Origin of the sequence: Fodinibacter luteus, from assembly GCF_039541575.1 — a bacterium.
GTDB lineage: Bacteria > Actinomycetota > Actinomycetes > Actinomycetales > Dermatophilaceae > Fodinibacter > Fodinibacter luteus.
The window spans coordinates 111,381-166,128 of the sequence record NZ_BAABGM010000024.1 but is presented as its reverse complement, the minus strand read 5'-3'; the positions used below and the strand labels follow the sequence as shown (position 1 = coordinate 166,128).

The window sequence follows — 54,748 nt, the reverse complement described above, 5'->3', positions numbered from 1 at the left end:
CCGTGTCGTTGACGCCCTGGCGGGCAAGCTGCCCGCGGTCGCGCAGCACCTTGAAGGCGCCCACGCCGACATCCTCGCGTTCACGCCGTTCCCGAAGGAGGTGTGGCGTCAGATCTGGTCCAACAACCCCAACGAGCGGCTCAACCGGGAGATCCGTCGCCGCACCGACGTGGTCGGGATCCTCCCCGACCGGGCCAGCATCATCCGTCTCGTCGGCGCTGTCCTGGCCGAGCAACACGACGAGTGGGCCGAAGGCCGCCGCTACCTCGGACTCGACGTCCTGGCCCGCGCCCAAGCCGTCGACACCGCCGCCGAGGAGGTGAGCACCGACCTTGAGCTTCAGGCCCTCACGGCCTGACCCACACGCCCAACCGAAGGATCAACCTCGTACACCACCCCAGCGGACTTGACCGGACTGGTTGCCCGGTTCGACGAGACCTCCGGTCCCCGCTGCACGCTCCTGCGCTCAGCGACTGACGCGCACCATGGTCAGTGGGCCGACGATCGAGAAGTCATCCGCGACGCTCTCGAGTTCAGCCTCGTCGCGGCGGTGTGCCCGACGCGAGGTCAGGTTTCCAAAGAGCAGCTCGAACTCGAGTTCGTGCTCGATCCGCACTGCGGTGGCGACGACCTCGTACTCAGCGGTCCTTGATGTCCACCATGACCAGCCCGACGCGCCGACCCCAGCGGGCCAGGTAGCCCGCTAGCCCGGCGGCATCGACGAGCTCACCTCGGCGCACCACGGACGTCGACGGCCACTCCTGCACGAGTGTCTCCGCCACCCATACGCGATCAACCTGCGCGATCCTCCTGACCCGCGGATTCGAGTCTGACGCCACCCCACCATCATCCGCCGGCTCACGAGGTGCAGCCATCGCGCCGCGTGCTCGTGCCGTCGTCAGGAAGGTCGCCAGGCGGCTGAGACGCAGGTCGATGTCCGCGCGTGTGCCGTGAGCGAGTGCCGATGGCAGTGTCACGCCAGGGCGGCCAGGGCGGCCAGGGCGGCCAGGGCGCTTGGGATGACATCGACGCGCAAGTGCTCCTCACGCGATCAGGTCGACGCCCATTTGGCGAGTGTCACGAGATGGAACGCCTTGTGCTGTTCTGGGCGGTGGGAACGGGAGGTCAGCGTGCGAACGTTCGTCGGATCCGCTGCCAGAGGCGCCGGCGGCGGGTGACCGCCACGTGCCCCCCATGCACTTGGGACGCGACGCCGCCTGCCACGATCATTGCGCCCACAGCGTCGGCAGTAGTGCCGGTGCTGGCCAACGCCGGGGCGGCAGCCATCGTCGGGTTGTAGTGCTTGTCGCAGAGCCGCTCACCCTGGGGCCCGGTGGACGTCGCTTCGGCTCGGCAGCGTTCACATCTCATGGGCACGCCCTTCCTGCGAAGTGTTCGAGGCGGCCGGAACGCGATCAGTTCACTGTCGCCATGGCACCATCACAGCGCGGAGATGTCACGATCACGGATCACCACATCTGGAACGGCCACTCGTGGGAAGAGTGGACAGGCGGCGGACTGACGCGCGTTGGAAGTGGGCGCTCATCACTGCCACTGGGACGCCGGGGTCCGCCGGGGTCGGCCCTTATGCGGGGTTCCTGGCCGGGCGCGGTTGGTGCGTTGTGGGTTCCACGTCGGTGGTTTCGTCGGCCTCGTGGACGTGCCGGGGCGCCAGGGCGACGAACGCCAGCCCGAAGGCGGCGAGGACCTCCACGTAGGCCGGGTGCGCCCATGGGCTGCCTGTGGCGCCGAGCAGGATGGTCAACCCGAGGGCGGCAATGATGCCGGTGAGTGTCCGCGCGGCGAGCCGCAGCTGCGGTCGGCGCAGCAGTGTGATGCCCAGTGCCAGGCTTGCCACGAACATGAGCAGGAACGCGATCCCCGCAACGGCTTCGAACACGGCGTTGTCGGGCACCTCGCCCGTCGCGACGGCGACGCCGGTCCCGATCAGCAACGTGAGGGCCAGTACCGCGAGCGTGATGGTGAGGACCACCCGGACCGCGCGGCGGAAACGGCTTGCACCGTCGATCTGGGCGCGCCAGCTGTGCAGGACGGTGGCGAAGGTGACATACGCGCCCACATGTACCAGACCGGACAGCACGAACGGCGCAGTGACGCCGTGCTCGTCGCTGGCGAAGCTGGGCTCGCCGGTGAGGGCGACGGTCACGGCGTCGGTGAGCGCGGTCGTCGTGATGCCGGCCGCGCCAAGGAGCGCGAGGGCGGTGAGCGGCTTGGACATGAGGTCCTCCTTGTCATCCCGGCCCCGGGTGGGGTGGGTGCCACCACGCTGTCGCCCAGCCCGGGTCAGCACGTCCCGTTCGCAGACGAGATCCCACGCCAGGCGGATGATGTGTTCTCGTCCCTGCGGACGAGGCGCCGGCCACTCTCACGGTGGCACGCTGTCAGGTATGCGTCTGCGACACCTGTCGGAGGTCGGCCTCGTGGCCGTGGCCTTCGCTGTCGCGGCGGCGGTCGCAACCCAAGCGGGCCGCACCTGGGCCGATCTGCTGTTCGTGGGGGTTCTTCTCTCGTTCTTGTTCCTCCTTGCCCGACTGGTGTGGCGCTCGGTGGTTCGCTCCCACCGAGCTCGTCAACGCGAGCGGCAGGTCGTCGCAGTGCGGCCGAGCGAGGCCGCCAGACGCGCCGTCGAGGACGAGCGGGTTCGCCTGTCGAACGAGATCGACCGCTCGGTGCGGCGGTCCCTTCGCGCCGTCAGGTCCTTGGTCGCCGGCGCGGACGAGGCCGACGACCCGCGGCCGGGTCTGGTCGCGATCCAGGCGGAGTCGCGCACGGCGATGGCCGAGCTGCGCCGTCAGCTCGGGCTCATCGACTCCGACGGCAACGCACGGGGTGAGGATCCCGTGATCGGCAAGCCGACCACCGCGACGTCCTCGCCGTTGCACCCTCTGTCACGCTTGGACGTCGCGACGGTCCTCGCCTTGTGGGCGCTGATCGCCGTTGAGAACGCCCTCGTCGCGGATACGGAGCGCCCGGCCTCGTGGCTGATGAGCGCACTACTGGCTCTGACCGTTCTCACCCGTCGACTCGTGCCCGTCCTCACCGCCCTCGCCGGCGCAACCATTCTGATGCTCGGGGTCGTCTTGGACGCGCCGGTGGGTGACGGGTTCTCCTTCCCCCTCATTGTTGGCCTGCTGCTGTGGAGTCTCCTGGAGCAGAAACCCACACCGCTGTGTGTTGCGTGTGCCGGGGTGCTGCTCGGCTGCGCCGTGGGCAGCCGCTACGCGCACGACCCCACCAACGGCCCCATCAACATCGTCGTGCTGTCCATCGTGGCCCTGGCCGCCTCCGTCGTCGGTCGTGCTCGTCGTTCTCGGGCGGCCTCCCAGCACCGCGCCGACAGACACCAGGCGCAGGTCACGACCGCCCGGGAGGCTGCCACGACCGCCACCAGACGCGAGGTGGCCCGCGAGCTGCACGACGTCGTCTCGCACGCGGTGAGCCTGGTCGCGGTTCAAGCCGGCGCCGCCGAGCTCGCCTGGCCTCGCCACCCCGACGCCACGCGGGCCGGGCTGCGGGCCATCGACGAGACCGTGGCAGCCGCGCTCGCCGAGCTCGATGCTTCAGGGTGGGGCCAAGCACCGGCTCCTCCATGGGGCGACGTCGCCCACACTGTCGGCCGGCTGCGCAGCGCTGGGCTCACTGTCTCGCTCGAGACGGCGGGGCGGCCACCGGACCACCTGCTGCCCACGGTCCACCGCCTCGTGCAGGAGGCCCTGACCAACGTGCTCAAACATGCTCCGGGCGCGACCGCAGCAGTCCTGGTCGTCAGCGATCCCGTTCGCACCCGGGTCGAGGTCACCGACAACGGTCCCGCTCCGGCGCCCGCCGGCCTCGGGTATGGGCTGGCCGGCTTGGAGGACCGGGTCACCGCGGCCGGGGGCACCTTCAGTGTCGGCCCCACCCCGCAAGGTGGATTCGCGGTCAGCGCGGTGCTGCCGCATGCCGCAACAGGCGCACGGCAGCAGGTCGCGTCGTGACGGTCCGGGTCCTGCTCGTCGACGACCACGCGATGCTGCGGGCCGGACTGGCGAGCGTGCTCGGTTCAGACGACGAGATCGAGGTGGTCGGCGAGGCCGATGACGGGGCCGCCGCAGTCGTCCTGGCCCGTCGGACCCGCCCCGACGTGGTCCTGATGGACATCGAGATGCCCGGCGTGGACGGCATCACCGCGATCGCCAGACTGGCGCAGGCCCTACCGCAGGCCCGTGCGCTGGTCCTGACCACGTTCGACGTCGACGACTATGTGCTCGGGGCACTGCGGGCGGGGGCGGCGGGCTTCCTTCTCAAGACCACCCCGCCACGCGACTTGATCCGCGCCGTAAAGGACTGCGCCATCGGCGGATCCGCACTCGGGCCTACCGTCGTGAAGCGTCTGGTTGCGTCCTACGTCGGTCAACGGCCGGCACGCGTGCCACAGCTCGAACAACTCACCGAGCGCGAGCTCGAGGTGCTCCGTGTCATGGCCAGAGGCCTATCCAACCTCGAGATCGCGGCCGAGCTGTACCTCACCGAAAACACCGTCCGCACCCACGTCGCGCACATCCTGCGAAAGCTCCAGGTGCGCGACCGAGTCCAAGCAGTCATCCTCGCCCACCAGGCCCGCCTCGCCTGACCAACCCTCCGACGCCCACGCCGACCAATGTCGAACCACAGAGCACACAGGATGATCCGGCATCAGATGTGTCGAGCCCCATGGTCGGTAGGTCCGGAGGACGACACGCCATCAGCGTCAGGCGCTCGCGCGATTGCCGCCGTCTGGACGGTCGACTCGCGGCCATGACGCACTACGAAAGTGTCCTCCTCGTTGAGCACGAGCCACAATCAGGGCGTCGCGGATGCTGTTGGCGTTCGCCGCGGGGCCGCCACCGTCCGGGCAGCGCGGGAGTAGCCTGTTGCGACATGAGCAGGCCAGGCGAGCCGTACCAAGCCACCGCCGCCGTTGCCGACTCGGCGACGTGCCCAGGCAGCCAATGCCAGTTCACGTTTCCGGCGGTTCCCGCCGGCAAGCGTCTGCTGATCACGAGTGTCTCGGCCAGCTCGGCCAGACCCACGACACCATCGTCCTTGAAGGCAACGGAGTGTCGTACTTCGTGACCAAGACCCATCCCGACCTTGGCCATGTGACCGCGCCGGTCAGCCTGTACTACGAGGCCGGAAGCAGTCCAACGGCTCGTGTCTTCGCTCCTGACCCCACACAACACACGTCTCTCATCATCACTATCGTCGGCGAGCTCCACGCCGTGTAGCGAGGCGCACGTTGCATGACCTCCTCGGCGGAAGTGATCGTCGACCGCCGGTGCTCGCGCGGCGCAGAGACGCACACGCATGGACTGGGTGGGTTTGGTTTGGAGGAGGACCTGGTCGGCGCTGTTGTCGGTCGGAGGCTGCCACGCGGGATGCCGTGACCGCCCGTCACGTGCCGGCTCGCGAACCGGACCTCGCCGGCTCTCAGGTTGATGTGTCTGTGACCCAGCGGTCGACGTGCTTGCGTGGGAGCTGTCCCCAGGCCTTTTCGTAGGCGCGCTCGGCCGCCTCTGCGCGTTGTTCTTCGCGTGCGTGCAGCCGGCCGGCGCCGAACGCGACGGCGGGATCGCGATCGGCGCGTGCAGCCAGCTCCTCCAACCATGCCCGCGACGCCACGGTGTCCTGATGGGCGCCCAGCGCGTCCTGGACCTTCTTGGCGCGCTGGGCCAGCCGCTTGCCGCGCTTGCCCAGCACCGGTGTGGCGGACTCGGCTGCGTAGCGCAGCCGCTTGGCCTTCTTGCGTACCTCGTGGAGCGCCTCTTCGCGGGTCGTGGGGCCGTGGGTTCGACGCGCTGCCTTCGCAGCGCGCCGCAGGCGCCGAGCGTCGCGCTCGAGGAGTCTGGGTAATGCCTTTCGGGCGCGCTTGGAGGCCCTGGGGCGCAGCGGCGGGGCTTCGGTGACGGCGTCGAGGGAGCGGACCAGCCGCCGGTAGCGCTCACTGGAGACAGCTTCGACGGCGGCCGCGCGAGCGGCCCGGTGCGCCTGGTCGAGGTCGTTGTCGATGCGCTCGCGCAGCCTGGTGTGGGCCGTGGCGGGTGGTTCGTCCGTGACCAGTGCGTCGAGGTGGCCACGCAGGACCTCCGAGTCGCGGGCTTCGCTGAGCGCGCCGCCCAGCCAGCGAAGCTCCTCGCGCAGGGCGTCGACGGCGCCGGGTACGAACATCGGTCGGTAGGTCGTCAGGGCAGAGCGGAGCCTGCGGGCCGCGATGCGCAGCCGGTGGACGGTCTCACCCCGCAACCCCGCATCATGCTCCTTGAGGACCACGAGGTGCTCAGCGAGATAGGCCGTCAGGAGGTCCTGCACCGTGGAGCGGCGGGAGAGAGCGACCCCGCCGGGTGAAGGCCCGTGGCCAGGTGACTCCTCGGCGAGTGCCCGGGCGAGCTTTGATGACACGACGCCCGGGCGGGCGCCGGCGCCCAGGAGCTCGGCCTCGATGCGCTCGAGCAGGTCCGACGGGGCGCCGGCGAGCTCGACCTCCCACTCCCTCCAGTGCAGAGCGAGCGGCGGTGCCAACAGCCGTGTCGCGTGCACGTCGTCGTCGGCGATGACGGCAATCTCGGTGCCGTCATCGCCGACGAGGGCGACCTCCGTGCGGTGGGTGCAGATCCGGGCCACCGGAACCAGGGGCCGACCCCCGGTCAGGTGCCCCACGGCGCTGCGCAACCGCTTGGGGACGGTGTGGACGGCACGCCCCAACGGCAGGCGGGTCTCGGATCGAGCATCAGGGCCCGAGGGCTCCTTCAGGTGCCATCCCTCGTCAGCCCCGCCCTCCCGGCGGCGGAGGGTGAACCCCCGCTGCACCAGAGAAAGCTCCGCCGTGTCGAAGTAGGTCGCAGCCAGGTCGGCCTCGACGGCGACACCAACCTTCGCAACACCGTCCACCCCTGTGAGGTCAGGAACGGCCGTGCCGGCGCCCACCGTGTACTTGCGCTCCACTTCCTCATGCGGTGTCTCAGCCATGACCCATCCTCCCGCCCCAAAGGCACCAAATCGCTCGCAGTGACGAGCCAACGGAGAACCCGCGTCCCACGACACGGTGACTCCCCCGGGTTGGCGGCACAAGCCGGGCATCGCTTCCAGCATCGAGCCAGACAACCCGAGCGCATCGGGCGCAGAGACGCTGCTTCGCGCAGCGGTGTCTGGTTGCGGTTGACGTCTCGGCCGGGGTGGCGCGATGGTGGTCGGGGACGGCGGGGGTCCGTTGGCCCGGAAGTGGGGAGGAGCGTGTCATGTCAGGTGTCATCAGCCCGTGGCCGCAGGTGCGTCGGGGCGATCGTGAGCATCCGGTACGAACCCTGCAGCACCTGTTGCGGGCCCGCGGCCACAGCGTGGTGGTGGACGGCAGCTTCGGGCCGCTGACAGAGACCGCGGTCAGGGCGTTCCAGCAGGAGAAGGGCCTCGCGGTCGACGGAGTCCTCGGCCAGCACACGTGGAGGGCCCTGATCATCACCGTGCGGCGAGGGAGCACCGGTGATGCGGTACGTGGCGTGCAGGAGGAGTTCCAGTTCCGCAACCTGTCTGGTGACCCCAGCCAGGGCCCGGCCGTGGACGGCAAGTTCGGACCGCTCACCGAGGCCGCGGTTCGAGGCTTCCAGCAGGCCTTGCACACCGACATCGCGACCGTGACGGTCGACGGCATCGTCGGACCGGTGACCTGGCAGGCCCTCGTCAGCGGAATGCTCTCCTTCTGACGGAGCCGGATACCCGTCCGGTTACCGTGAGCGCGCACGCCGCAACCGCTGCCGGTCGTAGCTGAACCGCTTGGCATCGACCTCGAGCACTACGGCAGCGTCGCCGCCACGAAGCCCAGCACGCGGCGAGTGACGCACGACGGCACTGGCCGTGGTAGATCTTCAACTTGGCCGACAGGCGGTGATGTCGGCAGCCGCGCCCCAAGGTAACCGCGGCCTCCCGGCTGGAGGGTGGTGACGCGGGGCGGGTCGCTGCGACACTGTCGAGATGACGGCCCTTCGCGCCGCACTCGAGGCCCTGCCCAAGGTCGAGCTGCACTGTCACATCGAGGGCACGATGCGCCCGCAGACCGTGATCGACCTGGCCGGTGCGAACGGCATCCCGCTGCCGACCGCCGATCCCACCGAGCTGTACAGCTACGACTCACTGGACAGCTTCCTCGACGTCTTCTGGCTGGTGCAGTCCACCCTGACGACCCGCGCCGACTGGACCAGGCTGGCCTACGAGGCCGTGGTGGACAGCGCCGCCCACGGGGTGGTCCACAGCGAGTGCTTCTTCACACCGGCCAGGCACTTGGCCGCCGGAACGTCCCTGAAGGAGATCCTGGCCGGGCTCGACGAAGGCATCACCGCCGCGCAGGCCGAGACCGGCACGACGTGCCTGCTGATCGGGGACATGGACCGAGCCTTCGGACCAGCCGCCGGGCTGGCGTTCGTCGAGGACCTGGTTCGGCTGCGGCGCGAGGGGGCCGCCGGGGCGGAGCGGGTGATCGGCGTCGGCATGGACTCAACCGAGCTGGGGATCGACTCGACCACGTTCCTGCCCGGCTACCAGGCGGCGCACGCAGGCGGGCTGAAGCTGACCGGGCACCAGGGCGAGAACTCCACCGCCACTGACGTCGGCGCCTGCCTGACGGTGCTCGGACTGGACCGGATCGACCACGCCTTCCCCGTCCTCGCGGACCGCGACCTCACCGCAAGGCTGGCCGGGGAGCGCTTCCCCATCACCATCTGTCCCACCTCGAACGTCGTCATCGCCCGCTGCTTTGACCGGCTCGAGGACCATGTCTACCCGCTCATGCGGCAGGCGGGGCTGCTGGCCACCGTGAACACCGACGACCCGGCGCTCAGCGACCTGAACCTGGCCCACGAGTACGACGCCGTCGCCCGGGCCTTCGGCTACCAGTGGGCGGACATGGTGGCGATCGCCCTCGACGGTGTCGAGGCGTGCTGGCTCGACGACCCGGACAAGACACCACTTCGTAACCAGATCGCGCGTGCAGCCTCGCAGCTCACCATGTCTCCCCAGAGACCGTTGGACGACGGATCCCGGTGACCCCCGCCCAGGCTGTTGCCGCCGGATCGCAGGGCTAGGTTGCCCACGAGGGGCTTCGGACACCAGCGATGACCAGAGGATCGCCTGTCGGCTGCGAGGCGGTGGAAGATGAACGGACTTCGTCACGCTGGAGGTGCAGCATGCGCCGTGTCCGGTGTCTGGTCGGTTTCCACCAATGCGAGCACCAAGTCAACCGGGAGAAGGGCAGGCCCGGCGGCGGGTACGACCTGTGCTTCCCACCGCGGCCGGGAGAAGAAGTCCTACGGGGCGGCGGCAAACCCCTCCTTCAACGGACCCCTTATCGGCTGAGCACCGACCAAGGCACCCGCTCCGACAAGTGGGTGGGGCGCTGTCCCGGGTGGCGGGCGATCTGCCCGCCGTCGATGAGCGGTCCGCGCACGCACCGGCTCGAGGATCGGCGACATGGATTCCGCTACGCGTCCCGAGTTCAGTGCAACCACCCCTGGCGTACGACCGCGCGGCACGCGTGCCGATGAGACGCACCTGTGGAGCGCCCGTCCAGCCGGCTGGCGTGCGTCACGCAGTGCATGGCCGAGTCGCGAGGGACTCGGCATGCTACTACTCGCAGTGAGGGGGGCGCCGGACTCGAGTCGTTCATCCGTGCCGGGTGAGGACGGCTGAGCGAGCGGGCCGTACGTTGGCGGCAGGACACCGGGCGCCAAGGTTCCATGAGCTCCGCGGGAGACTCCATTGGCGTCGCAGGGCCGCATTGCGACCCACCCGTGCAGCGCCTCGACAGAACGGAGCCGGCCGTGTCTGACCTAGCGAAACGACAAGCCATCCTCGAAGGACCGAAGTCAACGTGGGCGGGGGGCCTCACGTTGTTCGGCGGCGCCATGCTGGTCATCGTGGGCATCCTGGAGCTTCTCCAGGGCTGGTCGGCCATTCGCAAGGATGACGTCTTCGTTGCTGCGCCGAACTACGTGTACGCGCTTGACCTCACCACCTGGGGTTGGATCCACGTGCTCATCGGCGCGGCGGCGATAATCGTCGGCGCAGCGATAGTGAAAGTCCGCACGTGGGGCCTGATTGCTGGCATCGTCATTGCCGCCATATCCCTCGTGTCGAACTTCTTGTTCGTCCCGCAATCCACCTGGTGGGCCGTGGTGATGGTCGCACTCAGCGTTGCCCTGATCTGGGCCTTCAGCGAGGTCATCAGCGAAAACCGTCAACTTGGGCAACTTGGGACCTGATGCACCGAGCGTGAGCCGGCCGAACTACAGGCGCAGGCATGGCCCGCAGTAGTCACAGCCGGGCTCCCTGCCTCATGTGGTCGGCACGACACTGCCTTGGGCGGGACGGGACCGTCACTCGGTTGCTGTGCCTGGGGTCCGACTGGCGGCTCGGCGTCCGCGTAGGTGCGTCCCACGCCGGAACCCTAGGCCTGACTGTTCACCGAGGGGGGCGGAGGCGATTCCCGAGGACCCCCATTTCGGGCTTCGGTTCGACGCGCCCCGTCTACCTCGCCATCCCCGACGCGCGGGGTCCGCCCGTATCACGGCTGAAGTGACGCACCTGCATCGCCAGGGCCCGCCCTCGGTAGCGGTAAGGATCAGGCAGGGACGGAGATCCCCTGCAGCCAGGCCTGCCAGGCCGACTCTTCGCGCCGCACGTAGTCCGCCGCGTCCGCGGAGAACAGGTACGCCCGTACGCCCGCCGTCGCCTTGCCGTCGCCCTCGTCCCACGCGAAGACGCTGAGCATTCCGGGTACCGGCGCCGTGAGCCGGACCAGGGTCTGCCGCTCACCGACGCGCTCGACCGTGCCGGTGGCGCCGCGCACCTGAACCGTCGCGCCCTCGTCGCCCAGCCGGAGCACGTCGTGCAGGGTCGACCAGAGCGCCTCCGCGTCGCCGGGGTGGGAGGCGGCGGCCTCCAGGTGCGTGGCCTCCTGGCCGGGGAAGTGCGACAGGTAGAGGCGCAGGTTGTCGAAGAACGGCATCCAGCCGGGGGCCATGGTGTCCCAGAACTCCGACTCCCAGTCGGCGCCGGTCCCGAAGCCGCTGCTGGTGACGTGCACGATGCAGGTTCCGCCGGACTGGGCCTCGACGAGGAACTCCGAGGTCAGCGGGCTGAGAGCGTCGGGGTCCTTGCCCATGAGGGCGGCCCAGTCCTCCTCGTAGACCAGGCGGCGCGGCGGCTCCCATGCGGTGACCTGGCCGTCCGAGCCCATCTGCGGGCCCATGGTGAAGTGCAGGGAGCCGCCTTCGCGCTCCTCCATCTCGGTCGGCGCGAACCAGGCGCTCATGCCCTTGGCGGTGGCGATGGCGTGCCAGACCTGCTCCGGGGTGCCCGGGACCTCGACGCTGAACTCCAAGCGGTACGGGACGTTCGGGGTGGTGCTCATGGGTTCTCCTCAGGAAGGGGGTGGGCGGCGACGAGGAGCCGGTGCGGGCGCCCGTCGTCGTGGTGGTAGCGAGCGGCCAGGTCGAGCACCGCGGCGGTCAGGTCGTCCGCGAAGGCAGCCCGGTCTGCGGCTGACCGGAAGCCGATCCGCGTGTCGATGGTCAGGGTCGGCAGGCGCTTGCCGGAAGCTCCGGCCCGGCGCGCCAGGGCGCCGACCTCGCGCACCAGCCGACCGGCCAGCGCGACGAGGTAGCCCGCCGACAGGTGGTCGGCGTTGGCGTCCGGGTTGGCCGCGGACGCACTGAGGGCGGCCGGCGACACGACGTACGACGCCGCCGATGCCTGCAACACGCGCTCGGTGATGCCACCGTGCCGACGCTCGCCGGACAGCTCCACCAGGCCGTGCGACTCGAGCGTCTTGAGGTGGTAGTTGACCTTCTGGCGCGCGATGCCCACCCGGGCGGCGAGCCCGGCGGCGGAGGCCGGGACGGCCAGCTCGCCGAGTAGCAGGGCCCGAACCGGATCCAGCGCGACGGCGGCTGCCTCCGCGCTCTCGATGACTTCCACGTCCTGCATGTCACCACCCTGCCCTTGACAACTATTCTTGTCAAGGGCGCAGGCAGGGTGCGCTTGCCTGGTGACCAGGACGCACCAGTCAGCTTTCGCATTCCGAGGGCGCCAGGCGGCTGTGACGCATCCGACGGCCACCGAGAAGGTGGCCTGCCCGGCTTCCGTCCCGAGTCAGCGAAGTGTTGCCCCGAGGAGCAGCAATTGTGCGGTGGGGTGGGCTGTGCCCCCTCGCCGGCGCGGGGGGACGTCAGGCGGTGCGCATCGACTGCCGGGAGGCGTACCGGGAGCTGCCGGCGAGGACGGCCAGCGCGGGCAGCCACAGGGTGATCTCGCCCCACACCCAATGGGCCGTCGTCGCGAGCTGGTCCACTGCAAGGCCAGAGACCATAGCGAAGGCGGCGACGGTGATAACCGCTCCAGCTACCGCGGCACCCTTGGCCCACCACTCGGGTCGACCGACGACGGACATCGCGAACGAACAGACCGCGACGACGAAGCATACGAGTCCGATGAAGAAGAGGGGCCCCTCAAGGGGGCTGTTGCCGGGGCCTCCGGCGGCCCAGATGGCCACACCTTTCAGGGCCCAGGAGACGACGGCGCTGGCGGCAGCGATGACGGCGATGCGTGTTGTGTCCATGTCCACCAGCCTTGCGGTCGCGCGGGGATGCGGGCGTCCCTCGCCAGAGGGATGCCCGGTGATCCTCACTCGCCTAGCCTCAGAACATGCCCCGCGCTGTCGCCGCTGTCGTGTTGCTGCTCAGTGTGGTCGTGCTGCAGCTCGCTGACGCGCTGCGCGGTGGTGTCCTCGTGGGCACACCGATTGTCGTCCTGGGGTCGGCTGTGGCCGGCTACCTCGTCGGGCTGACCTGTCGGTGGCCGGTCGCCCTGGGTGCTGGGCTGGTTGCGGCCTCGGTTCTCACATGGGCGCACCAGGTCGCGGACCCGGGGGTCCACCCGGTGCCGGACGACTTCATGTTCTCCCTCTTGTGCGTGGGGGCTCCGGCGCTTGCGGGCGCAGTGGTGCAGGGGCGATCCGATCAGGTTCGGGAGTTGCGACGGGTCGCCGGCCTGCTCGAGGCGCAGCGCGGGGCGGAGGTGCGCCGTGCGCGGCTCGAGGAGCGCAACCGGCTGCAGGTGCTGCTGTACCGGGGCTTCAGCGAGCAGGTGGCTGCGATCGCGGTGCGGGCTGAGAGCGCGGTGGGGGCAGAGGATGCGGAGATGCGCCGGGCGCTGGCGGACATCGAGGGCGCGGCGCGCGCGAGCCTCGATGAGCTGCGCGGAGTGCTCGGCTCGCTGCGGGACGAGTCCGAGACGAACTGGCGCGAGCCGGCGCGGACCCCGGCCCTCCCGGAACCAGTGGGGGTCGCAGACATCGCGCTCGGCGCAGGAGTCGGTGCAGTGCTCGCCGTGGAATCGGTGGTCTCCCCACAGGCGCAGGGGCCTGCGCTGCTCAACGTCCTGGTCGCCCTGCTCGCAGCCGCCCCGCTCATCATCCGGCGGCAACACCCGCTGACCGCGTGCGCCCTCACCCTGAGCGGGTTGACCGTGATGGCGGTGTGGCTGACCCCACCAACGGTGATGGTCACCTCCATCCTTGCGGTGTTGGTGTGTGGGTACGTGGTGGGTGCCCACGGTCGCGGCGGGCGACGCATCGCGGGTGCCGCCGTGGTCCTGGGCGCCCTGGCGCTGCTCGCATGGGCCGACCCCGGTGGCCTGGCCGACCCGGCCGCGCTCGTGCCGATGCTGGCATTCACCGGGACCGCCGTCGGCGTGGGCGTGGTATCGGCGGGCTGGAGCCAGCGCGCGGCCGAGCTGGTCGCCGCCGTTGTGGAGCTGGAGCGCGGGCGCGAGGTGGAGGTGGGCCTGGCGGTCGCCGAGCAGCGCAACGAGCTGGCGGGCGAGCTGCACGACACCGTGGCCCACGCGATGACCGTCATCTGCCTGCAGGCCTCAGCCGGTCAGGTGCGACCTGGCGAGGGCACGCTCGACACGGTCCTCGACGCTGCCCGCAGCACCCTGCACGAGCTGCGCGACGGGTTGGGACACCTGGCCGAGGACGGCGAGCTGGGGGTCGCCGGCCTGACCGCGCAGGCGCGGCGAGTCGGGCTGAGCCCCCAGGTGAGGGTGACCGGCAGGATGGACGAGCTGCCTCCGGAGACTCGCAGCATGGCCGCCCGCGTACTGCGCGAGGCACTGACCAACGCCAGTCGGTACGCCCCCTCGTCCTCGGTGCGGATCGAGGTAGCTACCAGCGACGTCCTGCGGCTGTCGGTGCTCGACGAGGGCCCCAATGCCCCACCCGAAGGCGGTTTGGGTGCCGGCACCGGTCTGGCCACCCTGGCTCAGGAGGTGTCCCGTCGCGGCGGCACCATGTCGTGGGGCCCGTCCGGTGAGGGCTTCCGCGTGAGTGCGACGCTGCCCGGGATCGGGGTACTGGCATGACCACTGTGGTGCTCGCGGACGACCAGGACCTGGTTCGCACCGGGCTCCGCGCGATCCTCGAGGCCGAGGCCGACATCCAGGTCGTCGGGGAGGCGACAGACGGAGCCGATGCAGTCGACATGGTTCGCCGGCTGGCACCCGCCGTGGTGCTCATGGACGTCCGGATGCCGGTGCTCGACGGTATCGCCGCTACCCGCCTGATCACCGCTGGCGGGCCAACCCGAGTGGTGATGCTCACGACGTTTGACCGGTCCGAGCTGGTGTACGACTCCCTGATCGCCGGGGCCAGCGGGTTCCTGCTCAAGGACGCCCCCCGCGCCCAACTCGTCGGTGGCGTCCGTGCCGCCGCCCGAGGCGAGGAACTGCTCGCCCCGAGCATCACGCGCCGCCTCATCGAACAGTTCACCCGCAATGGCCGCACCGCGCCCCCACCTGGGTACGACCGGCTGACCGAGCGGGAGCGTGAGGTGCTCGTCCTCATCGCGCGCGGTCGGTCGAACGCCGAGATCGCAGCCGAACTGTTCGTGGCCATGGAGACCGTGAAGACCCACGTGGCGCGGGTGCTCGCAAAACTCGGACTGCGCGACCGAGTGCAAGCAGTGGTCGCAGCCTACGAATCGGGGCTGGTGCGCGCCGGAGAACACGAGGACTTCTAACCCACGTACAAGCCGGGCTCCGACCCCGCCAGCCCTGCACCCACCACGAACCATCGAGCGCCGCGACCATCGCGTGACGGGCGGATCTACGGACGCGATGCCGGACGCCCCAAGCCAACTCAGCGGTCGGCTGGCGGCGCCGAGACTCACCCCGACTTCGCGCTCATGCCGATGGTCGGACGTTTCGCGGCTTTGTCACGCGAGGTAGTCGGCCAGCACCTCGAGTAGGCCTCGGCTGCCGTCCTCGCGGTTCGGCGCGTCGGCCTCGAACTGGTCGAAGAAGACGCCGTGCTCGATATGCGTGAACCGAGTGCCCTCAGCGGTCGGCTCGAACTCGAACGACGCCAGCGACGTCGACATGTGGAACCCGTCGAGCCACATGTCATATGTCGTGACGATGCGGACGTGCTCGACGATGTCGGTGTACGTGGCCTCGTACCGCGAGACGGGGCCGTCGTGGAACCTGCCCTCGGCGACATCGCGACCTCCGACACGGAACTGGAAGGCCCACTCCCCGGACTCGAAGGTGTCGCCGGCGCCGAACCACTCGAGCTTCTGCTCCTCTTCCGCAAAGGCGTCCCAGACACGCCGGATGGGAGCGGGGTAGTCACGGGTCAGGGTGAATCCGGCGCGGGCCAGTCGGCGTTCGATCGTCATGGGCAGCGTCCTATCGCGAGAAGGTGACGTGGATCGTGCCGCTCTCGGCCACTTCCGCCGTGACCTGGTGAGTGAGCTCGAGGCCGCGAAGGTTGTCCCACAGTCGGGTGCCCCGGCCGATCAGGATTGGGGCGATCGCGACGTGCAGCTGGTCGACCAGGCCGGCGCGAAGGAAGTCCCGCGCCGTGCTGACGCCACCCCCGACGCGCACGTCAGACCCGTCGGCGGCCTCGACCGCCTCGGCGAGCACGTCCTCGATCGCGGCGTTGCGGAAGTGGAAGGTCGTTCCCCGCTCCATCGGGATCGACGGACGCGGTGCCGTGTGGGTGAGGACGTAGACGGGCGCTCGGAACGGTGGCTGATCACCCCACCACCCCTTCCAGCCCGGGTCGTCCGGGAATGAGTGCAGGCCGAACATGGCAGCGCCCATGATCTCGGCGCCGACGCCCTCGAAGTACGCGTCGGCGTACCGGTCGTCGATCCCGGTCGTGCCGGTGCCGCTGGTGTCGCCGAGGACGCGCTCACGGAATGTGCGGGTCGAGCCGTAGGCGGCGGTGAGGCGCTGCCAGTCCTCGCCCATCGGGTTCTCCAAGGTCTGGTCGCCCGAGGCGTAGCCGTCCAGCGAGAGGTTCAGGTCGATGCGGACGCGGGTCATGTCAGGTTTCCTTCGCGGTGGTGCGGGTCAGATGGATGCCGAGCCGGTCGGCCTGGCGTTCGGCCGGGGTGCGTTGTTCCCCGAGCCACAGGTGGAGAACGTCGAGGGCACCAGGTCGCAGACTCACGGTGCGGACACGTCCGTTCTTCTCGGACGTGACCACTCCGGCGTCCTCGAGGATGCGCAGGTGCTGCATGAGCGACGGCAACGCCATGGAGAACGGTGCTGCGAGCTCCGACACGACGGCCGGCGACTTGGCGAGGCGCTCCACCACGGTCCGGCGCGTCGGATCCGCGAGAGCACGGAGCACGGCGTCGAGCTCGACGTGATACTTAGCCATCTGCCTAAGTATTGCATGCGGAAGTCACCGTCGGCGACCGTGACCCCCCAGCGGACGTGACCGGCGACGCTCTGCTTCGTGACCCTCGGCTCATGGAGCCGGAGGTGGGGCGGCGATGGAGGTGCCGTGCCAGGCGGCCGTCATGGAGCTCCGACACCGCTCATCGGCGAGTGAGGTGACCACAGGATTTACCGCGACCTGTCGCCGTCAAGACACGCACTCATCCGATGGCGGAGTGGCACCGGGGCATCACCGAAGGCCGCTCACATCCGCGCCACGAAGTAGCTGTTGATGACGTCCTCTGGGAGCCGCTGAACCGAGACGTCGCCGAACCCGGCGTCTGCCAGCATCTGCAGGGCCAGCTCCGCGCCCCAGGCCGTGCCGAGCCCGTCACCGCCCAGTGAGAGCGAGACGGTCATGCAGTGCATGGTGGAGATGGCGTAGAGGAAGGGGGCCCACGGTAGGTCCAGGTTCGCCTCGACATCGCTTGATGCATGCACGTCGACCATGAGGAAGGCCCCGTCGCGGTCCAGATGTGTCTGGATCTGTTTCAGCACTGTGGCGGGGTGCGCTTGGTCGTGGATGGCGTCGAAGGCCGTGATGAGTCCGAAGGTTCCGGTGCCGTCCAGGCTCGTGACGTCGCGTACCTCGAAGCGGGCGTTACCCAGGCCCCAGTCCTGCGCCTCGGCACGTGCGACCGTGAGCGCTTCCTCGGAGAAGTCGTAGCCGACGAACGTACTGGCCGGGAACGCCCGGGCCAGCAGGTTGACGGCGTGGCCCTGGCCGCAGCCGACGTCGGCTCCTCGGATGCCCCGCTTCAGCCGGTCCTGCAGGCCCGGCACCAGTGGCACGACCCGATCAAGCAGTGCGGCGTCGTTGGTATTGGCGCTCAGCTCGGCCATCACGTCGTGGAACCGGCCGTAGCGAGCGTGAGGCACCCCGCCGCCCTCGGCGAAACAGCCCACCACGTCGGTTTCCACCTCGGCCATCAGCGGCAGGAACTGCATCAGCGCGGCCAGGTTGTCTGGCCCAGATTCTCGGGTGAGCACCGCGGCGTGCTCAGCCGGAAGCCGGAAGCTGTCATCCGTGGGGTTGTGCTCCACGACCCGCGCGGTGGTCATCGCGTGGAGCCACTCGCGGACGTAGCGCTCGTGCAGCCCTGCTGCGGCCGCGACCTGAGGGCTGGTGCACGCTGGCAGCCCCGACAGCGCGTCGAAGAGCCCGGTCCGGTGCCCGATGCTGACCATCAAGGCCGTCGAACCGGCGGCCAATGCACCGAACAGGTTGCTGGCGAACTCCTGCACCCTGTCTGGGTCCAGCCCCTGACCAGTCGCGGTGGTCTGGTCTGGGTACCTGGACTGCGGGTGGGGTGCCGTGTCGAGAGACATGGTCTGCTCCTTCGTCGTCGTCGTGCGGACACCATCGACGCTAGGGACGCCGGGGGCGGGGCACATCGACAGAAGTGTGCAGACGCTGTGTAGGTGGCGGCTCGCCCGGGGCAGCAAACCGGCGGGCGGCGTCAGATCAGGCCGCGCTCCCGGGCCCAGGCCACAGCGGCGGTCCGCGAGGCCGAACCTGTCTTGAGATAGACGTTGGCCAAGTGCCGCGCGACCGTGCTCTCGCTGATGTGCAGGGCGCGGGCACTCTCCCGGTTGCTGCGCCCGTCTGCGACCGCGGTGAGCACCTCCAGCTCACGCGGCGTCAGTCCGACCAGATCCGGCGAGGACCCGTGCGGTACGCCCAGGCTCGTCAGCACGGCCACGGCGCTCTCCTGCTCCCGGCGGGCGGTGTCCTGGTCGCCCAGCGCCTCGTAGGCGACGGCGAGGTCGAGCGCGATGCGGCCCACCTGGTACGGCGCCTTCATCCGCCGCCACCTGGCTTGCGCCTCTCGCAGCTCGCCGACCGCCTCGGCGGCCCGGCCCCGCGCCAGCAGGCTCGCTCCGGACCAGCGCAGCGCCTCGGCCCGCCATCCGGGGCTGGCGTGGGCATCGGCGATCAGGGCGAGCTCGTCGAGGTATGCGGCCCCGCCGCCGGGGTCGTCCCCCGCCAGGCACACCTCCACCCGTGCAGCGAGCAACGGCGCCCGGAGCAGTGGCCTGGGCTGCGCGGCCAGCGCCGCATCGAGGATGGAGGCAGCGACCTGCCTGCGACCTCGCTGCAGGCACAGCAGCGCCATTCCGGGCAGCGGGTCCCGGCCCAGCTCGTGGGCATGTCGGTACGCCGCCCCCGCGGCCACGAGCTGCCCCCGAAGCCGGTGCAGCTCACCGATGCAGTAGTGCGCCTCTCCCGCGACCGCGACGTCCAGGGTCTCCAGGTCTGCCGCCGCCTGCCGAGCCTCCACCTCAGCACGAACCCATTCCCCGCTCACGACCCGCAGCTGGGCCCGGTGGACCCGGCAGATCCCGGTGAACATCACGGCGGGGGTGTGACCCTCGAGCCAGCGTTCGGTCAGCGTGGTCCAACGCTGCGCGCGGGGAAGGTCCAATAGCTCGAAGCAAAGCGACATCGTGTCGCAGTAGAGCGACCCCACCCACTCGGGGTCCACCTCCCCGGCCTGCACCGGCAGCATCGCCTCGTCAACGTCACGCAATCCTTGGGCAGTCCGCCCCTGGTGCACAGCCACGCATCCACAGAGAAAGCGGGCCAGCGCCACCACCGTCGACAGACCATGCCGCTCGCCCAGTGCGAGCGCCTCACGGGCCAGCCGGCCCGCGGTGTCGAGGTCCCCTTCCACCAGTGCCTGCTGGGCATCGGCCGCCAGCACGAACCCCCACTCCGGCGCCTCCGGCTGCTCCTCGAGAAGCCGACGTGCCCGGGCCATCCACCCGACGCCGACGCCCTCACGGCCGCGCACGACCTCGGTGTAGCCCAGCTCGAACGCGGCCAACGCGGCCTCCACCGCTCGACCGAGCCCCAGGAGCTGCCGGTGCAGTTCGGCGGTGGCGACGGCATACTCTTCCACCTCGCCCAGCCACCAGCAGGCGGTCGCCAAAGACCCCAGGTCCTCAGTACCGAGCTCCCCCGCCGCCCGGAACCCCTGCCGCGCCACAGCCCAGTCGTGCCGCCCGTACGCCGCACGGGCCGCCTCCAGAGCCTGGTCCACTGTCATCGTCCCCTCACCTCGAACGAGCATGACAGCCGGTCGGCGGCGAGTGAAGCGGCACTACACGCGAGGACGCTCCGGCCATCCGGACATCAGCGTGAGGTGCGCTCGGGAGACGGACTGGCGGCCATGACGCGGGTGCGAGTGGGCGAGCATCTGGTCACTCACCGCGGGTGATCTCCGGCGGTCGCAGGACGGTGATGTGCGTGCCGGAAGGGACGCTGGCCGCAGGCGTCACTACCCGCTCTCGTAGCCACCCCACCCCAGTCTCCGTTGCCTCAGCCATTTCCGAGCGTGGCCCAGCACCACTAGGTTGTCGATGGAGTCGGCGCCGGCGGGCATCCCGGCGGCGACCGCGGCCGCTTGCACCGCGGCGTTCGGCGAGGGCATGCCCAGTTGTGCCGCAATAGGGTGTGCCAACCAGCGCGCTCGGCCAGGCACATCAGGCCGGTCGGCCCGACCGAACCGACCAGGTTCGGGTCTTCGGAACCCGCGGATACCAGCACCGACCGGCCGTCAGTGGAATCAGAAACCCCTGCCAATCTGGGTAGAGGAGCGTGGGTTCCAGCCAAGGGCACCTGTGGGATCCGGTTCGCCGTGGCCGTCGTACCGATACCACAGGAGGCGATCCTCCTGGTCCACGGCGAAGAGCACCGTGCCTCGCCCACCCGAATCGACGGTACCGCCGGTGACCATGCGCATACCCTGCCATCCTCGACCTACCTGGCTTCCGGACCTGGAGTCCCAGCCGGTCGCACCACTGCGGTCGGCGGTGCCGTCGCCGTTGTATCGGTACCAGTGGAGGGCGCCATCAGGCTTGACCGCGAACACGTCGCTGGTGCCGACGATGTACTGGAAGTCAGCCCAGCCATTACCGATGACGTTCCCTGAGTTGGGGTGCCAGCCCTTCACTCCGCTGGGGTCGGGCTCGCCGTTGCCGCGATACCCGTACCACCGCAGATCACCGTTGGGGTCGACGCCGAAGAGCTGGGCCATCGGGCGGGTCGTCATTCCCTCGGCCGGCTTGGCGAACAGGTGGACGAAACTCTGAAAGCCGTTTCCTATGGTTGCGCCGCTGCCGGGGTCCCAGCCCAGTGCCCCGGTCTGGTCGGCCGTGCCGTCTCCGTCGTACCGGTACCACAGGAGATCCCCGTTTTCTCGGACGGCCATGATGACGCCGTCACCGCACCCGAGGACATGCAGGAATCCTTGCCACCCGCGACCAATTGGGTTGCCGGTGTTCCCATCCCACGAAGGCGTACCATCCTCGGCACGGTGCGCACCCGTAGGGTTCTTCTGCCCGTTGCCGACGTATCGGAAGTACCGCAGGTCCCCAGCGTCATCGATCCCGAAGATCCGGCCCACGTGAGGTAGGCCGCTGTCGACTGGAACCGTACCGTTGCCCGTATAGACGATTTTCCGCATGCGCAACCCCGTCCATCCAGGCTGCCCACCGAAGGACAACCACTGTTCCACAGGGTCCCCCCAGGTTCAGCGGGGGTCAATGGCTCAACTGGGTGTCCCGCCGGGAGCAGACGCGCTGCTCACCGGCGAGCTGCGGGCCGGACCGACGTGTACACCAGCGCGGGGGCTCGCGGCGGTGGTGCGCGGTGGATCCTCGGTCGTCGTCACTGCGCTGTTCCGCACCGACGACTGGGTGCACGGCGTCGATTCACGGCATTCGGTCGCGAGGTGACCCGGGTTCAGGCGAAGAATCCCTGACTTCCGTTGGCGCGAGGATCGACTGCCCGCGGGGCGCCGCGACACGCAGGGATCCGACGCGGCCTACCGTTCGGGGGGATGTTCAGTCGAGACCTTCGCGACGCGGTGGCACGCGGCGACGTGACGGCCTCGATCCGGCTGCGGAGCCGAGCGCAGGCCAAGGTTGGTGGGCGCTACCCTGTCGCCGGCCTCATCATCGAGGGCGACTCGCTCGAGGTGCTGCCCTTCTTGGCCGTGACCGAGGACGACGTGGTCCCATCAGGGGAGATCGATCGTGAGGCACTGCGGATCGGCGGCTCACTGCGGGCCGATCCACGACGACACTCTCGTCCACCGAGTCGAGTTCCATGCGGTGTGAAACGACAGGCGCCGAGGAGATGCGCCCTCCTCCTTGCTCCGAATGGCTACGTGTCGGAGGGGGCGGCGAGTGTTTCGGCGGCGTGACCGTCGCGGTCTCGCACAGTGAGCCGCAGCACGGCGTTCGGGCCGAAGACCTTGCGGGCGGGGCCGGGTAGGGGATCCGTTCGACCCATCTGCGGGGTGCCGCGTCCTCATCATCGAGCGGAGGACCGGTGGGTGCGTCGTCGCGCAGTGTCACCGGCAGGAGGAAGCGGCGCATGTTCTGGTAGCCCTCTTCGGAGTTCACGATGCCGTACCGGCCGGAGTGGCTGCGGTGCACGAACGCGGACTTGGCGTCGGGGACGTAGGCGTTCTCGATCTGGACCAGTCCGTCGCTCTTGACGCCCACGGCTTGGGAGAGAGACCGCCGGCGACGTCGTAGTCCTCGGGATTGGTGCCGATCAGGGTGAAGACCCGGTTCGTCGCGAATGGTGTGTCGGGGATCTCCCTGGGACCCCAGTTCTCCGGGGGCGGTCCGGACCCGCGGGGTTGAGGTGCTCCCACATGCGCTCCGGTCCGAAGATGTCGGCCCCGTTGATGCCGAACCGGTCGCGGATCTTCTCAACAGGCCGAACCCGACGTCGAACTCGATACCCCCGTGGGGGGTGGCGTACGTGAAGAGCCTGTCAACGTACTGCTCTGCCTTCTCCCTCGCTCGGGGATGGCCTTCTGGATCATGCTGCGGCAGACGAGGCCGCCCATTGAGTGCGCCACCAGGTGAACTCTCGGAGCGCGGGTCTTCCTGCGCACCAGCTCGATGAGGGTCCAAGAGGTCTTCGGCGGCACGTTCAAGGCGGTACTCCTGGGCCGCCCGGCCCCACGCGGAGGCAGAGTCGTCAGAGAAGCGATGGATCCAGATCGTCGCCTCCGGGACCTCTCCGTCCTGCTGGGCGCTCGACCAAGCCAGCTGTCCGCCCTTGACCTTGAGCTCGAGGGCGGTCGGCCCGGAACACGGCTGACGTTCGCCGGAAGACCGAGGTCCTGCTCGCCCAGACGGCGCTCGCGGGTTCTTGGTTGGCCGCTCAACCAACCCTTGCCTCGAGGACGCCATGGCGAGCAGATGAGACGGTCCGCAGTCTGTTCGCACACGTCCGCACGAGTGCCGAACGCGACCCATGGAGCTCGGCCGAGCGCGCACCGTGCATCGCGATGATGCCCCGCGGCCCGCCGGGGATCACAGCTGGAGGATCCTGGCCGAGACGAGGTAGGAGGCGGCGACAGCCCCGGGGTCGTGCAGGCCGCCCGGCGCCTCCAGCGCCTCCTGCGAGCGCGCCCGCACCGCGGCACCGGGGTCATCGGCGACCAGGTCGACGCACAGCCCCGCCACGACGGCACTCGCGTCGTGCTCGTCGAGGCCGTCGAGGGCGAGGCCGTTGTGCAGCAGGGTGGCCGCCTCGAGGAACACCTCTCGGGCCATCTCGGGGTCGACCTCGGGCCGGGTCCGGGCCACCTCCTCCGCGGTCGCGAGGAGCTGGTCGAACGGCGGGTCCACGGCGGATGGCATGGCGTGAGCCTGTCAGGGCACCCTCGGGACGACAAGCGAGATGTGCGACGCGTCGGGAGCCAGCGCCGCCGAACGGGCCCCGTCGGGGTGCGCGCGTGCATCACTCAGGCGCCCGCGGCGCCTGCCGCCTCGCGCAGCCAACCGACGACCTCGTCGTCGACGTCGTCGGGCGAGCCGACCTCGAGGTGGTGCATCCACGTCGTCGGCGCCGGGTGCACGACCTCCTTCCACCGGGGCGACTCGACCCGGTACGGGAGGGCCAGGGACAGCGCGACCTCCGCCGCGGCATCCCCGAGGTACTGCCGCGGGCGCCACAGGTACGCGAACCCCCGTCGACCGCGGAACGCAACCTGGCTGCGCGTCGTGCGCTCGGTGGCGCCGGGGTGCGGGGCGAGCGCCGAGCGCACCCGCGCGAGGACGGCCAGGCCGAGGTCGCTGCCGGCGAGGAGGTCCTCGGCGTCACGTGGCCCGTCCGCTGCCGCACCCATGCCCCCAGTGTCCGCCGACGAGGGCCACCGTGGCCGCGGTGTGAGAGAACAGACCGGGGGCGGCGGGGCGCGCCCCGAGCGACTGGAGGATCATGGAGGCATGGCGGACAACGTGGTCAGTGGCCCCCCTCCCGCGGACTCGTCGGACGGTCGGGGCGAGGAGGCTCTCGTCGTGGCCGGCGCGGTTCTCGTCGCGCTCGACGGCTCGTCGGCCGACGGACCCGTCCTCGACTGGGCCGCCGACGAGGCCGCCCGCACCGATGCCCCGCTGCGCCTCGTGACGGCGATCGACCCCGGTGTGCAGCTCACCCCGTACGAGGCGATCGCCTCCGGGTCCCCGAGCCTGGCCGAGCACCTCGACGAGAGCGCCCACCAGCTCCTCGGTGCCGCGGCGGAGCGCGCCCGCAGGCGCCACCGCGACCTCGACATCGCGACGAACGTCCCCTGGGGGCCGGCCGCTGCGGCCATTGTGCGGCTCTCCGAGGGGGCCCGCCTCGTCGTCGTCGGCGCCCCTGCCCGGGGCCTGCTCGACCGCATCCTCCTCGGCTCCGTGGCGCTCCCGGTCGTCGCCCACGCCAGGTGCCCGATCGCCGTCGTCCCGGCTGACACGGCGGTCACCACCTTGCGCAGGATCGTCGTCGGCGTCGACGGCAGCGAGGCGAGCGCCCACGCCGTCGAGCTCGCGGTGAGCACGGCGCGGGCGAGCGGCGCGGCTGTCACCTGCGTCGTCGGGTGGAACCTCGAGGTCCAGGACGGCGTCGTCGTCACCGAGCCGGGGAGCGAGCGCTGGGCGGCGGTCGAGCAGCGCTACTCCGCCCGGGGCCACCACGTCGTCGACCCCGTCGTCGCCCGCCACCCCGGGGTCGACGTCACCGTCGAGGTGCGCCACGGAACCCCGGCGAAGGTCATCGCCCAGACGGCCGCCGAGCTGGACGCCGACCTCGTCGTCGTCGGCAGCAGAGGGCTCGGCGGGTTCCGCGGCCTGCTCCTGGGGTCGGTGAGCCGGCGCGTCGTCGAGCACGCCGGTCGCGTCGTCGTCGTCGTGCGATAGCCCCTCCGGCGCCCGCGCCTCACCCCCCGAACGGCCACCCCTCGACCATCCCCGGTTCCCGACCGGGCTCGACGTAGTGCTCGTGGCCGAAGAACACCGCGAACACCTCGGGCGGCATCGCGAGCATCATCCCGACGTCGGTCGTCTGGCTCACGTGTGCCTGCAACGAGGCCCGGCGGCGCTCGAGCCACGGGGTGACGTCGACCCGCCAGTGGAGCGCGGACTCCGGCTCTCCGAGCGGGTTGCCGTCGTCCATGGGCTGGTCGGGGTCGAACGAGTCGGCGTCGGGCGCACCGGCCGCGCGTGCCGCCTCGGCGAGCCGCCGCATGGCGTCGCGGTTGAAGGTGGCCTCGAGCACCCGCGGACGCCGTCGAGCCAGGTCGGCGGCGCGGTGGAGCACCGCGTGGACGCGCACGTGGTCGGGGTGGCCGTAGTTGCCGTGCCAGTCGTAGCCGACGGCGACGTCGGCGTCCTCCTCGTCGAGGAGGGCGGCGAACCTCCCGGCGGCCTCGTCGAGGGGTGCGGTGACGAAGGCGCGCTCGTGCGCGTTCTGCTCCCAGCCCGTCATCCCCGAGTCGGCGTAGCCGAGCCAGGCGACGCGGTGCAGCCCGATCGCAGTGGCCGACGCCTCGGCCTCGAGCCGACGACGGTCGACGACCGTCTCGCCCGGAGCGAGGTCGGCGGGGGCCTCGCCGTGGTCGCCGTCGGTGGCGAAGACGACGACGACGCGGTGGCCCTCGTCGACGGCCCGGGCCATCGAACCGGACGTCTGGGAGGCCTCGTCGTCGGGGTGGGCGTGGAGGAACACGATCGTCGACACGCACCCATCATGCCGACCATCGCCGACACGTCCACCGCCACGGCCACCGACACGGCATCCGCTCGGGGCCTACGCTCGGGGCATGCGCATCGCGGTGACCGGTGGGTCGGGCAAGCTGGGCAGGCACGTCGTCGAGCGGCTGCGGGGGAGCGGACACGACGTCGTCGTCCTCGACACCGCAGGCGAGCGCTGGACCGGCTGGATCGCGGTCGACCTCACCGACTACGGGCAGGTCGTCGACGCGCTCGGCGGGGTGCACGGCGAGCAGCCCGCCGCGGATGCCGTCGTGCACCTCGCGGCGATCCCCGCGCCCGGGCTGGCCCCGGACGCCGCGACGTTCGCCAACAACATGGTGGCCACCTTCAACGTGCTGCACGCCGCCATCCGGCTCGGGCTGACGAAGGTCGTCATGGCCTCGAGCGAGACGGTCCTCGGGCTGCCGTTCGACACCCCGCCGCCGTACGTCCCCGTCGACGAGGAGTACCCCGCCCGCCCGGAGTCGGTCTACTCGCTCGGCAAGCACCTCGAGGAGACGATGGCGGTCGAGCTGTGCCGCTGGCACCCCGAGCTGTCCGTCACCGCGCTGCGCTTCTCCAACGTCATGGACGTCGAGGACTACGCCCGGTTCCCGTCCTTCGACGCCGACCCCGCGCTGCGCCGGTGGAACCTGTGGGGGTACATCGACGGGCGGGACGGGGCGCAGGCCGTCGAGCGAGCGCTCGGGCACACCGTGCCGGGCTTCGACCGGTTCGTCATCGCCTCGCCCGACACCGTCATGGCGCGCTCGAACGCCGAGCTGCTCGCGGCGGAGTTCCCCGGGGTCGAGGTGCGCGGGGAGGTCGGCGAGCACGACACGCTGCTCTCGATCGAGCGGGCCCGCAGGGTGCTCGGCTACGACCCGCAGCACTCGTGGCGGGACGAGTTCTGAGCCTGCCGCTCGGCACGGCAGGATGACCCCCATGGTCTCCGTCGCCCCGCCGCCCCGGCTCGTCGATCTCGCCCACGCCCACGGCGTCGCGACGGAGTACTGGGACTGGCAGGGCCAGCACGTCACGGTCTCCGCCTCGAGCATCCGGGCGGTGCTCACGGCCCTGGGCGTCGACGCCGAGGGGGACGACGCCGTCGAGCGTGCCCTCACCGACGTCGAGCTCGCGCCCTGGCGCCGGACGCTGCCGGCCACCGTCGTGGCCCGGGAGGGCTGGACGCCCTGGGTGTACACCCACGTCGCCGCCGGCACCGGCATCCGGCTCGAGATCCACCTCGAGGACGGGACCCGGCGCGAGGCGCGCCAGGTCGACCGGTGGGTGCCCGAGCGCGACGTCGACGGCACGATGGTGGGGGAGGCCACCTTCGAGCTCCCCGGCGACCTGCCCGCCGGGTGGCACCGCCTCGTCGCGCGCCTCGACACCAGCGCGCTCGACCCGCGCACCACCGAGGCCACGCTCGTCGTCACGCCCGAGCGGCTCCGGCTGCCGCCGGCGGTGGCGCAGGGCCGGGTCGTCGGCCTCATGGCCCAGCTCTACCAAGTGCGCTCGGCCGAGTCGTGGGGCGTCGGCGACCTCGGCGACCTCGCCGACCTCGCGACGTGGGCGGCCGCCGCGCACGACGCCGACTTCGTGCTCATCAACCCGCTCCACGCGGCCGAGCCGGTCCCACCCGTCGAGCCCTCGCCGTACCTGCCGACGACCCGGCGCTTCGTCAACCCGCTCTACCTGCGCGTCGAGGACGTGCCCGAGCTCGCCCGGCTCGAGCACGCCGCCTTCCGACGGGTCGCCGAGCTCGCCACGACCGCGCGCGGCCTCGACGAGCTCGACACCATCGACCGGGATGCCGCGTGGGCCGCCAAGCGGGAGGCCCTCCGGCTCGTCTTCGACGTCGGTCTCACGGCGCGGCGGGAACGGTCGTTCGCCGAGTTCTGCGAGCGCGAGGGCGACGGCCTGACGACCTACGCCACGTGGTGCGCCCTCGCCGAGGTGCACGGCCTGCCGTGGGTGCAGTGGCCCGAGGAGCTGCAGGACCCCACGAGCACGGCGGTCGCGACCTTCCGCGAGCGCCACGCCGACGCCGTCGACTTCCACCGGTGGCTGCAGTGGCTCCTCGAGCAGCAGCTCGCCACGGCGCAGCAGGAGGCTCGTGGAGCGGGGATGCCGCTCGGTGTCGTCCACGACCTCGCCGTCGGCGTGCACCCGTTCGGCGCCGATGCCTGGGGCCTCGGCGACGCCCTGGCCCGGGGCGTCACCGTCGGGGCCCCGCCCGACCAGTTCAACCAGCTCGGGCAGGACTGGAGCCAGCCGCCGTGGCGACCCGACCGGCTCGCCGAGCTCGGCTACGCGCCCTTCCGCGACATGGTGCGCACCGTCCTGCGCGACTCCGGCGGCATCCGCGTCGACCACATCATCGGCCTGTTCCGGCTCTGGTGGATCCCTGCCGGGGGCCGGCCCGCCGACGGCACGTACGTCCACTACGACCACGAGGCGCTGCTCGGCATCCTCGTCCTCGAGGCCGAGCGGGCCGGCGCCGTCGTCATCGGCGAGGACCTCGGCGTCGTCGCCCCGCACGTGCGCGACTACATGAGCGAGCGCGGTCTCGTCGGAACCTCGATCCTGTGGTTCGAGTGGGAGGACGACCGGCCCAGGCCACCCGAGCACTACCGCGACCTGTGCCTGTCGACCGTCACGACGCACGACCTGCCACCGTCGGCCGGCTACCTCTCGCTCGAGCACGTCGCGATCCGCGAGCAGCTCGGCCTGCTGACCCGCCCGGTCGAGGAGGAGCGCGCCCAGGAGGAGGCGTCCATCGCCCGGCTGCGTGACGCCTGCGTCGAGCGCGGCCTGCTCCGGCCCGGCGCCGGTGTCGACGCGGTCATCGAGGCGCTGCACCGGTGGCTCGCGCTCACCCCGAGCCGGATGCTCGCCGTCGCCCTCGCGGACCTCGTCGGCGACCGGCGGGCGGTCAACCAGCCGGGCACGAACGACGAGTACCCGAACTGGCGGATCCCCCTCGCGGGCCCCGACGGCCGCCCGGTCTCGCTCGAGGACGTCCGCGAGAGCGACCTCGCCCCGGTGCTCTTCGCCGCGCTGCGTGGCCACACCCCCACGCACTGAGCCGCCGCGGACCGGTGAGAACTCGGATGCCGGTCGGTCGCGGCCGGCGCTACGCCGTCAGCGGTCGAGCGCCCTGCGCAGCGCCGCCTCGAGGCGGCCGGGCTCCTGCTCGGCGAGCGAGTAGCGCGCGCGCACGAGCGGCACGTCGACCGTGACGACCCGGGTCAGGTCGACGGGGGTGCCGGACACGACGACGTCGACGACACCGGCGACGACCATCGCCCGGATCGTCGCCTCGAGGTCGCGGGTCTGCGCCTCGCCGTACCCCATCGCCGGCAGGATGCCGCGCGCGTTCGGGTAGCGCTCGTAGGTGTCGGCCAACGACCCCACCGCGTACGGTGCGGGGTCGACGACGGACTCGGCACCGGCATCCTTGGCGCCGACGACGCCGGCCCCGAAGCTCATCGAGCCGTGGGTCAGGGTCGGGCCGTCCTCGACGACGACGACCCGCCGCCCCGCAACGGCCGCGGGATCGTCGAGGGTCACCGGGCTGTCGCAGCGCAGCACCTCGGCCCGGGGGTTGAGCGTGCGCACCGACGCCTCGACGGCCGCGACGTCCTCGGGCCGGGCGCTGTCGCACTTCGCGACGAGCACGAGGTCGGCCATCCGCACGTTGGCCTCGCCGGGGTGGTAGGCCGCCTCGTCGCCCGGGCGCAGCGGGTCGGCGAGCACGATGTGCAGGTCGGGGGCGTAGAAGGGCAGGTCGTTGTTGCCGCCGTCCCACAGCACGACGTCGGCCTCGGCCTCGGCCTCGCGCAGGATGCGCGCGTAGTCGACCCCGGCGTAGACGACGACCCCGGCGTCGATGTGCGGCTCGTACTCCTCGCGCTCCTCGATGGTGCACTCGTGCCGGACGAGGTCGTCGTGCGTCTCGAAGCGCTGGCAGGCCTGAGCGGCGAGGTCGCCGTAGGGCATCGGGTGGCGCACCGCGACGACGCGCAGCCCCTGCTCGCGCAGCAGGCCGGCGACGTAGCGGGTCGTCTGGCTCTTGCCGACGCCGGTGCGCACGGCCGTCACCGCGACGACCGGGCGCCGCGAGCGCAACGTCGTGCGGCGCGCACCCGGGACGACGAAGTCCGCCCCGGCCGCGATGACCCGAGACGCGAGGTGCATGACCTGGGTGTGGGCGAGGTCGGAGTACGCGAGGACGACGGTGTCGACCCGCTCGCGCGCGATGAGCTGCTCGAGGTTCGCCTCGTCGACGATCGGGATGCCGGCGGGGTAGAGCGGGCCCGCGAGCTCGGCCGGGTAGGTGCGCCCGTCGATGTCGGGGATCTGCGTCGCCGTGAAGGCGACGACCTCGACACCGGGGTCGTCCCGGTACATGAGGTTGAAGTCGTGGAAGTCGCGGCCCGCGGCACCCAGGACGAGGATGCGCTCGCGGGGGTCCGCCGAGGTCGATGCGCTCATGCCGTTGCTCCGTCACGGCTGGGTCGACCACGGGGTGCGGGACCCGCCGACCCGATGCTAGCGCCGGTCGTGCGTCGCTGGCCTCAGGGGGTGACGGGCGACGCAGCGCCGGCGCTGCCACGACCCGTGCTCCGCACCGCGGCGTCGTCCGCGGCGTCCTGCGCGGCGTCGTCCACGACGAGGGCGGCGAAGCGCTCGGCGAGGGGCTGCCAGGACGCGCGCAGGGTCTCGCGGGCCGCGCCGACGCTCGCGAGCAGCTGCTCCTGCTCGCCGGTCAGCCCGTCGGGGGAGTCCCACCGCAGCCACGACCCGAACACCTCGGGCGAGGTCTCCGGGTGGAACTGGACACCCCACGCGGTCGGCCCGAGCCGCACCGCCTGAGGGCGGCCGTCGGGCAGGGTCGCGAGCACCGTCGAACCCGGCGGCAGGTCGAGCACGACGTCGTCGTTGTGGTGCACCGCGACGAGCCCGTCGAGCCCGGCGAGCAGCGGGTCGCACGCACCCTCGGAGGTGAGGCGCACCGGCACGAGCCCCGTCGTGCGACCGGCGGGGTTCCGGCCGACCCGGCCGCCGAGGGCGACGCACGCGAGCTGGTGACCGAGGCACACCCCGAGGGTGGGGACGCCGCGCGCGACGGCGTCGGCGACCAGCCCCCGGGTCGCGGCGAGCCACGGGGCGACGGCGTCGTCGCCGGCCCCCATCGCACCGCCGAGGACGACGAGGCCGTCGTGCCCGGCATCCTCGCCGTGGCCGCCCCAGGCGTCGGCGATCGGCTCGCCGAGGTCGCCGCGCACGACGTCGAGGTCGAGCCCGAGCTCGCTCCACCACTCGCCGAGCCAGCCCACGGGGGCGTCGGGCTCGTGCTGGACGACGAGGAGCCGGGCCGGCACGCCGGTCACCCGACCTGCGTGCCGACGAGGGCGCCGATGGCGTAGGTGACGGCCATGGCGAGCAGGCCGCCGACGACGACACGCACCGTCGCGCGGCGCGCGTCCGCCTCGCCGAGCCGGGCGCTCAGCCAGCCGGTGCCGGCGAGCGCGAGGACGACGGCGACGACCGTGACCGGCACCCGCCAGCCCACCGGCGGCAGCACGATCGCGAGGAGGGGGAGCAGCGCACCGAGCGTGAAGGCGACGAAGGACGCCCAGGCCGCGTGCCAGGGGTTCGTGTAGTGGTCGGGGTCGATGCCGAGCTCGGCCTCCGCGTGCGCCGCGAGCGCGTCGTGGGCGGTGAGCTCGACGGCGACCTCGCGGGCGAGGCGGGGGGACAGGCCCTTGGCGGCGTAGATGCCGGCGAGCTCGGCGAGCTCGGCCTCGGGCTCCTCGCGCAGCTCGCGGACCTCCTTGGCGATGAGGGCCTGCTCGCTGTCGCGCTGGGTGCTCACCGAGACGTACTCGCCGACGGCCATGCTCATCGCCCCCGCGGCCAGCCCGGCGAGCCCTGCGGTGAGGAGCACGCCGGTGTCGGTCGTCGCAGCGGCGACGCCGATGACGAGCCCGGCCGTCGACACGATGCCGTCGTTGGCGCCGAGCACCCCCGCCCGCAGTGCGTTGAGGCGGGCGGCGTAGGAGCCGCCGTGGGCCTCGTCGTGGCCGGGGACGACGCCGGATGCCGGGTCAGGCACCGAGGGTGGCCCCGTGCGTGCGGGCGGCGGCGCTGATGCGGTGGGCCAGCTCGATGTCGAGCTGGGTGAGCCCGCCCGCGTCGTGGGTGGTGAGCAGCCAGGAGGTGGTGCGCCACCGGATGTCGATGTCGGGGTGGTGGTTCATCTGCTCCGCCTCGTCGGCCACCGCGTCGACGATCCGGATCGCGGCAGGGAAGTCGGGTGCCTCGACCGTCGCGACGAGGGCGTCGCCCTCTCGCCGCCAGCCCGGCAGCTCGCGCAGCTGCGTGGACACCTCGTCGTCGCTCAGCAGTCGGCTCATGCGCCCATTGTGGTCCACCGGACCGTCAGAGGACCTCGGTCACCGACGCCGGACCCATGAAGGGGTCGTCCCCGAGCCCGTCGTCCATGGGCTCCACGAGCACGGGGGTCACCGTGTGCGGACGGATCTCGCCCCGCTCGATGCCCTCGGCGAAGTGGCAGGCCACCTTGTGGGTCGCCGGCATGCCGGGCAGGTCGAGCACGCGCAGCGGCGGGCGCTCCGAGTCGCAGCGGGTCTCCTGACGCCACGGGCACCGCGTGTGGAACCGGCACCCGGACGGGGGGTTGGACGGCGAGGGCAGGTCGCCGGTGAGCAGGATCTGCTCCCGGGCGTCCTCGACGAGCGGGTCGGGCACCGGCACGGCCGACAGCAGCGCCCGCGTGTAGGGGTGCAGCGGCTGGGCGTAGAGGTCGTCGGCCGTGGCCTCCTCGACCATCCCGCCGAGGTACATCACGCCGATCCGGTCGCTGATGTGCCGCACGACCGCCAGGTCGTGCGCGATGACGAGGTAGGTCAGGTCGAACTCCTCCTGGAGGTCGTCCAGCAGGTTGATGACCTGCGCCTGCACCGAGACGTCGAGCGCGCTGACCGGCTCGTCGGCGACGATGAGCTTCGGCTCGACCGAGAGCGCCCGGGCGATGCCGATGCGCTGGCGCTGACCGCCGGAGAACTCGTGGGGGTACTTCATGAGGGCCGCCGGGGGCAGGCCGACGGCGGCGAGCAGCTCGCGCAGGCGCTTCTTCGTCGCGGCGCCGTCGGTGTCGAGCCCGTGGGCGCGCATGCCCTCGACGAGCAGCGACTCGACCGACTGGCGCGGGTCGAGGCTGCTCATCGGGTCCTGGAAGACCATCTGGATGTCCTTGCGCCGGCGCCGCAGCTCCTCCCCCTGCAGCGAGGCGATGTCGGTGCCGTCGATGACGACGCTGCCCTCGGTGGGCGGTTCGAGGTTGAGGATCGCCTTGCCGAGGGTCGACTTGCCGCACCCGGACTCCCCGACGAGCCCGTAGGTCTCGCCGCGGCGGATCTGCAGGTCGACGCCGTCGACGGCGTAGACGTGGCCGATGACCTTGTCGAAGATGACGCCCCGCTTGATGGGGAAGTGCACCTTGACACCGCGCACGTCGACGAGGACGTCGGTGCCGGAGGACGGGGTGGGGACGGGAGCGGTCGCGGTGTCTGTCATCGGGTCACCTCACGGGGTTGTGGCAGCGCAGTGCCCGGCCGGCGTGCTCCTCGAGGGCCGGGGTGATGGTCGTGCACGCCTCGACCCGGTTCGGGCAGCGCGGCGCGAAGGCACACGCGCTGTCCCACGGGAGGTTGTCGGCGACGGACCCGGGGATCGGCGTCAGGGGCTCCCCGCGCGGCGCGTCCAGCCGGGGGATGGAGCCGAGCAGGCCGTTCGTGTACGGGTGCCGGGGCTCGGCGAACAGCGGGTGCCGCTTCCCGCGCTCGACGATGCGACCGGCGTACAGGACGTTGACCTCGTCGCACAGGCCCGCCACGACACCGAGGTCGTGGGTGATCATGACGAGGGCGGTGCCGGTCTCCTGCACGAGCTCCTTGAGCAGCGCGAGGATCTGCGCCTGGATCGTGACGTCCAGGGCGGTCGTCGGCTCGTCGGCGATGAGCAGGCGCGGGGCGCACGCCAGCGCCATCGCGATGAGCGCGCGCTGGCGCATGCCCCCGCTCATCTGGTGCGGGTAGTCCTTCAGGCGCCGGTCCGGGTCGGGGATGCCGACCCGCTGGAGGAGGTCGCGGGCCAGCGGCTGCGCCGCCTTGCGCGACATCCCCCGGTGCCGCTCGAGCACCTCGGTGACCTGCAGGCCCACGGGGACCACGGGGTTCAGGGAGGAGAGCGGGTCCTGGAAGATCATCGCGATGTCGCGCCCGCGGCGCTCGCGCATCTCCTTCTCGCCGAGGGCCAGGAGGTTGGTGCCCTCGAACGACGCCTCGCCCTCGACCCGGTTGCCGCGCCGGGGCAGCAGGCCCATGATCGCCAGCGAGGTGACCGACTTGCCGCAGCCGGACTCGCCGACGAGGCCGACGGTCTGGCCGGGGCGGACGTCGAAGTTGACGCCGTCGACGGCGGTGAACGGCTCCTCGCCGTGGCGGGTGAACGTGACGCGCAGGTCGCGCACCGACAGCAGCGGCTCCTCGCCGGGTGAGGTCGTGGGGGGTGGGGTCGCCGTGGCGGTCATCGGCGGCTCACTTCCTGCTCTTGGGGTCCAGGGCCTCGCGCAGCGACTCACCCATGAGGGTGAAGCCGAGCGCGACGAGGATGATGCACAGGGCCGGGTAGACCGCGAGGTGGGGGTACTCGATGATGTACTGCTGGGCCCGACCGAGCATCTGGCCCCACTCGGGCTTGGCGTCGTCGGGGTTGCCCAGGCCGAGGAAGGACAGCGCGGCGGCGTCGATGATCGACGTCGCGAGCACGAGTGTCGTCTGCACGATGACCGGCCCCAGCGAGTTCGGGAGCATGTGGCGGAAGACGATGGCACGCCGCTTGACGCCCAGGGCGCGGGCGGCGAGGACGTGGTCGCTGGACCGTTGGGCGAGCATGGAGCCGCGCAGCAGCCGCGCGAAGACCGGCACCTGGACGACCGCGATGGCGACGATGACCGTCCACTGGCTCGGCTCGCGCGCCAGGGCGGCGATCGACACGGCGAGGAGGAGGGAGGGGATGGACAGGAGCACGTCGACCGCGCGCATGACGAACGAGTCGACGCCGCCGCCGATGGCCCCGGCCAGGATGCCGAGGACGAGCCCACCGGCCAGCCCCAGCAGGGTGGCGGCCACGCCGACGATGAGGGTCTGCTGGCTTCCCACGAGGAGCCGGGAGAGCAGGTCGCGGCCCTTGTCGTCGCCGCCGAGGGGGAAGCCGGGCTGGGGGCCGGGAATCGGGTTGGACTGCCGGCGCACCTGGTCGATGAGCAGCCGTGCGTCCGGGTCGTGCGGGGCGATCCAGGGCGAGATGACCGCGAGCACGATGAAGGCGATGGTGATCGCGGCGCCCACGAGGAACACCGGGTCACGGCGCAGCCGCCTCCACGCACTCGCGATGAGGGAGACGCCCGGGGACTCGTCGACGGCGCCCGCGTCGTCGACGGCGACCGCTGCGCCGCCGGATGCCGTGCCGCGGCCGGACGGGCGCGCCGAGCCGGCGGCCAGGTCGTCGATGCGCTGCTTGCGCCGGTCGAAGGGGTTGGCGGGGCTCATCGGGTGCGCACTCTCGGGTCGATGACGGCATACGAGATGTCGACGATGAGGTTGACGATGACGTAGATGACGGCCGCCGCGATGATGAGCACTTGGAGCACGGCGTAGTCCCGCTGCGAGAAGGCCTGGAACAGGGTCGAGCCGATGCCACCGAAGTTGAACACCGTCTCGGTCAGCACCGCGCCGGCGAGCAGGCCACCGGTCTGCAGGCCGATCGTCGTGATGACGGGCAGCAGGGCGTTGCGCATGACGTGACGTCCGCGGATGGTCTGCATCGTGAGCCCCTTGGCCTCGGCGGTGCGGACGTAGTCCTCGTCGAGGACGTCGAGCACCGAGGCCCGGGTGATCCGGAAGATCACCGCGAAGGGGATGGTGGCGAGCGCGATCGCGGGCAGCACCAGGTGCCTCAGGGCATCGGCCGAGCAGTCGAACTCGCGGGTCAGGATGCCGTCCAGGACGAAGAAGCCGGTGACCCTCGTGCAGCCGAGCGCCGAGTCCTGGCGTCCGGAGACGGGGAAGAGCGGGGTCTCCACGGCGAACCAGTACTTCAGGAGGAAGGCGAGGAAGAAGACGGGGACGGCGACCCCGATGAGCGAGAGCACGACGGTGCCGTTGTCGAACGTCGTCCCACGCCGCTTCGCGGCGAGGTAGCCGAGGGGGATCGCGAAGACGACGGCGATGACCATGGCACAGATGCTGAGCTCGATCGTGGCCGGCAGCCGCGTGGTGAAGATGTCGAGGGCGTCGCGCCCCGGCAGGACGGCGGTCGAGGCGCCGAAGTTGCCCTGCAGCGCCCGTTGGACGAACTTGAGGTACTGGACGTGGATCGGGTCGTCCAGGCCCAGCGCCGCCGAGAGGGCGGCGCGGCTCTCCGGGGTCGCCCGCTCGCCGAGGATGGCCGAGACCGTCCCACCGGGCAGGGAGCGCAGCCAGAAGAACAGGAGGAGGGAGAGCACGATGACGACTCCCACCATCTGGATGAGGCGTCGGATGATGAATCTCGCCAAGGCGGGCTCCTTGTCTCCCTGAGACGTCCGTGGCCGCCTCGGACCCTAGTGGGTCCGAGGCGGCCACGGCACGCGGTCCGTGCGGACGTCGGGGGCCGTGGCCCCCTCAGGTCACTTCGCGACCGTGACGTTGTTGAACGTCTCGGCGGTCAGTGGGCTTGCCACCAGGCCGCTCACCTTGTCGCTCGTGACGAGCGCCGGCGGCGAGTGGCTGATCGGCAGGCCGGGAAGGTACTCCTCCGCGATCTGCTGGTTGATCGTCTGGTAGGCGGCCTCACGCTCGGCCTCGTCGACGATCGCGTCCGCCTTCTTCAGGTCGTCGGAGAGCGTCTTGCCCCAAGGCATGACGTCGGTCTGGAAGTCGTTGCTCTCGAGGTTGCTGAAGAACGTGCCCAGGAAGTTGTCGGCGGCGTTGTAGTCACCGGTCCACCCGAGCAGCCAGGCGTCGTAGTTGTCGTTGTTGACGTCGTCGAGGTAGCCGCCGTTCCACGGCTTGCTCACGACCTCGACCTTGACGCCGACGGCCTCGAGGTCCTTCTTGAACGCGTCGTGGATCTTCTGCGGGTCCGGCATGTACGGCCGCGTCACGTCGGTCGGGAAGGCGAACTGGAGGGTCATCCCCTCGGCGCCGGCCTCCTTGAGCAGGGCCTTGGCCTTCTCGGGGTCGTAGGCGTACGGCTGCAGCTCGGTGTTGTAGCCCGACACCGTCTCGGGCATGAACTGGCTCGCCACCTTCGCGCCCTCGGGCAGCTGGCTCTGGACCATCTGCTCGCGGTTCAGGGCGTGGTAGAGGGCCTGGCGGACCTTGAGGTCCTTGAGCTTCTCGTTCTTCTTCGGGTTCAGGCCCATGTAGAGGATGTTGAACGCGGGCCGGATCTCGACCTTGTTGCCCTCCTCCTCCAGACCCGCCCAGTCGACCGGGTTGGGCAGGTCGTAGCCGTCGATCGACCCGGCCTGCAGCTCCTGGCGGCGCGTGCTCTCGTCCGGGATGATCTTGAAGACGAGCTTGGCCGTCTTGGGCTGCTCGCCGTAGTACGTGTCGTTGGCCACGAGGGTGACGGTCTTGTTCGCCTCGTCGTACTTCTCGAGCTTGTAGGGCCCGACGCCCACGGGGTTCATGGCGTACTCGGGGTAGGTGAAGCCCTCGCCCGCCGCCTGCACGTTGTTGGCGTTGCCGGCCTCCATGGCCTTGGGCGACTGCATGGAGAAGGAGTCCAGCGACAGGATCGTCGGGAAGCTCGACGTCGCGCGGGTGATCTGGACGACCGCCGTCGACTCGTCCTGGGCCTGGCACGACTTGAAGAGCGAACCCTCGGGCTTGTCGCTGAACGAGCCGAAGAAGTAGCCCCAGTACTCGGCCGCCGTCTGCCCGGCGCCGGTCTGCTCGAACATCCGGGTGAAGTTGGCGCAGACCGCCTCGGCGTTGAAGGGCTCGCCGTCGGAGAACTTCACGCCCTGCTTGAGCTTGAACGTCCAGGTGAGGCCGTCGGCCGAGGGCTCCCAGCTCTCGGCGAGCTCGGGCTGCACGTCGGCGCTGCCCTCCTTGACCCCGAGCAGGCCCTGGTGCATCTGCCGGGTGACCCGGAACGTCTCGCCGTCGGTGGCGTAGAAGGGGTCGAAGAGCTTGGGGGCGCCGGCGGCGCCGAAGGTGAACGTGTCCTTGAACTCGCCACTGGCCGCATCGGAGCCGGTGTCGCCCGACTCGCGCTCGGACTGGGCGCAGCCGGTCACGGTGAGGGCGGCCGCCGTCAACAGGACGATCGGCACCTTCCGCTGGAGCTTCATCGATAAACCTCGCTTGGGTGTGCGAACGCTCGGGCCGACCGGGGCGGACGGCCGAGTTGGGTCCGGTGACCGGGCAGGACCGCGCTGTCACCGATGCGGGTGACAGTAACGGCAAAACAGGCCGTCGAACCGGCGTCACGCGAGTGGTTATCCAAGTGAGACCAAGCTGCCCGACAGATCCTGCACGCGTGGGGGCCCTTTACACGGATTGGGACGACGACGCAATACCTGAGAGACTGGTGGTTATGTCTGTCTCCCGCCGCGACGATCTCCGCAACGTCGCCATCGTCGCCCACGTCGACCACGGCAAGACCACCCTCGTCGACAAGATGCTGTGGCAGTCGGGGGCGTTCGGGGAGCACGACCACGTCGCCGAGCGGGCGATGGACAGCGGCGACCTCGAGCGCGAGAAGGGCATCACCATCCTCGCGAAGAACACCGCGGTGCGCTACGCCGGCAAGGCGGCGGCCGAGGCCGGCCTCGTCGACGGCATGACGATCAACATCATCGACACCCCCGGCCACGCCGACTTCGGCGGCGAGGTCGAGCGGGGCCTGTCGATGGTCGACGGCGTCGTGCTCCTCGTCGACGCGAGCGAGGGCCCGCTCCCGCAGACCCGCTTCGTGCTGCGCAAGGCGCTCGCCGCCCAGATGCCGGTCGTGCTGTGCATCAACAAGGTCGACCGTCCCGACGCCCGGATCGGCGAGGTCGTCGACGAGGTCTATGAGCTGTTCATGGACCTCCTCGTCGACGCGGACCACCACCAGGACCAGCTCGAGTTCCCGATCGTGTACGCCTCCGCGAAGGCCGGCCGGGCCTCCCTGACCCGCCCCGACGACGGCTCCCTGCCCGATGGCGAGGACCTGGAGCCCCTGTTCCGCACGATCATCGAGACCATCCCGGCGCCCGCGTTCGACCCCCAGGCTCCGCTCCAGGCGCACGTCACCAACCTCGACGCCTCGAACTTCCTCGGCCGCCTGGCCCTCCTGCGCGTCCACAACGGCACGATCCGCAAGGGCCAGCAGGTGGCGTGGTGCCGTCGCGACGGGTCGGTCGAGAAGGTCAAGATCACCGAGCTGCTCATGACCGACGCCCTCGAGCGCCGGCCGGCCGAGCAGGCCGGGCCGGGCGACATCATCGCCGTGGCCGGCATCCCCGAGATCACCATCGGCGAGACCCTCGCCGACGCCGACGACCCCCGCCCGCTCCCGCTCATCACCGTCGACGAGCCGGCGATCTCGATGACGATCGGCATCAACACCAGCCCCATGGCGGGCCGCGTCAAGGGCGCCAAGGTCACCGCGCGCCTCGTCAAGGACCGCCTCGACCGCGAGCTCGTCGGCAACGTGTCGATGCGGGTGCTCCCCACCGAGCGGCCCGACGCCTGGGAGGTCCAGGGCCGCGGGGAGCTCGCCCTCGCGATCCTCGTCGAGCAGATGCGCCGTGAGGGCTACGAGCTCACGGTCGGCAAGCCCGTCGTCGTGACCCGGGTCGTCGACGGCAAGGTGAACGAACCGATCGAGCGCGTCACGATCGACACGCCGGAGGAGTACCTCGGCGCCATCACGCAGCTGCTCGCCGCCCGCAAGGGGCGCCTGGAGCAGATGACGAACCACGGCACGGGCTGGGTGCGGATGGAGTACCTCGTGCCCTCGCGCGGCCTCATCGGCTTCCGCACCCAGTTCCTCACCGACACCCGCGGCACCGGCATCGCCCACCACGTCTTCGAGGGCTACGAGCCCTGGGTCGGCGACATCTCGACCCGGATCAGCGGCTCCCTCGTCGCCGACCGCGCCGGGGCGGCGACCGCCTACGCGATGATGAACCTCCAGGAGCGCGGCACCCTGTTCATCCCCGCGACGACCGAGGTCTACGAGGGCATGGTCGTCGGCGAGAACTCCCGGGTCGACGACATGGACGTCAACATCACCAAGGAGAAGAAGCTGACGAACGTGCGATCCGCCGGTGCCGAGGTGCTCGAGCGCCTCGCGCCGCCGCGCGCGCTCTCGCTCGAGCAGTCCCTCGAGTTCTGCCGGGAGGACGAGTGCGTCGAGGTGACCCCGGAAGCCGTCCGCATCCGCAAGGTCGAGCTCGACCAGACCCTGCGCGCCCGTGCGGCGGCCCGCGCGAGGAAGGGCTGACGACTGGTGGTGGACAGGCTCAACCGTCGACCCGACCCGGCGGCGACACGCGCCGGCCGGCGGTCCGCGCGCCGTCGCCGGCTTCCCGCGCTCGTCGCGGTGCTCCTCGGCGCCGTCCTCGTCGTGGCGCTCGTCGTCGCCGGCGTCGTCGCGCTGAGCGGCCCCGCACCCGCCGACCCGGAGAAGGCCACGCCGACGTCGGCGGTCGGTGACCGCGTCGACACCGACGGCGGCACCCTGCACGCCCTCTCCCTCGGCCCGGTCGTCACGTGGGACCCGCAGCGGATCGCCTCCCGCGACGACATGGCGTTCGCCGGCCGGGTGTTCGCGCGCAGCCTCACCGCGTACGCCCCGAACACCGACCCCGACGAGCAGCACCGGCTCGTCGGCGACCTCGCGACCGACACCGGCACCCCGAGCAAGGACCTCAGGACGTGGTCGTTCACCCTGCGCGACGGGGTGCGCTGGCAGGACGGCAGCCCCGTGACCTGCGCGGACGTCGCCTACGGCATCTCGCGCACGTTCGCGACCAAGGACATCGCCGGTGGGTCGACCGACGCGCTCGCCGTCCTGGCCATCCCGCGCCGGATGGACGGAACCAGCACCTACCCGGGCCCGTACGCCACGGGCGAGGCCGCGAAGAAGGGCCAGGCCGCCTTCGACAAGGCCGTCGCGTGCACCGGTCAGACGATCACGTTCACCCTGAGCGCCCCGCTGGGGGACTTCAACGAGCTCGTGAGCCAGCCCGCCTTCGGTCCGGTCAAGGAGTCGGCAGACCGGGGCGCCGAGGGAGGCTACGACGTCTTCTCGGCCGGTCCGTACATGCTCGAGGGCGAGTGGACCCCCGGCTCGGGAGGCACGTTCGTGCGCAACCCGAACTGGAGCCGCGCGAGCGACCCGGTGCGCCGGGCCCACCTCGACCGGATCGACTACCGAGAGGGCCTGGACACCCAGGCGGTCGCCCAGCAGGTCATGGCCGACGGTGACACCGGCCGGCTGTCGGTCTCGCTCGGGTCGGCCCCACCAGCCATCCAGCAGAACATCACCGCGGTCCAGAGCCTGCAGGAGCGCTCGGTCAACCCCCGCACCGGCGTCGTCGACTACCTCGTGCCCAACACGCGCAGCGAGGTGTTCAAGGACGAGAAGCTGCGCCAGGCGCTCGCCGCCGCGACGAACCGCGACGCCTACGTCACGGCGATCGGCGGCGCGACGGCGGCCGACCCCGCCCTGTCGCTCATCCCGCGCTCGCTCCCGGCCGCGCACGACGCCGACCCGGTCGGCACCGGCACCCGGGGCGACGCCGCGCGCGCGAAGGCGCTGCTCGCCGAGGCGAAGGTCACCGAGCCGGTGACGTTCACCGTGGCGTACCGGTCCAACGCGACCTCCGACAAGGCGATGGCCGCGCTCGTCGCCGGGTGGCGCCTCGCCGGGTTCGACCCGAAAACGCGGCCGATCACCGACGACTACTTCACGGCGATCAGCGACCCGAAGTTCGCCGGCGAGGTCGACGTCTTCTGGTCCAACTGGGCGCCCGCGTGGGCCTCGGCGTCGACGATCCTGCCGCCCCTGTTCGACAGCTCGATCAACCTCACCGACGCGGGGCCGGGCCGCGACTACGGCTACTGGGCCGACAAGGAGCTCGACGCCCGCATGGCGAAGGTGCAGGCGATCCCCGAGCGCGCCGAGCGCGAGCGGGCCTGGGCCGAGGTCGACGAGTCGCTCGTCGCCAAGGGGGCCTACATCGGGCTCGCCGAGCGCCGGGCGCTCTACGTCTCCGGGTCCGACGTGCGCAACCTGTCGGCCAACACGATCGCCGGGGGCGTCATCGAGTTCGCGGACATCGCGGTCGTCCGGTGAGGGACCTGCTCGAGGGCATCGAGGTCGACGGCCGCGCGCCGCGACTGCTCTTCGTGCACGCCCACCCCGACGACGAGACGCTCGCCACCGGCGTCGCCATCGCCCACCACGCCGCCCGGGGCGACGAGGTGCACGTGCTCACGTGCACCCTCGGCGAGGAGGGGGAGGTCATCCCCGCCCACCTCGCCCACCTCGAGGGAGCCCCCGGCGACCCACTCGCCGAGCACCGCCGCGCCGAGCTGCGCGGCGCGATGGAGGTGCTCGGGGTCACCCACCACCTCCTCGGTGCGACGGGCCCCGGGGGCGCGCCGGCGTACCGCGACTCGGGCATGGCGGGCTCCGCGGCCGCCGGTCACCCCCGCGCCTGGGCCGCGGCCGACCTCGACGAGGCGGCCTCGGCCGTGGGCGCGGTGCTCGACGCGGTGCACCCCGACGTCGTCGTCACCTACGACGCCACCGGCGGCTACGGCCACCCCGACCACGTGCGCACGCACGAGGCCACCTGCCGGGCGGTCGCCCGGCGCGGCGGCACGACGCCCGTGTACGCCGTGCTCACGCCACGGTCGTGGGCCGTCGAGGACCGCGCGTGGCTCGCCGCGCACGTGCCACCCGACCGAGGGTTCGTCGTCCCGGGCGAGGGCGACCCCTTCGCGTCGTCGGTCGTGCCGGATGCCGTCGTGACCCACGCCGTCGTCGCCCCGTCGGTCGTGGCGGTGCAGCACCGCGCCCTGTACGCGCACGAGACCCAGGTCGTCGTCGGCGACGGGTGGTACGCCCTGTCGAACCACGTCGTGAGCCGCCTCGCCGGGCGGGAGGGCTTCGCCCGGCTCGACGTGGCGACCGGTCGGCCCGTCACGGAGGGAGCAACGTGAGCGACCTCCTGGACCCGGCCCGCTTCCGCCAGGCCATGGGCCGCCTCGTCGCCGGTGTCAGCGTGCTGACGACCGTCGCCGACGGCCACGACCACGCGATGACCGCCGACACCCTCACCTCGGTCTCGCTCGACCCCCTCCTCGTGCTCGTGTGCGTCGAGCACGAGACGCGCTGGTACGGCGCGGTCACAGAGTCGGGGTTCTTCGGGGCGAGCGTGCTCGCCGCCGACCAGCGGCCGCTGTCGGAGTGGTTCGCCACCCGCGGTCGCCCGCTGCACGGACAGCTCGACCGTGCCCCGCACCACCGCGGGGCGCACACCGGTGTCGCCCTGCTCGACGGGTCGCTCATGCACCTCGAGTGCCGCACGACCGCCGTCCACGAGGCCGGTGACCATGCCATCGTCGTGGCACAGGTGCTGTCCATCTCACTGCCAGACACCGTCGGACCGGCCCTGGTCCACTACAGAGGACGCTACGGGAGCATCGCATGACCCTCGACACCTGGTCCGACGAGATCGACCACGACGAGCAGCCCCGGGAACGGCGGCGCTGGCCGCTCGTCGTCGGCGCGTCGCTGCTCGCGCTCGTCGCCGCGTACGTCGCCGCCGCGTTCCTCCTCGGCGACCGCGTGCCACGCGGCACGACCGTCGCCGGCGTCGCCGTCGGGGGACAGGATGCCGCGACCGCCCGGGCCACCCTGGCCCGCGCGCTCGGCGGCGCCTCCGCCGAGCCGATCGTCCTCACGTCGCCCGCGGGCGAGGTGGCGATGTCCCCCGAGGAGCTCGGGGTCGGCATCGACGTCGACGAGACCGTCGCCGGGCTCGTCGGCTTCTCCCTCGCGCCCGTCGACCTGTGGCACCACCTCGCCGGTGGCAGCGACGAGCCGGCGGCGGTCACCGTCGACGAGGATGCCTTCGGCGCGGCGCTCGAGGACGCCCGCGGCGAGCTGGATGCCGAGCCGGTCGAGGGTTCGCTCTCCCTCGAGGGCGGCACCGCCACGCTCACCGAGCCACGGACCGGCACGACGACCGACGTCGAGGGCACCGTCGCCGCGGTCCGGCGCTGGTGGCCGGCCGAGGGCACCGTCGAGGTCGCCGCGGCGTCGGTCGAACCGAAGGTCTCCGCCGACGAGCTCCGCCGCGTCAAGGCCGAGTTCGCGGACGTCGCGGTCTCGGCCCCGGTGACGGTCACCGCCGGTGAGACGTCGTTCACGCTCGAGCCGAAGGCGTTCGTCCCGGCCATCGTGCTCGAGGCCGACGAGTCGGGCACGATCGTGCCGCGGGCGGACGAGAAGAAGCTCGCCGAGGTCGTCCGCGCAGCCGCGAGGAAGGCCGACGCCGAGGTCGAGGCCAAGGACGCCGTCGTCACCTTCTCCGGGCGCACCCCCACCGTCAAGGCCCACGTCCCCGGGGTCGCCCTCGACGACGCCTCGCTGCAGGCGCAGGTGTGGAAGGCGATCTCCACCCCGACGCGCACCGCGACGGTGGCGACGAAGAAGGTCGAGCCGGGCTTCACGACGGCGGCCGCCAAGGCGACCCTGCCCAAGGAGAAGATCTCCTCCTTCACGACCTACTACAAGCCCGGGCAGGCGCGGGTGCGCAACATCAAGCTCGCCTCACGGGTCCTCGACGGCACCTACATCCCGCCGGGCGAGCAGTTCAGCATGAACGCCGTGCTCGGCGAGCGCACCGCGGGCAAGGGGTACGTCGAGGCCGGCATCATCCGCAACGGCCGGGCTGCGGAGTCCGTCGGCGGCGGCATCTCGCAGGTGTCGACGACGATCTTCAACGCCGCCTTCTTCGCCGGCGTCCAGCTCGACGCGTGGACCCCGCACTACTACTACATCTCCCGCTACCCCGAGGGTCGCGAGGCCACGATCTCGTGGCCGGACCTGCACAACAAGTTCACGAACACGACCGACGGCGGCATCCTCATGCAGGTAGCGGCCACCGACACCTCGATCACGGTGAGCTTCTGGGGCACGAAGAAGTACGACGTCACCGCGACCAAGAGCGACCGCTACGACGTCGTGCAGCCCAAGCGCTACACCGACGACGACCCGGACTGCATCAACCAGAGCCCGGTCGTCGGCTTCAAGGTCGACGTCGGCCGGATCCTCAAGCAGGGCGGCAAGGTCGTCAAGACGGAGAAGTTCACGACGAACTACCGCCCCGAGGACGACGTCACCTGCACGAACGCGAGGTGACGGTCGCCCGGTTCAGCCCGCGAGCCGGCGGAGGTTGACGTACGCGTGGTGGCGCTCGAAGCCGTGGCCCTCGAACAGCCGCAGCGCCGCCGTGTTGTCCGAGTCGGTCTGCAGGTGCACCGACGCCGCGCCGGCGCGTCCTGCCGCGCCGGCGAGGGCGGCGAGCACCGCGGACGCGACGCCCCGTCGGCGCGCGTCGGGGGCGACCCACATCGCCGCGACGCCGCCCCACGCGGCCGCGACGGCCAGGCGGCCGATGCCGACGACCCGCCCGCCCTCGTCCCGGGCGGTCGCGAACACCTGGGCCGGTGAGCCGGTGAGCACCGCCCGGGCCACCGCCTCGTCGTCGACCGTGCGGTAGCTGCGAAACGCCTCGAACCACTGCGGGGTGAGCTCCCCACCCACCTCGACTCCCTGCACATCACCCACGCGGTGGGGGCCGCCGGGGCGGTCCGGGCGCGGGTGATGTGCAAGAAGTCGGGTGGGGGCGGTCAGCGTGAGGGTCGGCACGCGGGGCGCCCAGCCCCGGGCCAGGGCCTCCACGGCGACCGGGTCGTCGTGCACGTCGGCCTCGAGCGGCACGGCGACCGTGACGTCGGGGGGCAGGCCCCGCGCCGCGTACCAGCGCTCGACCGCGTCGAGGGCGTCCGGCACCGGCATCCCCGGGCTGCCGACCGTGACGACGGAGTTGGCGCGGTGGGTGAACCCTCCCGACGCCCGCAGCAGCCAGTCGCCGAGCCGGGCGGTCTCGACGGCCGGCCAGGCCTCGACCATGACGCGCTGGAGGCCCTCGACCGACAGGGCCCGGTGCGGCGCCCCGCGGCGCGACGGCGCCGGCGGCACCTCCTTGACGACCGTGACGAGCGGTCGCGGGACCCGGACCTCGCCGCGGCGGGTGCGCACGAGCAGGGCCTCGGCGTCACTCGCGACGAGCTCGCCGACGACGTCGGTCAGGGTGGCCCCGGTGAGGAGGTCGGGGCGCTCGAGGCGGTGTCGCACGACGACCCTGGACCCGACGCGCGGGCCGCGGTCCGGCCCGGCCGCCTCGTCGTCCATGGCCCGCATAGTATGTCCGCCATGACGTACGTGATCGCGCAGCCCTGTGTGGACCTCAAGGACAAGGCCTGCATCGAGGAGTGCCCCGTCGACTGCATCTACGAGGGCGAGCGCAGCCTCTACATCCACCCCGACGAGTGCGTCGACTGCGGTGCGTGCGAGCCGGTCTGCCCGGTCGAGGCGATCTACTACGAGGACGACGTGCCCGAGCAGTGGGCCGAGTACTACAAGGCCAACGTCGAGTTCTTCGACGACCTCGGCAGCCCGGGCGGGGCGGCCAAGCTCGGCATGATCCCCAAGGACCACCCGATCATCGCCGCCCTGCCGCCGCAGGAGCACGACGAGTAGGGGCGGGTGCCGCCGGGTGCTCCAGCTCCCCGACTTCCCGTGGGACTCGCTCGCTCCGACCAAGGAGCGGGCGAGCGCCTTTTCCGACCCCTCCCTGGGCGGCACGGCGGGTACCGGGCTCGTCGACCTGTCGGTCGGCACCCCGGTCGACCCGACCCCCGAGGTCGTCCGCGACGCGCTGGCCGAGGCCTCCGACGCCCACGGCTACCCCCTGACCTGGGGCACGGCCGACCTGCGGGAGGCCGTGGCCACGTGGTTCGCCGCCCGCCGTGGGGTGCCCGACGTCGACCCGGCGGGCGTGCTGCCGACGATCGGCTCCAAGGAGCTCGTCGCGTGGCTACCGCTGCTCCTCGGCCTCGGCCCCGGGGACGTCGTCGCCTTCCCCCGGGTCGCGTACCCGACCTACGACGTCGGGGCCCGGCTCGTCGGGGCCACCCCGGTGGCGGTCGACGCGCTGACGGCGCTCGGCCCGCTCACCCCGTCGACGACGCCGCGACTGCTGTGGCTCAACACCCCCAGCAACCCGACCGGGCGCGTCCTCGGCATCGAGCACCTCGCCAAGGTCGTGTCGTGGGCCCGTCGGCACGGGGTCGTCGTCGCCTCCGACGAGTGCTACGCCGAGCTCGACTGGCGCCCGCGCGCGGCGGGCTCGCGCGAACCCCCGACGACGCCGTCGCTCCTCGACCCCCGCGTCACCGGTGGCTCGCACGAGGGGCTGCTCTGCGTCTACTCGCTGTCCAAGCAGTCCAACCTCGCCGGGTACCGCGCCGCGTTCGTCGCGGGCGACCCCGTCCTCGTCGGGCGCCTCCTCGAGGTGCGCAAGCACGCCGGGATGATGGTGCCCTGGCCGGTGCAGCGGGCGGTGCTCGCCGCGTTGTCCGACGCCGACCACGTCGTGCTGCAGAAGGAGCGGTACGCCGCCCGGCGGCAGGCCCTGCTCCCGGCGGTCGAGCGCTTCGGCCTGCGCGTCGACGACTCCGAGGCGGGCCTCTACCTGTGGGCCACGGCGGGGGAGGAGGGCCGGGTCACGCTCGAGCGGCTCGCCGCGCGCGGCATCCTCGCCGCCCCCGGCGACTTCTACGGTCCCGCGGGTCGCGAGCACGTGCGCCTCGCGCTCACGGCGACCGACGAGCGGGTCGAAGCCGCCGTTCGCCGCCTCGCCTGACCTTCGACGGCCACCGCCCGGTCCGCTGCGTTTCCCGGCTCGGAGCACGGGCGGTAGGGTCGCACCGACTCCGCGCCCGACGAGAAGGACCTTTCGACATGACCGACGGTGCCACCCTGTCCGCTGCTGGCAAGCAGCTCGACCTGTCCCTCGTGCAGGCCACCGAGGGCAACAGCGGCTACGACATCTCGTCCCTGCTCAAGGAGACGGGCAACGTCACGCTCGACGGGGGCTTCACGAACACCGCGAGCTGCACGAGTGCCATCACCTACATCGACGGCGACCACGGCATCCTGCGGTACCGCGGGTACCCGATCGAGCAGATCGCCGAGCACTCGAGCTTCATCGAGACCTCCTTCCTCCTCATCTACGGGCACCTGCCCTCGCCTGCCGAGCTCACCGAGTTCGAGGGCCGGATCCGCCAGCACACGATGCTCCACGAGGACCTCAAGGCCTTCTTCCAGGGGTTCCCGCGCGACGCCCACCCCATGCCGGTGCTCTCCTCAGCGGTGTCCGCCTTGTCGACCTTCTACCAGGACAGCCTCGACCCCTTCGACGAGGAGCAGGTCGAGATCTCGACGATCCGCCTCCTCGCGAAGCTGCCCACGATCGCCGCCTACGCGTACAAGAAGTCGATCGGCCAGCCGTTCCTCTACCCCGACAACAACCTCTCGCTCGTCGAGAACTTCCTGCGGATGACCTTCGGTGTCCCCGCCACGGACTACGACGTCGACCCCGACCTCGTCAAGGCCGTCGACCTGCTCCTCGTCCTGCACGCCGACCACGAGCAGAACTGCTCGACGTCGACGGTGCGCCTCGTCGGCTCCTCGCAGGCCAACCTCTTCGCGTCCGTCTCCGCGGGCATCAACGCCCTCTTCGGCCCCCTCCACGGCGGCGCGAACCAGGCGGTCCTCGAGATGCTCGAGCGGATCCAGGCCGCGCACATCTCGACCGAGGAGTTCATGCGCAAGGTCAAGAACAAGGAGGACGGGGTCCGGCTCATGGGCTTCGGGCACCGGGTCTACAAGAACTACGACCCGCGGGCCGCCATCATCAAGAAGACCGCGCACGACATCCTCGCCAAGACCGCCGGGAGCGACGAGCTGCTCGAGATCGCCATGGGCCTGGAGGAGATCGCCCTCGCCGACGACTACTTCATCGAGCGCCGGCTCTACCCCAACGTCGACTTCTACACCGGGCTCATCTACAAGTCGATGGGCTTCCCGACGCGGATGTTCACCGTGCTCTTCGCGCTCGGTCGCCTCCCGGGGTGGATCGCCCAGTGGCGCGAGATGATCGACGACCCGACGACGAAGATCGGCCGCCCGCGCCAGGTTTACGTCGGCGAGGGCGAGCGCTCCTACGTCCCGCTCGCCGAGCGCTGACCCGGCGGAGGGCGGGCGCGGGCGCGCGCCGGACCCGGCGCCTCAGCCGAGCGGCCGCCGACCGCGCACCCGCTCGAAGATGAGGCTCGTCTGGGCGTGCGCGACCCCCTCGACCGACGTGAGGTGGTCGAGCACGAGGTCGCGCAGGTCGTTGGCCGTCGCCCCGCTGATGTGCACGAGGAAGTCGTCGGCCCCGGCGACGTGGTAGGCCGCGACGACCCCCGGGATGGACGCCACCCGGTCGCGGAAGGAGTCCATCGACTCACGAGCGTGGCCGGTGAACCGGAGGGCGACCATCGCCTCCATGGGGCGCCCGACCGCGGCGAGGTCGATCTCGGCCCGCACGGCTCGCACGACCCCGGCATCGCGGAGGGCCTTGACCCGGCCGGCGCACGTCGACTCCGCGAGGCCCACCCGCCGGGCCAGCTCCGCGTTCGGCATCCGGCCGTCCTGGGCGAGCAGCTCGACGAGGAGCCGGTCGACCGCGTCGAGGGGGCGAGGTGCGGTGCGCGGGACCCGTGCGGGCCGTGGATTCCGCCGGTCGCCGGGCTCGGGAGCGGTCATGCACCCAAGCATCCCCGGCCGAAGGTGATCTTCGCCGAGGTTTCCCCGGATTCCTTGTGCCTGAATCGGAGAAAGCGCGATCCTGAGCGTATGGAGCACGGAACTCTCGCCGTCCACGCCGGCCGCGAGGACCTCACGGCCCTCGGCGTGCACGTCCCCCCGATCGACCTGTCGAGCACCTACCCCCTGCCCGGTGTCGAGCGCGGTGGGCAGGCCTACGAGCGGATGGCGTCGGGGGGCCGGCCGCTCGACGACGACTCGCTCGTCTACCAGCGGCTGTGGAACCCCACCGTCGACCGCTTCGAGCGCGCCGTGGCCCGGCTCGAGGGGGCCCGGGCCGGGGTGGCCTTCGCGTCGGGCATGGCCGCGATCTCCGCCTGCCTGCTCGCCGCCGTCGCCGCGGGGCGGCCGCACGTCGTCGCGGTCCGCCCGCTGTACGGAGGCACCGACCACCTGCTCGCCACCGGGCTGCTCGGCACCCGCGTCACGTGGGCGACGGCCGCCACGGTGGACGCCGCGACCCGCCCGGACACGGGCCTCGTCATCGTCGAGACCCCGGGCAACCCCTCGCTCGACCTCGTCGACATCCACGACGTCGTCGAGCGGGCGGGCGGCGTCCCCGTGCTCGTCGACAACACCTTCGCCACCCCGGTGCTGCAGCAGCCGCTCGCGCACGGGGCGGCGCTCAGCGTGCACTCGGCGACGAAGTTCATCGGGGGCCACGGTGACCTGCTCGGCGGGGTCGTCGCGACCGACGACGCGTGGGCGGCCCGGCTGCGCCGGGTGCGGGCGGTCACCGGCGGGCTGCTCTCCCCGCAGTCGGCCTACGAGCTGCACCGGGGGCTGCAGACCCTCCCGGTGCGCGTGCGCACCCAGCAGGAGCACGCCACCGTCGTCGCCGGGTGGCTCGCCGGGCGGGCCGAGGTCGAGCGCGTCCACTACCCCGGGCTGCCCGAGTGCGACCCATCCGGTCTCGTCGGGAGGCAGATGAGCGGGCCGGGCGCCGTCCTCGCGTTCACCCTCGCCGGCGGGTACGCGGCCGCGGCCGCGGTCGCCGAGCACTGCCGCCTCGTGACGCACGCCGTCTCGCTCGGGGGGGTCGACACCCTCGTCCAGCACCCTGCGGCCCTGACCCACCGTCCGGTCGCCGCCGAGGCACGCCCGGACGCCGGGCTGCTCCGGCTGTCCGTCGGGCTCGAGAGCCCCGACGACGTCGTGGCCGACCTCGAGCAGGCCATGGCGTCGGTGCCGGCCCGGTCGGCCGCGCGCGAGCTCAGCCTCACGACCTGACCCACGGCATCCTCGCCGACGACCCCGCGCAGTCAGGAGCACCTCGTCGGCTCAGGTGCGCTGACGGCCCTGAGCCCGCGGAGTGCTCCTGAGCCCGCGGAGTGCCCTGAGCCTCACGGAGAGGCCCGCGGAGGGGGTTGGGGGAGGCCCGGGGGAGGCCCGGGGGCGCCCGGGCAGGGTTCAGGCCAGGTGGATGGTGACGGCCGGGGCGTCCGCGCCCGGGGCGTCGACGGTGCGCCACTCCAGGGCCGAGTCCGCCATGGCGCGCTGCCACTCCCGGTCGCCGACGACGACCCGCACCGCCCCGGTGTCGGTGGCGCGCGCCACGGCCCAGGAGCCCACGGCCCACGCGAGGTCGTCGTCGTCGGTGCGCACGACGACGGTCGAGCCGTCGACGTCGGCCGACACCCCGAAGTCCTGCTCGAGCAGCGCGGCGACCCGCTCGGGGTCGCCTGCGTCCTCGGGGTCCTTGAGCGCGCACACGGCGCCGGCGTGGGTCTGGCCCGAGAGCACGGATGCCGTGACGCGCGCCTGCGGCTCGTGCTGGGCGTAGGCCTCGCCGGCCGCGGACCGCTGCACGGCCTGGGCGGCCTCGGCGATGTCCATCTCGGTGTACCCGTCGACCTCGACGAGAGCGTCGTAGAACTTGTTCGTCGAGTACTCCGGGTTGAGGATCTGCTCGGGGGTGCCCCAGCCCTGCGAGGGGCGCTGCTGGAACAGCCCGAGCGAGTCGCGGTCGCCGAACCGCACGTTGCGCACCTTGGACTCCTGCATGGCGGTCGCGATGGCGATCGTCGCGGCCCGCGGCGGCAGGTCGCGCTGGACGGCGATCGCGGTGATCGCCGCCGCGTTGCTCGCCTGGTCGGGAGCCCACTGGAAGGTCGAGCCCGCCGCGGTGACGCGGCACTGCTCACCGGTGACGATGGCGCGCAGGTGCCCGATGCCGACGTAGGCCGCGGTGCCCAGGACGGCGACGAGGGCGAGCACGAGGAGCACGGCGAACCGGCGCCGGCGCGCGGACGGCGGCCCCTCCTCGGCGAGCGTGAGGGCGCCCTTCGGGGTGCGCGGCATGCGGTGCGGTGTCCTTCGGTGGTCAGGTGGTGTGGGTCGTCGGGGCCGTGGCGGTGGGCCTGCCGCCCCGGGCGGGGTCAGTCGTTGGCGTGGAGCGCCGAGTTGAGCACGATGCCGTGGCCGTCGCGCGGGTGGGCCTCGACGGTGCCGGTCACCGAGTTGCGCCGGAAGAGCAGGCTGCCCTGCCCGGACAGCTCGCGGGCCTTGGTGACGGTCCCGTCGGGCAGGGTCACCTTCGTCCCGGCGGTGAGGTAGAGCCCGGCCTCGACGACGCAGTCGTCACCGAGCGCGATGCCGAGCCCGGACTCGGCTCCGAGGAGGCAACGCTCACCGATGCTGACGCGTTCCGTGCCCCCGCCGGAGAGCGTGCCCATCGTCGAGGCGCCGCCACCGATGTCGGAGCCGTCGCCGACGACGACGCCCTGGCTGATCCGGCCCTCGACCATCGACGTGCCGAGGGTGCCGGCGTTGAAGTTGACGAACCCCTCGTGCATGACGGTCGTGCCGCTCGCGAGGTGGGCACCGAGGCGCACGCGGTCGGCATCCGCGACCCGGACCCCGCTCGGCACGACGTAGTCGGTCATCCGGGGGAACTTGTCGACGCCGAACACCTGCACCGGCCCGCGCGCGAGCATCCGGGCACGGGTCAGCTCGAAGCCGTCGACGGCACAGGGGCCCTGCGAGGTCCACACGACGTTGGTGAGCACGCCGAAGAGGCCGTCGAGGTCGATGCTGTTCGGCGGGCAGAGCCGGTGCGAGAGCAGGTGCAGGCGCAGCCACCCGTCGGCGGTGTCGGCGGGGGGTGCGTCGAGGTCGACGGTGACGAGGCGCAGCTCGCGGCGCACGCCGCGCACGGCATCCGCCTTGACGAGCGCCTCGAGGCCCGCGGGGGCCGCCAGCTCTCCCGCGCCGCCGGGCTCGCCGAGCGCCGGTGCCGGGAACCACGCGTCGAGCACGGTCCCGTCGTCCGTGAGGGTGAGCAGGCCGTGGCCCCAGGCGGTGCGCGTCATGCCGACCAGCCTACGGTGGCGCGGCGACGCCCCGGGGCGCCGGCCGCGGGCCGCGGCGTGGCCCCGGCCGGTCGATACGCTGGCCGCATGCCGTCCACCGCCACCGTGCTCGACCTCACCGCCGACGTCACCACGCTCACCGCCGCGGTGTGCGACATCGAGTCGGTGAGCCTCGGGGAGGCGGCCCTCACGGATGCCGTCGAGGCGGCCCTGCGTGACCTGCCGCACCTCGACGTGACCCGGCTCGGCAACACGGTCGTCGCCCGCACCTCGCTCGGTCGCGCGGAGCGGGTCGTGCTCGCGGGCCACCTCGACACCGTGCCCCTCACGAGCGACCCCGCGAACCTGCCCACCCGCCGGGTCGAGGCACCGGGCGGCGAGGTGCTGTGGGGCCGGGGCACCGTCGACATGAAGGGCGGCGTCGCCGTCGTGCTCCGGGTCGCCCACGAGGTGCGAGCGCCGAGCCGTGACGTCACCCTCGTCCTCTACGAGGCCGAGGAGATCGACTCGCGGTTCAACGGCCTCCTGCACGTCGAGCAGCAGCGCCCCGAGCTGCTCACCGACGCCGACTTCGCCGTCCTCCTCGAGCCGACCGACGGGCGCGTCGAGGGCGGCTGCAAGGGCACCCTGCGGGCGGAGGTCTCGACCACGGGAGTCGCCGCCCACTCGGCGCGGCCCTGGAAGGGCCACAACGCGATCCACGATGCCGGCGAGGTCCTGGCCCGCCTGACCTCCTACGAGCCGGCGACGGTCGTCGTCGACGGGCTCGAGTTCCGCGAGGCACTGGGCGCCGTGCTCATCTCCGGCGGCACCGCGACCAACGTCGTCCCCGACCGGTGCACGGTCACGGTCAACTACCGGTACGCCCCCTCGCGGTCCGAGGCGGAGGCGGAGGCCCACGTGCGGGAGGTGTTCACGGGCTTCGACGTCGACGTCGTCGACAACGCCGGGGGAGCCCGCCCGGGCCTGCACCTGCCGGCGGCCCGGGCCTTCGTCGACGCCCTCGGACTGCCCGTCGAGGCGAAGCAGGGCTGGACCGACGTCGCCCGCTTCTCCGCGATCGGGGTGCCCGCGGTCAACTTCGGCCCCGGCGACCCGAACCTCGCCCACATGGACGACGAGCAGTGCCCCGTCGAGCAGTACGCCCGCTGCGAGGCGGCCCTGCTCCGGTGGCTGGCCTGAGCGACCGACCCTCGCTGTACTCCCTCGCCGCGGGGCGGACGTGGTCGCCCCGGCAACCACGTCCGCACTCAGCGCGACGGTGGGGTGGGGTGTCCGGCATACAGTGACGCCGTGGACCCCCTCGACCCCACCCCGACTCCCTCGTGGGTCGCCGACCGCGACTACCACCAGGGACCGGTCGTCATGCGGCGCTCCCGGGTGCCACGGTCGACGACCGACCAGCGCCTGCTCGACAGCCGCGGGTCCGCGGACTGGCTGCACACCGACCCGTGGCGGGTCATGCGGATCCAGTCCGAGTTCGTCACCGG

The 54,748-nt window shown here is 71.7% G+C and carries 51 protein-coding genes (1 of these 51 running past the window's edge); 22 read left to right on the top strand and 29 right to left on the bottom strand.

From position 1 onward, the window contains the following. On the top strand, positions 1 to 358 hold a 358-nt coding region (locus tag ABD899_RS16960), incomplete at its 5' end, for a transposase (protein WP_345208171.1). A 108-nt stretch (positions 359 to 466) separates the two neighbouring features. Here the strand turns inward: ABD899_RS16960 and ABD899_RS16955 are convergent. The 3 genes from ABD899_RS16955 to ABD899_RS16945 form a co-directional block, all read right to left on the bottom strand. Next, positions 467 to 616, bottom strand: a complete 150-nt coding sequence (locus tag ABD899_RS16955) for a hypothetical protein (protein ID WP_345208169.1) — start codon at positions 614 to 616, stop codon at positions 467 to 469. Positions 617 to 638: 22 nt separating this feature from the next. Next, positions 639 to 782 (bottom strand): hypothetical protein, encoded by a 144-nt coding sequence (locus ABD899_RS16950; protein WP_345208167.1) that lies wholly within the window; start codon positions 780 to 782, stop codon positions 639 to 641. An 803-nt stretch (positions 783 to 1,585) separates the two neighbouring features. Next, positions 1,586 to 2,239: a hypothetical protein gene (locus ABD899_RS16945; protein ID WP_345208165.1), complete on the bottom strand. Its 654-nt coding sequence runs from the start codon at positions 2,237 to 2,239 to the stop codon at positions 1,586 to 1,588. A 169-nt stretch (positions 2,240 to 2,408) separates the two neighbouring features. On the opposite strand from ABD899_RS16945, the gene ABD899_RS16940 reads away from it, so the two are divergent. Further along, positions 2,409 to 3,998 carry a sensor histidine kinase gene (locus ABD899_RS16940; RefSeq protein WP_345208163.1) on the top strand — a complete coding sequence of 530 codons (1,590 nt, stop codon included), beginning with the start codon at positions 2,409 to 2,411 and terminating at the stop codon, positions 3,996 to 3,998. Beyond that, the gene (locus ABD899_RS16935) at positions 3,995 to 4,633 is read left to right on the top strand and encodes a response regulator (RefSeq protein ID WP_345208161.1); all 639 of its coding nucleotides are present in this window, start codon (positions 3,995 to 3,997) and stop codon (positions 4,631 to 4,633) included. The genes ABD899_RS16940 and ABD899_RS16935 overlap by 4 nt, the downstream gene beginning before the upstream one ends. A gap of 836 nt (positions 4,634 to 5,469) precedes the next feature. Here ABD899_RS16935 and ABD899_RS16930 read toward each other — a convergent pair. Next, entirely contained in the window at positions 5,470 to 7,080 is a 1,611-nt protein-coding gene (locus ABD899_RS16930) for a CYTH and CHAD domain-containing protein (RefSeq protein ID WP_345208159.1), read from the bottom strand. A 194-nt stretch (positions 7,081 to 7,274) separates the two neighbouring features. On the opposite strand from ABD899_RS16930, the gene ABD899_RS16925 reads away from it, so the two are divergent. The 3 genes from ABD899_RS16925 (at position 7,275) to ABD899_RS16915 (ending at position 10,286) form a co-directional block, all read left to right on the top strand. Then, positions 7,275 to 7,736: a peptidoglycan-binding domain-containing protein gene (locus ABD899_RS16925; protein ID WP_345208157.1), complete on the top strand. Its 462-nt coding sequence runs from the start codon at positions 7,275 to 7,277 to the stop codon at positions 7,734 to 7,736. 268 nt (positions 7,737 to 8,004) lie between these two features. Continuing rightward, positions 8,005 to 9,072: an adenosine deaminase gene (add, locus tag ABD899_RS16920; protein ID WP_345208155.1), complete on the top strand. Its 1,068-nt coding sequence runs from the start codon at positions 8,005 to 8,007 to the stop codon at positions 9,070 to 9,072. A 743-nt stretch (positions 9,073 to 9,815) separates the two neighbouring features. Continuing rightward, entirely contained in the window at positions 9,816 to 10,286 is a 471-nt protein-coding gene (locus ABD899_RS16915; protein ID WP_345208153.1) for a DUF7144 family membrane protein, read from the top strand. 359 nt (positions 10,287 to 10,645) lie between these two features. Here ABD899_RS16915 and ABD899_RS16910 read toward each other — a convergent pair whose 3' ends face one another. From ABD899_RS16910 to ABD899_RS16900, 3 genes are all read right to left on the bottom strand, one after another. Continuing rightward, the gene (locus ABD899_RS16910; protein WP_345208151.1) at positions 10,646 to 11,437 is read right to left on the bottom strand and encodes an SRPBCC family protein; all 792 of its coding nucleotides are present in this window, start codon (positions 11,435 to 11,437) and stop codon (positions 10,646 to 10,648) included. Next, a complete protein-coding gene (locus ABD899_RS16905) occupies positions 11,434 to 12,012 on the bottom strand; it encodes an ArsR/SmtB family transcription factor (RefSeq protein ID WP_345208149.1) in 579 nt (192 codons plus the stop codon). Before ABD899_RS16905 ends, ABD899_RS16910 begins: the two co-directional genes overlap by 4 nt. Before the next feature lie 241 nt (positions 12,013 to 12,253). Continuing rightward, positions 12,254 to 12,643: a hypothetical protein gene (locus ABD899_RS16900; protein ID WP_345208147.1), complete on the bottom strand. Its 390-nt coding sequence runs from the start codon at positions 12,641 to 12,643 to the stop codon at positions 12,254 to 12,256. Positions 12,644 to 12,768: 125 nt separating this feature from the next. Between ABD899_RS16900 and ABD899_RS16895 the strand changes: the two genes are divergently transcribed. Continuing rightward, the gene (locus ABD899_RS16895; protein WP_345208145.1) at positions 12,769 to 14,448 is read left to right on the top strand and encodes a sensor histidine kinase; all 1,680 of its coding nucleotides are present in this window, start codon (positions 12,769 to 12,771) and stop codon (positions 14,446 to 14,448) included. After that, entirely contained in the window at positions 14,445 to 15,104 is a 660-nt protein-coding gene (locus ABD899_RS16890; protein ID WP_345208143.1) for a response regulator, read from the top strand. Before ABD899_RS16895 ends, ABD899_RS16890 begins: the two co-directional genes overlap by 4 nt. Positions 15,105 to 15,299: 195 nt before the next feature. Here ABD899_RS16890 and ABD899_RS16885 read toward each other — a convergent pair whose 3' ends face one another. From ABD899_RS16885 to ABD899_RS16850, 8 genes are all read right to left on the bottom strand, one after another. After that, a complete protein-coding gene (locus ABD899_RS16885) occupies positions 15,300 to 15,761 on the bottom strand; it encodes an SRPBCC domain-containing protein (RefSeq protein WP_345208141.1) in 462 nt (153 codons plus the stop codon). Positions 15,762 to 15,771: 10 nt separating this feature from the next. After that, positions 15,772 to 16,416 (bottom strand): dihydrofolate reductase family protein, encoded by a 645-nt coding sequence (locus tag ABD899_RS16880; protein ID WP_345208139.1) that lies wholly within the window; start codon positions 16,414 to 16,416, stop codon positions 15,772 to 15,774. 1 nt (position 16,417) lies between these two features. Further along, positions 16,418 to 16,756, bottom strand: coding sequence for an ArsR/SmtB family transcription factor (locus ABD899_RS16875; RefSeq protein WP_345208138.1), 339 nt, complete (start codon positions 16,754 to 16,756; stop codon positions 16,418 to 16,420). Positions 16,757 to 17,019: 263 nt separating this feature from the next. Then, entirely contained in the window at positions 17,020 to 18,144 is a 1,125-nt protein-coding gene (locus tag ABD899_RS16870) for a class I SAM-dependent methyltransferase (protein WP_345208136.1), read from the bottom strand. Positions 18,145 to 18,275: 131 nt separating this feature from the next. Beyond that, positions 18,276 to 19,865: a LuxR C-terminal-related transcriptional regulator gene (locus ABD899_RS16865; RefSeq protein ID WP_345208134.1), complete on the bottom strand. Its 1,590-nt coding sequence runs from the start codon at positions 19,863 to 19,865 to the stop codon at positions 18,276 to 18,278. 519 nt (positions 19,866 to 20,384) lie between these two features. Then, positions 20,385 to 21,284: a tachylectin-related carbohydrate-binding protein gene (locus ABD899_RS16860; RefSeq protein WP_345208132.1), complete on the bottom strand. Its 900-nt coding sequence runs from the start codon at positions 21,282 to 21,284 to the stop codon at positions 20,385 to 20,387. Between the two features lie 1,870 nt (positions 21,285 to 23,154). Continuing rightward, positions 23,155 to 23,484, bottom strand: a complete 330-nt coding sequence (locus ABD899_RS16855) for a hypothetical protein (protein ID WP_345208130.1) — start codon at positions 23,482 to 23,484, stop codon at positions 23,155 to 23,157. Positions 23,485 to 23,588: 104 nt separating this feature from the next. After that, complete coding sequence (locus ABD899_RS16850) at positions 23,589 to 23,972, bottom strand: DUF5655 domain-containing protein (RefSeq protein ID WP_345208128.1); 384 nt, start codon at positions 23,970 to 23,972, stop codon at positions 23,589 to 23,591. Between the two features lie 100 nt (positions 23,973 to 24,072). Between ABD899_RS16850 and ABD899_RS16845 the strand changes: the two genes are divergently transcribed. Next, the gene (locus ABD899_RS16845; protein WP_345208126.1) at positions 24,073 to 25,023 is read left to right on the top strand and encodes a universal stress protein; all 951 of its coding nucleotides are present in this window, start codon (positions 24,073 to 24,075) and stop codon (positions 25,021 to 25,023) included. Between the two features lie 19 nt (positions 25,024 to 25,042). On the opposite strand, the gene ABD899_RS16840 is transcribed toward ABD899_RS16845, so the two are convergent. Then, positions 25,043 to 25,843: a PIG-L deacetylase family protein gene (locus tag ABD899_RS16840; protein WP_345208124.1), complete on the bottom strand. Its 801-nt coding sequence runs from the start codon at positions 25,841 to 25,843 to the stop codon at positions 25,043 to 25,045. 82 nt (positions 25,844 to 25,925) lie between these two features. Between ABD899_RS16840 and ABD899_RS16835 the strand changes: the two genes are divergently transcribed. Together ABD899_RS16835 and malQ are read left to right on the top strand one after the other, a co-directional pair. Continuing rightward, positions 25,926 to 26,771 carry an NAD-dependent epimerase/dehydratase family protein gene (locus ABD899_RS16835; protein WP_345208122.1) on the top strand — a complete coding sequence of 282 codons (846 nt, stop codon included), beginning with the start codon at positions 25,926 to 25,928 and terminating at the stop codon, positions 26,769 to 26,771. Positions 26,772 to 26,802: 31 nt separating this feature from the next. After that, entirely contained in the window at positions 26,803 to 28,947 is a 2,145-nt protein-coding gene (gene malQ / locus ABD899_RS16830; RefSeq protein ID WP_345208120.1) for a 4-alpha-glucanotransferase, read from the top strand. Positions 28,948 to 29,004: 57 nt separating this feature from the next. Here the strand turns inward: malQ and ABD899_RS16825 are convergent, their stop codons facing one another. The 9 genes from ABD899_RS16825 to ABD899_RS16785 form a co-directional block, all read right to left on the bottom strand. Continuing rightward, positions 29,005 to 30,357 carry a cyclic 2,3-diphosphoglycerate synthase gene (locus ABD899_RS16825; RefSeq protein ID WP_345208118.1) on the bottom strand — a complete coding sequence of 451 codons (1,353 nt, stop codon included), beginning with the start codon at positions 30,355 to 30,357 and terminating at the stop codon, positions 29,005 to 29,007. A gap of 83 nt (positions 30,358 to 30,440) precedes the next feature. After that, positions 30,441 to 31,256 carry a type 1 glutamine amidotransferase gene (locus ABD899_RS16820; RefSeq protein WP_345208116.1) on the bottom strand — a complete coding sequence of 272 codons (816 nt, stop codon included), beginning with the start codon at positions 31,254 to 31,256 and terminating at the stop codon, positions 30,441 to 30,443. Further along, complete coding sequence (locus ABD899_RS16815) at positions 31,253 to 31,981, bottom strand: VIT1/CCC1 transporter family protein (RefSeq protein WP_345208114.1); 729 nt, start codon at positions 31,979 to 31,981, stop codon at positions 31,253 to 31,255. Before ABD899_RS16815 ends, ABD899_RS16820 begins: the two co-directional genes overlap by 4 nt. Then, the gene (locus ABD899_RS16810) at positions 31,974 to 32,282 is read right to left on the bottom strand and encodes a 4a-hydroxytetrahydrobiopterin dehydratase (RefSeq protein WP_345208112.1); all 309 of its coding nucleotides are present in this window, start codon (positions 32,280 to 32,282) and stop codon (positions 31,974 to 31,976) included. Before ABD899_RS16810 ends, ABD899_RS16815 begins: the two co-directional genes overlap by 8 nt. Before the next feature lie 25 nt (positions 32,283 to 32,307). Continuing rightward, on the bottom strand, positions 32,308 to 33,465 hold the full coding sequence (locus ABD899_RS16805) for an ABC transporter ATP-binding protein (RefSeq protein WP_345208110.1): 1,158 nt from the start codon (positions 33,463 to 33,465) through the stop codon (positions 32,308 to 32,310). 4 nt (positions 33,466 to 33,469) lie between these two features. Continuing rightward, complete coding sequence (locus ABD899_RS16800; RefSeq protein ID WP_345208108.1) at positions 33,470 to 34,480, bottom strand: ABC transporter ATP-binding protein; 1,011 nt, start codon at positions 34,478 to 34,480, stop codon at positions 33,470 to 33,472. Positions 34,481 to 34,487: 7 nt separating this feature from the next. Then, complete coding sequence (locus ABD899_RS16795) at positions 34,488 to 35,501, bottom strand: ABC transporter permease (RefSeq protein ID WP_345208106.1); 1,014 nt, start codon at positions 35,499 to 35,501, stop codon at positions 34,488 to 34,490. Next, a complete protein-coding gene (locus ABD899_RS16790; protein ID WP_345208104.1) occupies positions 35,498 to 36,508 on the bottom strand; it encodes an ABC transporter permease in 1,011 nt (336 codons plus the stop codon). Before ABD899_RS16790 ends, ABD899_RS16795 begins: the two co-directional genes overlap by 4 nt. Positions 36,509 to 36,619: 111 nt before the next feature. Continuing rightward, complete coding sequence (locus tag ABD899_RS16785) at positions 36,620 to 38,293, bottom strand: ABC transporter substrate-binding protein (protein ID WP_345208102.1); 1,674 nt, start codon at positions 38,291 to 38,293, stop codon at positions 36,620 to 36,622. A 245-nt stretch (positions 38,294 to 38,538) separates the two neighbouring features. On the opposite strand from ABD899_RS16785, the gene typA reads away from it, so the two are divergent. The 5 genes from typA to ABD899_RS16760 are packed head-to-tail and all read left to right on the top strand — an operon-like array spanning position 38,539 to position 45,369. Further along, positions 38,539 to 40,434: a translational GTPase TypA gene (typA, locus tag ABD899_RS16780; RefSeq protein ID WP_345208100.1), complete on the top strand. Its 1,896-nt coding sequence runs from the start codon at positions 38,539 to 38,541 to the stop codon at positions 40,432 to 40,434. 9 nt (positions 40,435 to 40,443) lie between these two features. Then, positions 40,444 to 42,291 carry an ABC transporter substrate-binding protein gene (locus ABD899_RS16775; RefSeq protein ID WP_345208098.1) on the top strand — a complete coding sequence of 616 codons (1,848 nt, stop codon included), beginning with the start codon at positions 40,444 to 40,446 and terminating at the stop codon, positions 42,289 to 42,291. Continuing rightward, entirely contained in the window at positions 42,288 to 43,163 is an 876-nt protein-coding gene (locus ABD899_RS16770; RefSeq protein WP_345208096.1) for a PIG-L family deacetylase, read from the top strand. Before ABD899_RS16775 ends, ABD899_RS16770 begins: the two co-directional genes overlap by 4 nt. After that, positions 43,160 to 43,654 carry a flavin reductase family protein gene (locus tag ABD899_RS16765; protein WP_345208094.1) on the top strand — a complete coding sequence of 165 codons (495 nt, stop codon included), beginning with the start codon at positions 43,160 to 43,162 and terminating at the stop codon, positions 43,652 to 43,654. The genes ABD899_RS16770 and ABD899_RS16765 overlap by 4 nt, the downstream gene beginning before the upstream one ends. Further along, complete coding sequence (locus ABD899_RS16760) at positions 43,651 to 45,369, top strand: VanW family protein (protein ID WP_345208092.1); 1,719 nt, start codon at positions 43,651 to 43,653, stop codon at positions 45,367 to 45,369. Before ABD899_RS16765 ends, ABD899_RS16760 begins: the two co-directional genes overlap by 4 nt. 12 nt (positions 45,370 to 45,381) lie before the next feature. Here ABD899_RS16760 and ABD899_RS16755 read toward each other — a convergent pair whose 3' ends face one another. After that, complete coding sequence (locus ABD899_RS16755; RefSeq protein WP_345208090.1) at positions 45,382 to 46,425, bottom strand: GNAT family N-acetyltransferase; 1,044 nt, start codon at positions 46,423 to 46,425, stop codon at positions 45,382 to 45,384. A gap of 21 nt (positions 46,426 to 46,446) precedes the next feature. Here ABD899_RS16755 and fdxA point away from each other — a divergent pair, with 21 nt between their 5' ends. The 3 genes from fdxA (at position 46,447) to ABD899_RS16740 (ending at position 49,323) form a co-directional block, all read left to right on the top strand. Further along, positions 46,447 to 46,773 carry a ferredoxin gene (gene fdxA / locus ABD899_RS16750; protein WP_324532576.1) on the top strand — a complete coding sequence of 109 codons (327 nt, stop codon included), beginning with the start codon at positions 46,447 to 46,449 and terminating at the stop codon, positions 46,771 to 46,773. A 16-nt stretch (positions 46,774 to 46,789) separates the two neighbouring features. Then, positions 46,790 to 47,938 (top strand): succinyldiaminopimelate transaminase, encoded by a 1,149-nt coding sequence (dapC, locus tag ABD899_RS16745; RefSeq protein WP_345208085.1) that lies wholly within the window; start codon positions 46,790 to 46,792, stop codon positions 47,936 to 47,938. Positions 47,939 to 48,036: 98 nt separating this feature from the next. Then, positions 48,037 to 49,323, top strand: a complete 1,287-nt coding sequence (locus ABD899_RS16740) for a citrate synthase (protein ID WP_345208083.1) — start codon at positions 48,037 to 48,039, stop codon at positions 49,321 to 49,323. Positions 49,324 to 49,365: 42 nt separating this feature from the next. On the opposite strand, the gene ABD899_RS16735 is transcribed toward ABD899_RS16740, so the two are convergent. Continuing rightward, positions 49,366 to 49,887, bottom strand: a complete 522-nt coding sequence (locus tag ABD899_RS16735; RefSeq protein WP_345208081.1) for an Lrp/AsnC family transcriptional regulator — start codon at positions 49,885 to 49,887, stop codon at positions 49,366 to 49,368. Positions 49,888 to 49,977: 90 nt separating this feature from the next. Between ABD899_RS16735 and ABD899_RS16730 the strand changes: the two genes are divergently transcribed. After that, positions 49,978 to 51,177 (top strand): trans-sulfuration enzyme family protein, encoded by a 1,200-nt coding sequence (locus ABD899_RS16730; protein WP_345208079.1) that lies wholly within the window; start codon positions 49,978 to 49,980, stop codon positions 51,175 to 51,177. Positions 51,178 to 51,357: 180 nt separating this feature from the next. On the opposite strand, the gene ABD899_RS16725 is transcribed toward ABD899_RS16730, so the two are convergent. Together ABD899_RS16725 and dapD are read right to left on the bottom strand one after the other, a co-directional pair. Next, positions 51,358 to 52,248, bottom strand: coding sequence for a hypothetical protein (locus ABD899_RS16725; RefSeq protein WP_345208077.1), 891 nt, complete (start codon positions 52,246 to 52,248; stop codon positions 51,358 to 51,360). Positions 52,249 to 52,325: 77 nt separating this feature from the next. After that, positions 52,326 to 53,258, bottom strand: coding sequence for a 2,3,4,5-tetrahydropyridine-2,6-dicarboxylate N-succinyltransferase (gene dapD, locus ABD899_RS16720; RefSeq protein WP_345208075.1), 933 nt, complete (start codon positions 53,256 to 53,258; stop codon positions 52,326 to 52,328). 87 nt (positions 53,259 to 53,345) lie between these two features. Here dapD and dapE point away from each other — a divergent pair, with 87 nt between their 5' ends. Together dapE and ABD899_RS16710 are read left to right on the top strand one after the other, a co-directional pair. Beyond that, a complete protein-coding gene (gene dapE, locus ABD899_RS16715) occupies positions 53,346 to 54,440 on the top strand; it encodes a succinyl-diaminopimelate desuccinylase (RefSeq protein WP_345208073.1) in 1,095 nt (364 codons plus the stop codon). A 183-nt stretch (positions 54,441 to 54,623) separates the two neighbouring features. Continuing rightward, a protein-coding gene (locus ABD899_RS16710; RefSeq protein WP_345208180.1) for an LOG family protein crosses the window boundary here: on the top strand, positions 54,624 to 54,748 show its beginning. 613 nt of this gene lie beyond the right edge of the window; the window shows 125 of its 738 coding nt (coding positions 1-125); its start codon is at positions 54,624 to 54,626; its stop codon lies beyond the right edge, outside the window.

Coding starts and splice junctions, on each gene's coding strand:
- ABD899_RS16945 (WP_345208165.1), bottom strand. CDS start 2,239: ATGTCCAAGCCGCTCACCGCCCTCGCGCTCCTTGGCGCGGCCGGCATC.
- ABD899_RS16940 (WP_345208163.1), top strand. CDS start 2,409: ATGCGTCTGCGACACCTGTCGGAGGTCGGCCTCGTGGCCGTGGCCTTC.
- ABD899_RS16925 (WP_345208157.1), top strand. CDS start 7,275: ATGTCAGGTGTCATCAGCCCGTGGCCGCAGGTGCGTCGGGGCGATCGT.
- add (WP_345208155.1), top strand. CDS start 8,005: ATGACGGCCCTTCGCGCCGCACTCGAGGCCCTGCCCAAGGTCGAGCTG.
- ABD899_RS16910 (WP_345208151.1), bottom strand. CDS start 11,437: ATGAGCACCACCCCGAACGTCCCGTACCGCTTGGAGTTCAGCGTCGAG.
- ABD899_RS16905 (WP_345208149.1), bottom strand. CDS start 12,012: ATGCAGGACGTGGAAGTCATCGAGAGCGCGGAGGCAGCCGCCGTCGCG.
- ABD899_RS16900 (WP_345208147.1), bottom strand. CDS start 12,643: ATGGACACAACACGCATCGCCGTCATCGCTGCCGCCAGCGCCGTCGTC.
- ABD899_RS16890 (WP_345208143.1), top strand. CDS start 14,445: ATGACCACTGTGGTGCTCGCGGACGACCAGGACCTGGTTCGCACCGGG.
- ABD899_RS16885 (WP_345208141.1), bottom strand. CDS start 15,761: ATGACGATCGAACGCCGACTGGCCCGCGCCGGATTCACCCTGACCCGT.
- ABD899_RS16880 (WP_345208139.1), bottom strand. CDS start 16,416: ATGACCCGCGTCCGCATCGACCTGAACCTCTCGCTGGACGGCTACGCC.
- ABD899_RS16875 (WP_345208138.1), bottom strand. CDS start 16,756: ATGGCTAAGTATCACGTCGAGCTCGACGCCGTGCTCCGTGCTCTCGCG.
- ABD899_RS16870 (WP_345208136.1), bottom strand. CDS start 18,144: ATGTCTCTCGACACGGCACCCCACCCGCAGTCCAGGTACCCAGACCAG.
- ABD899_RS16865 (WP_345208134.1), bottom strand. CDS start 19,865: ATGACAGTGGACCAGGCTCTGGAGGCGGCCCGTGCGGCGTACGGGCGG.
- ABD899_RS16860 (WP_345208132.1), bottom strand. CDS start 21,284: ATGCGGAAAATCGTCTATACGGGCAACGGTACGGTTCCAGTCGACAGC.
- ABD899_RS16855 (WP_345208130.1), bottom strand. CDS start 23,484: ATGCCATCCGCCGTGGACCCGCCGTTCGACCAGCTCCTCGCGACCGCG.
- ABD899_RS16850 (WP_345208128.1), bottom strand. CDS start 23,972: ATGGGTGCGGCAGCGGACGGGCCACGTGACGCCGAGGACCTCCTCGCC.
- ABD899_RS16845 (WP_345208126.1), top strand. CDS start 24,073: ATGGCGGACAACGTGGTCAGTGGCCCCCCTCCCGCGGACTCGTCGGAC.
- ABD899_RS16835 (WP_345208122.1), top strand. CDS start 25,926: ATGCGCATCGCGGTGACCGGTGGGTCGGGCAAGCTGGGCAGGCACGTC.
- malQ (WP_345208120.1), top strand. CDS start 26,803: ATGGTCTCCGTCGCCCCGCCGCCCCGGCTCGTCGATCTCGCCCACGCC.
- ABD899_RS16825 (WP_345208118.1), bottom strand. CDS start 30,357: ATGAGCGCATCGACCTCGGCGGACCCCCGCGAGCGCATCCTCGTCCTG.
- ABD899_RS16810 (WP_345208112.1), bottom strand. CDS start 32,282: ATGAGCCGACTGCTGAGCGACGACGAGGTGTCCACGCAGCTGCGCGAG.
- ABD899_RS16805 (WP_345208110.1), bottom strand. CDS start 33,465: ATGACAGACACCGCGACCGCTCCCGTCCCCACCCCGTCCTCCGGCACC.
- ABD899_RS16800 (WP_345208108.1), bottom strand. CDS start 34,480: ATGACCGCCACGGCGACCCCACCCCCCACGACCTCACCCGGCGAGGAG.
- ABD899_RS16795 (WP_345208106.1), bottom strand. CDS start 35,501: ATGAGCCCCGCCAACCCCTTCGACCGGCGCAAGCAGCGCATCGACGAC.
- ABD899_RS16785 (WP_345208102.1), bottom strand. CDS start 38,293: ATGAAGCTCCAGCGGAAGGTGCCGATCGTCCTGTTGACGGCGGCCGCC.
- typA (WP_345208100.1), top strand. CDS start 38,539: ATGTCTGTCTCCCGCCGCGACGATCTCCGCAACGTCGCCATCGTCGCC.
- ABD899_RS16760 (WP_345208092.1), top strand. CDS start 43,651: ATGACCCTCGACACCTGGTCCGACGAGATCGACCACGACGAGCAGCCC.
- ABD899_RS16755 (WP_345208090.1), bottom strand. CDS start 46,425: ATGGACGACGAGGCGGCCGGGCCGGACCGCGGCCCGCGCGTCGGGTCC.
- fdxA (WP_324532576.1), top strand. CDS start 46,447: ATGACGTACGTGATCGCGCAGCCCTGTGTGGACCTCAAGGACAAGGCC.
- ABD899_RS16740 (WP_345208083.1), top strand. CDS start 48,037: ATGACCGACGGTGCCACCCTGTCCGCTGCTGGCAAGCAGCTCGACCTG.
- ABD899_RS16735 (WP_345208081.1), bottom strand. CDS start 49,887: ATGACCGCTCCCGAGCCCGGCGACCGGCGGAATCCACGGCCCGCACGG.
- ABD899_RS16730 (WP_345208079.1), top strand. CDS start 49,978: ATGGAGCACGGAACTCTCGCCGTCCACGCCGGCCGCGAGGACCTCACG.
- ABD899_RS16725 (WP_345208077.1), bottom strand. CDS start 52,248: ATGCCGCGCACCCCGAAGGGCGCCCTCACGCTCGCCGAGGAGGGGCCG.
- dapD (WP_345208075.1), bottom strand. CDS start 53,258: ATGACGCGCACCGCCTGGGGCCACGGCCTGCTCACCCTCACGGACGAC.
- dapE (WP_345208073.1), top strand. CDS start 53,346: ATGCCGTCCACCGCCACCGTGCTCGACCTCACCGCCGACGTCACCACG.